Genomic DNA, 55,783 nt, shown 5'->3' with positions numbered 1-55,783 from the left:
GCGCGCACCAACGCGGCTGCCAGCACGGCCGGTTCGGTGTGGCCGGCGAGCTTCACCAGGTGGTCGGGTTCCTTGGGCAGGCCGAGCCGTTCCGCGCCCTGGAGCGCCTTCGCGTCGAGCCAGGGGGCGGCCTCGGGCCAGACCAGCTGCACCTCGCGCAGGAAGATGTCCACGCCGGCCGGTCCGAGAGCCGGTATCTCCCGCAGCAGAGAACGGAGTTGGTCGAGATCGCCGTCCGCCTCGTCGCGCATCCGCCGCAGATCGCCGCCCCAACGGTCCAGCAGCAGCTCGGCACCCTCACCGAGCATCGTCGCCGTGCGCTCGTCGTAGCGCCGATAGCCGCCCTCGCCCAGTGCGTCGACCCGCTGCTGCCAGCTCGCGTCGGCCATCCGGCGCGCATCGCGCATCCCCGCCTCGTACAGGGCCGCGGGTGGCCGCGAGGGCGACGGAGCCGCGGATCCGCGCGCTGAGGAGACAGGCCATGACCAGGGTGCGGTACAGCGGCTGCGGTGTGTTCCGCAGCTTGATGCCCGCCTCCTCGGCGAACGTACGGCCGTGTTCGGCGACCAGCGTCTCGATGACCCGGCTGTCCCGGTCGGCTCGTCTGGCCATGACTACGGCCTGAGCGGGTCGTGGCCGAGCGTCATCAGCCGGTGGCGGCGCTCGGTCTCCTGGGCCGAGGGGTCCGCGGCCGCGGTTTCCCCGGCCGTGGGCTCCAGCGAGGGGTCCGTCTCCGCCTCGACGGATTCCACGACCTCGTACATCACGCTGATGTCGTCCTCGGTGAGGTCCGTACGACGCTTCTGGAGGATGGCCAGGACATGCTGACCGGTGGGCGAACCCGCGTGCTCCGGCAGCGGTTCGGTCTCCTCGTCGGCGTCACTGACCTTCAGCCAGGCGGCCAGTTCCTGCGAGGTCATGTTCACCACGCGGTGGAACTCGTCCCACAGCACGTCGAGTTCGAGGGCGTCGGCCATTGCGTACTCCTTCCCTTTCGTACGCTCAATACGGTCGTACGCGATCATGCGCGTGGCCGTGGTCAGTCGCGCGGCCAGTCCTCGGCCTGGAACATCCAGCGGTGCTTCTCGAGTTCGGCCGTGAGGGAGATCAGCAGGTCCTGGGTCACGCGATCGGCTTCGTCCGTCGCGTTGATCCGCTCCCGGAGCTGCCCGATCGTCGTGTCCAGGGCCTCGATGAGCAGGCCGACGACCTCGGTGTCCTGCACCCAGCCCTCCTTCGGGCTCTGGTGGGCGCAGGTCGCGGCGATGGTCTCGGGCCGGCCGTCGGGCGGAATGCCGAGTGCCGCGGCGCGTTCGGCCACGGTGTCGGCGTACGAACGTGCCGTGGCGACGACCTCGTCGCACTGGAAGTGAATCGTGCGGAACCGGGGTCCCACGATGTTCCAGTGGACCTGCTTGCCGATGAGGGACAGCCCCAGCAGGTCCACCAGGGTGCCCTGCAGGGCGGTGGCGACCACCTGACGCGCGGGGTCGGGCAGGGTGCTCTTCACCACAGTCATGACGCGCTTCTCCTCGTGGTTTCGCGGCTTCTGGTTTCGCGGCTTGTGCCTTCCGCGCTCATGCCTTCGGGGCTGAGGTTCTCGGGACTGAAGTTTTCCGGGCTCGTACGTTGACGTCGGACAAGTCGAAGCAGCTCCGCGCGTTCCTCCTCACACGTTCCGCCCCACACACCCGAGGTCTGTCCGGTGTCGAGCGCCCAGGCCAGGCACTGGTAGGACACCGGGCAGCGGGCACAGACTTCCTTGGCGGCCTCAACTTCGTGCAGGGCCGGGCCGGTCGTGCCCACGGGGAAGAACAGTTCCGGGTCCTCATCCGCGCAGGCTGCTCTGCGCAACCACTCCATGCGGCCGCGAGTGCCCAAGGCGGATCAGCGGAAACACCCGCCGTTCGGGCTCCGTTTCGCGAGTACGCGGCCCGGTCCGTTCCGGAATGCTCCGGTCGGTTCCCGAAGGCGGGGGCCGGTGAGTTGCCGAGTAGCCGGTCCCGTCAGGTGCCGAGTACCCGGTCTCGTCAGTCGCCGAGTACGCGGTCCACGAAGCCGGTCACGTCTGCGAGAACGGCGGCCTTGTCCGTCTCGTTGAACACCTCGTGCTGGGCGCCCGGGTAGACGCGCTCGGTCCAGTCGGCTCCGCGCAGTTCCTCGACGCCCGCGCGGCTGGCGGACAGCGGCACGATGCGGTCGTCGTCGCCGTGCAGCCACAGCAGCGGAAGCGGGTCCACACTGCCGCTCTTGGAGATCGTCTCCAACGTGCGGACGAACGCCTCCAGCGTCGGGCGCTTGAACGGGCCGTGCCAGACGAGCGGATCCGCCGCGTACTCCTCGCCGACCGACGGGTCGCGCGACAGCGTCGCCGGGTCGATGGGGACCTCGGGGATCGGGTCCTGCGCCAGCAACTGCCGGGCCACCTGCCAGTCACCGATCACCGGCCCGGACAGCACGAGCGCGGCCAGACCGTCCCCGTACCGCTGTGCGTACCGCGCCGCGATCAGCCCGCCCATGGAGTGCCCGATCAGCACGACGGGCACCCCGGGATACGCGGCACGGGCCAGCCGCTCCACCGCGTGGACGTCGCTCACCACGTCCTCGAAGTCCTCGATCAGCACCCGCTCGCCCGCCGACTTCCCATGCCCCATGTGGTCGGGCCCGAACACCGCGGCGCCATGCCCGTTCAGTACGTCCGCCACGTACTCGTACCGGCCGATGTGCTCCCCGTATCCGTGGACCAGGAGCACGACGTACCGCGGCCGCTCCCGTGGCCACTCGCGTGCGGTGATGCCGCCCCTGGTGCCGGTGAGGGTGTGCTCGCGGGAGTCGGCCATGGCTCGGTCCTCCATCGACGTCGGCGAAGGTCCCAAGGATCTTCCCAGGGGAGCGGGGCGGAGGTCCACCGTGCGTGAGCAGGGGCGGGCACCAGTGACGGGCGCCAGTGGCGGGCACCGGCGGTGGGCTCATGGCGTTGTGCCCCTACGGGCAGTTGGCTCGCCACGGGCCCAGCGGTCCACGGGCAAGGGGCCACCTGGCGAGACGGTCCTGACACGGCGAGATCGCTGCGCATAGCATCAGTCTCCGCATGAACACGATGACCCTCTGGCACATCTCCGTCTGGGAGTTCGCCGCTCTCGCCGCCGCGGCCATGCTCGTCGGCTTCTCGAAGACCGCCGTGAGCGGGGCCAACACGGTCAGCCTCGCGATCTTCGCCGCCGTCCTGCCCGCCCGCGCCTCCACCGGCGTACTGCTGCCCATCCTCATCGTCGGGGACGTACTCGCCGTGCTCACCTATCGCCGGCACGCCCACTGGCCCACGCTGTGGCGGCTCTTCCCGGCGGTGGCGGGCGGCGTGGTCGTCGGCACGGTGTTCCTGATGTGGGCGGACGACCAGATCGTACGGATGTCGATCGGCGCGATTCTGCTGCTGATGGCCGGGGTCACGGTGTGGCGCCGCCGACAGGCCACGGCGGAGGAAGAGCCGGAGGAGGTGACCTCGCGAACGGGCCGGATCAAGGCGCGTTCGTACGGTGTGCTCGGCGGCTTCACGACGATGGTCGCCAATGCGGGCGGCCCCGTCATGTCGATGTATCTCCTCTCCGCGGGCTTCCGCAAGCTCGGCTTCCTGGGAACCTCGGCCTTCTTCTTCCTGATCGTCAACGTGTCCAAGGTCCCGTTCAGCGTCGGCCTCGGCCTGATAGACGGCAACTCCCTGCTGCTGGACGCCGCCCTCGCCGCCTTCGTCGTCCCCGGAGCCGTGATCGGCAAGCTCGCCGTGGACCGCATCAACCAGCGGCTCTTCGAGCAGTTGGTGATCGCGGCGACGGTGCTGGGCGGGGCACAGCTGTTGCTTCGGTGAGCTTGGCGGTTTGTCGACTTCTGCGGCTCGTATGTGCGTCGACTCCTGTGGCCCGCGCGTGCGGCTGACTGCCGTAGGCCGTGCGCGCGGTTGAGCGCTGTGGCCCGTACGGGCTGTTGAGTGCTGCGGGCCCGTACGCGGTGGACTGCCGTAGTCCGTACGCGGCTGACCGCCGTGGCCCGTACGCTCGGCTGATTTCTGTGGCCCGTACGCTCGACGCCATGTCCCCGCATGCCCGTGCCGATACCCCTGCCCCAGTCCATGCCCATGCGCATGTCCTGGTCCTGGGTGGTACGGCCGAGGCCCGCGAACTCGCCGAGGCCCTTGCCACCCGGCCCGGCACGCGCGTGACCACCTCGCTCGCGGGCCGGGTGTCCCGGCCGGGGGCGCTCGACGGGGACGTACGCGTCGGGGGATTCGGCGGGGCCGAAGGGCTCGCCCGGTGGCTGCGCACGGAGCACGTGGACGCACTCGTCGACGCCACGCATCCCTTCGCCGCGGGCATCACGGCGAACGCCGTGCGGGCCGCGAGGACTGTGGGCGTCCCGGCCATAGTCCTGCGCCGCCCTGGCTGGCAGGCAGGCCCCGGCGACCGCTGGCACTCGACGACTTCCCTCGCCGAAGCCGCCGATCTCCTCCCGTCGCTGGGCCGCCGCATCTTCCTCACAACGGGCCGCCTTGGCCTCGCAGCCTTCGCCCCCCTCTCCGAACTCCACTTCCTCGTACGCTCGGTGGATCCCCCCGAGCCGCCCCTGCCGCCGCACACGGAAGTCCTGCTGGCCCGAGGCCCGTTCACGGTGGAGGACGAGACGACCCTCCTGCGAAAGCACGCCATCGACGTCCTGGTGACGAAGGACAGCGGCGGCGCAGCGACATCGGCCAAACTGACGGCCGCCCGCGGCCTTGGCGTCCCGGTGGTGGTGGTACGGCGCCCACCGCTGCCGGAGGGAGTGACGCCGGTCGCCGATGTCTCCGAGGTACTGGCTTGGTTGGACGGCGTCCTTTCGGGGACGGGGCTCTGATCGGGCGCCGGTGTGGTGGGCTGCTGCCGACTGCACCGGCGCTGCGTGTGGGTCTGGGGCGGAGCCTCAGGGGATGGGACCGGGTAGGGGCGAGGGGGCGAAATCCGCTCGCCAGCGCTGCCCTCTTGCGGTGCGGTACCGCGCCCCTCTAGGGGCAAAGGGGCTGTATCGATATGCGGCTCCGCCGCGTGGGCGCGCCCAGCCACGACGCACCCGCAGCTTCGAACCGCCTTTCCCGCGGAGCACCCAGCCCAGCGGGATGCGGGGCCACGCGGCGGAGCCGGTGCACAACAGACCCCGCCCTACCCCCGCGCCCGCCTGCGCAGCAAATACGTATCCATGATCCAGCCCTTCCGCTCGCGAGCCTCCGCGCGGAGCTCGGCGATGCGAGGCGCCGCATCAGCGAGCGGACCCGAAGCGAGGATCTCGTCCGGCGTGCCTATATAGGCGCCCCAGTAGATGTCGATGTCCTCGTCGGCGTACCGCTGGAAGGCCTGGTGGGCGTCGAGCATGACGACGACGTCGTCGACGCCCTCGGGGAACCCTTCCGCAAGGCGACGGCCCGTCGTGATCTGAACCGGCCCGGCAACACGATTGAGGCCCGTGCGATGGCGGGCGACCAGCGCGGAGACACTGCTGATGCCGGGCACGACGTCGTAGTCGAAGGCCACCCCGCCACGCTCGAGGATCTCCTCCAGGATCCCAAGTGTGCTGTCGTACAACGCGGGATCACCCCACACCAGAAACGCCCCGCTCTCCTCCTCGCCCAACTCGTCCGCGATCAACCGCTCGTAGATGTCAGCGCGGGCCCGGCGCCAGTCCCCGACGGCGGGGGAGTAGCCCGCACCCCCGGCGGCCCGGTCCCGCTCCGGATCACGGGCCTCCACCAGCCGGTACGTCCCCTCCGGTATGTGCGCGTCGAGAATGTCACGGCGCAACTGGACGAGGTCCGACTTCACCTCGCCCTTGTCCAGGATGAAGAACACGTCCGTGCTCCGCAGGGCCTTGACCGCCTGAAGGGTCAACTGGTCGGGGTCGCCCGCCCCAATGCCGATGACATGAATCTTTCGCACACCCCGAGTCTGCCCCACACCACTGACAACCGGATCACCGCACCCGACCGGAACCGGCGCAGCACGCCCTGCGGTCCCGCACCGCAACGCCTCGCTGCCGCGCAGACGCCGCGCAACTCCCGGGCGCGCCCATGCAGCGCGTACTCATCGACGCTGCCGACCGGACCCGCTAAGCCACCGCTAAGCCTTGCTCCCGCGCAACCGAGGAGCCCACGCCCCCGCGTCCACCGGAGCCTTGTCCCGCTCCACAACACCCGCCAACTCCCTTGCCCAGGCAACGAGTTCCGGCAGATGCATCCCGTACGGCCGCTCCAGCCCGGCCTCCGCCCCCCACTCATCGACGGCCCCGGCCCCCCGCCGCAACAGCCGCGCCCCGCCCGTGAGATTGCCGCGAGCCGCATGCGTGAGCCCCACCGCGAGCTGGGCCAGCCCGCGCCACAGGGCCCGTTCCTCCTCCGGCCCCGACTTCCAGGCGTCCTCGAAGACTTCGTGCGCATGGAACGGCTTCCCGGCCTCCAACAGCGCCTGTGCCTCCTCGACGGTCTGCTCCGGCGTCCGTACAACCCCTTCGGGCTGCCGCTCCACCCCGTCGGCCCCGTACGGCAGCGGCCGCCCGAGCCCGTCTCGCGGCCGAGCACTACGCGCCCGCCCCTCGGCATCCCGGTCCCGTCCGTCGTCAGAAGCACTACCCATACACCGATTGTCCCCCGCACCACACACCCTTCGGAGCACACCTCGACGTGAGGTAAAGTGCTCTTCGGCGATCACGCGGTCCACCGCGCCGGTCGCATCGGGACGTGGCGCAGCTTGGTAGCGCACTTGACTGGGGGTCAAGGGGTCGCAGGTTCAAATCCTGTCGTCCCGACGGTGTTCACCAGCGGGTTTGCCGTTTACGGCAGACCCGCTGGATGCGTTCGTGTGACACGTGATGGCGGCGTGATGGCAACCCCTGACCACCCCATGGCCGGTCTCACGCCGCCTGATCTTCCGATCCCCGGCCGCTCTGGTTGCCGTGCTTGCGGTCGGCGCGGGTCAGGGCCTTGTCGATGACTGTGACGGCGTCGCGGGCGGCGTGGGGCAGCAGGTGGCCGTAGAGGTTGACGGTGGTGGACAGCGTCGAGTGGCGCAGCGTCTTGGAGACCACGGCCAGCGGGACCCGTGAGCTGATCATGATGGTGGCGGCGGTGTGGCGCAGGTCGTGGACGCCGATCCTGGGCAGGCCGATCTCCTCAGAGCGCCGGCGCAGCTCGGTCAGGATGCCCTGCGGGCGCAGGGGGAGCCGTCCGCTGGTAGAACACCAGGCCCGCCAGAGGCGTGCCCGGGGGCTGGTCGGCCCGGGCGAGGGCGGCCTGGCGCTCCAGCGCGGCGGCGACGCGCGGGGACAGGCTCACCCAATTGCGGCTGGCCTTGGTCTTGGGGTGGCCGAGGTAGAGCCGGTCGTTGTTGACGGCCGTGAGGTTCCACCGCACCGGATCTGCGAACGTCAGGGCGTTCCAGTTCTCGCCGACCGCTCCTACATGGGAGCCGGGCCGTGGGTGACCACGCCCCTCAGACGCCCGCCGGGCCGCGACCTCACGCCAACACAGTAGACCGTCAACCGCGCGCTGTCCGCAGCCCGGGCGCCGGTCGAGCGCGGCGTCGCACGACTGAAGTCCTGGCGGATCTTCCGCAGAGCACGATGCAGCCCGAATCGAATGTCGTCAATCGCCGCGGCCGTCCTCACCCTGGAGCGACTCCGCTGAAAACGCTCAGTTCATGGCGACGTATCACCCGACCATGATCCACTACTGAAGATCATTTGAAGGCTCCGCCTAGGTCGCTGGTGATCGGGTCGGCGGTCGTGGTCACGGCTGCCTCGTGCCGGTTGTGGTGGTGGACGGTGGGGGTGTGGCACCGGTCAACGCGCAGCCAGGGCGGGACAGGTCCAACTGTGAGCCCGCGGCCAGGCAGGCGGCAATCTGATAGACCTGCTGGCCATAGCTGCGACCCTTCACTGCGGTTACGGCTCCGTCCTGGCCGACCTCGCACGGGTTGTTGTTGGTGCACTGTTCGCCGTCGCGGTTGTGGGTGTTGTTGATGCCCATGACCGTGTTCCCGTCGGATGCCAACAGCGCCGTGCCGGAGTAACCGGGCTTGCTGGTGCAGGTGTCGCTGGGGGCGTAGCGCACCGCGTCGTCTTGCTGGTAGCCGTCCTCCCGCAGGTGCGTCACCACGGCCTCCACCGTGCACAGCGGACGGCTGCCCTGGTGGGCCATGAGGAGCTGGTCACCCATGCGCATCGGGGTGGTGGACAACTGGAAGACTTTCGCGCCCTCCGCTGCCAGTTGAGCGTAGGTCTTGTCCAACCGGTACAGCGCGGTGTCGGTGCCTGTCATCGTCGCGTACACCAGCCGGGTCGCGCGGGCGGTGGTCTGGGTGTAGCCGGCGGGGTCGTTGATGGTGACCGGGCCCTCCAGGTCGGCGGGCTGGTCCACCACCGCTGTCCCCGGCGCGGGCCACCCGCTCGGCACGCAGTGGCCGTTGGTCAGCGCCAACGCCGGGTCTTCGGGGCGCGCAGTGGCGGCGCGCACCACCGACCCTTGGCAGTCGCCCACCTTGGCCGCGCCTTCCACGTTCGAGATCGGGTCGAATGGGGGCACGTCGGTTCCGGTCACGATGCCGTTGATCCAGCCGGCGTTCTTCGCGACATCGGTGTACATGTCGGGAAAGTCGGTGCCCCTGTCGCCGGGACCGATGACCGTTCCGGCCAGTACCCACTCGTCGCCCACACGGACCAGGGCAGGTCCTCCGGAGTCCGTCGTTCCCGGCCCGACGGGAGGATTGGCGCGACCGACGCACAAGGGCAAGGTGTGGCCATCGTCGTCCCAGCACTGCTTGAGCGGCACGACCTCGGTGTCAGCTTCGCGTAGTTTGCTGGGAAAGCAATTGGGGTCGTTGAAGTCGCCGCAGGAATCCGAAGCCGCGCCCCAGCCGAGGATGCGGACGGGCGTGCCATCGGCGGGCGTGGTCTCGGCGAGCTGCACGGGCTGGGCTCGCACCGGGTTGCGCAGGTGCAGCACCGCGATGTCCTCGCCGGGGGGATCGTACCTGTTGTGGCGCCGGTAGAACTTGTCGATCTCGGCGACTTCGCCACCGCTGGTGGTGTCCAGCGATCCGACGCGGACCTTCCAGCCGCGGGGAACGCCCGCCGTCGCGCCGGTCGGGGTGTTGGCGCAGTGGCCCGCGGTCACCGCCCACTGCGGCGCGATGAGCACCGCCCCGCACCGGTGCCCGTCCGGGCGGGGAGCGTCGTACTGAAGCGAGACCATGAAGGAATACGGCTGGGTGGACTCGGTGCCACCGACGATGCCCTGCGCCGGTAAGACGGCCACCAGGGTCGCGATCGCCGCGACCCCCGTCGTCAGGACGGCGGCCGTCCTGCGGCTCATCCACTTAAGCATGAGGGACTCCCGTTTCGTCCGCCGCCGGGCATTAACTCCGGCGGGCTTGTGCGGAGGAACAGCACCGGGCCGTTCCGTCTGGCCTCGATCCTGGGCTCAGAGGTCTTCCGGCTGGTCTCGCCCGCGTATCAGGCGCGCCACGGCAACCGCTCAGTCGTGTATCAGCCCAGGGGTGAGCGCTGTGGATAGCCAGACATCACCACAGGGAAGCCAAATCCGCCCTCGGTTGAGCTGGGCGCGGGTGAAGCGGACGGCCAGGTAGATGCCGGCGAAGATGCCGAGGATCTTGCCCGCGACCAGGCCGATGACCACCCGCGAGGGGCTCGGGGATCACCAGGCGAGCGCGGCGTCGCACGGCTCAAGTCGTGGGGATCGTCCGCAGGTCCCGGTGCAAGCCCAAATCGAGTGTCGTCAATCGCCAAAGCCGTTCTCACCCTTGCATACAGGGCGCTCTACCTAAATCAAATGCCCTCTGAGAGCGGCAGCAGTGTGGCGACTGCTGTGCGCGCAGATCCGGCCGAGCCGAGCTGCTCCCAGCCGACTCGATCGGTCCGCACGTGATCAAGCACCTGGCCATCACCAGCGCACCAGCGCGGTCCTGCGCCCGCATCGACAAAGTGCATGCTTAGGCCGACCAGAAGGACGCCCCGCAGCACCCATCGTTACAGCCCCTGCCGCTCTCGGCTCGACTACAGCCCCCGCTACGACCTCCCCGCCGACCTGGCCTCCGGACTCGACACGGCCGCCCCGTAGTGGGCCAGCTCGGCAGGCCCTTGCAGGACGGTGAGGACCTGCGCCAGGAACACCTTCGGACCGGCCAGCCATGCAGCCGCACTCAACGACCGCTGTGCAGCAGGCTCGGCGGGGGTATCCCCCGCATCGGCAGATCCTGTCGTATCTGAAGGCCTCCGCCGACGCCTACCGGCTGACGGACCGCATCGAGTTCGAAAGCGTGGAGAAGAACGCGGACGGCACCTGGGTGGTCACCCGGACCGACGGACAGCAGAGCCTGCACGGCCAGGTCGTGGTGTGTACGGGGGCCCAGTGGCACCCCAACGTCCCTGAGCTGCCCGGGAACTTCACCGGCGAGGTTCGCCACACGGTCGCCTACCGCAGCGCGGAGGAACTGCGCGGCAAGCGGGTCCTGGTCGTGGGGGCCGGGAACTCCGGCTGCGACATCGCCTGCGACGCGGCCCGCAGCGCGGATCACGCGGCGATCAGCATGCGCCGCGGGTACTGGTTCATCCCCAAGCACCTCTTCGGCCGGCCGGTGGACACCATTGCCAACGACGGGCCGCACCTGCCGATGTGGCTGGCGCAGCGGGTCTTCGGCACCCTCCTGCGGATCCTCAACGGCGACCCGACGCGCCTGGGCCTGCCGAAGCCGGACCACAAGCTGTTCGAGACCCACCCCGCGATCAACTCGATGCTGATCCACCATCTCCAGCACGGCGACCTCGCCGCCAAACCGGGGATCGCCCGCACCGAGGGCAGGACGGTCCACTTCACCGACGGCTCCCGTGACGACTTCGACCTGATCCTGCTGGCCACCGGTTACGTCCACAAGGTGCCGGTCGCGCAGAGGTACTTCGGCGGGAGCAGCACCCCGACCTGTACCTGTCGTCGTTCTCACGTGAGCACCAGGGGCTGTTCGGCGTCGGTTTCGTCGAGGCCAACTCCGGGGCGTACCGGCTCTTCGACACCCAGGCCCAGCTGATCGCCGGTTACATCCACGACGCGGGGCACCAGCTGCCGAACGCGGAGCGGTTCGCCCGCATGATCCGTACCGATCGCCCGGACCTGTCCGGCGGTATCAGGTTCGTCGACTCGCCCCGGCACACGGGCTACGTCGAAAGCGGGGCGATCGTGAAGCACCTCGCCAAGGTCGCGGCCGAGATGGGCTGGCGCACCGAGCCGCTGTCGGCCGAGGACATCCCGGCCAAGGCCAAGGCGCTGCGCGACGAGCTCGCCTCGATGTTGCCGTTCGTGCCGATCGTCTCCCTGTTGATCGAGCTGCTCCCCTCCTCCCCTCCGGCCCCTCTCACTTTCCGACGGTCAGCGGGTCCCGTTCACGGCAAGAGCGCCCGAGCCGGCCGAAGCCGACCCGGGCGTCCAACCAACACACGTGTACAGAGGCCTACTTGACGGTCCGATAGGCCCGGTGGATCGTCTGCTTCAGGGTGTTGCCGGCCGCGTCCGTGAGCGTCACGCGCAGAGAGACCGCGCCCGCCTTCGCCGGGTGACGCAGGTCGAGGCGCTTGCCGTCGACCGCCTTCGCCGGGTGCCAGGTCCGGCCGTCGTCGTACGAGACGGAGAAGGCCAACTTGCGGGCGGTGCGCGCGGTGGCCGCGCCCTCGACCGTGAACGGGACAGAGAAACGCGTACCCGCCTTGGCCGTGCTCTCCGTGGACAGCCGGGGCGTGAAGCGGACCACCGACAGCGGCAGCCGCTGCTCGACACCGGTGACGTGCGCGGAGGTGAAGGTCCACTCGGCGGTGACCCGGGTGCTGACCGAGGACAGCGTGGTGGGGCGGGAGACGTCCGTGGTGAGACGGAACGAGCGCTTGGCAGCGGGGAGTTCGTACGAGACGCCGGTCAGCGGCGTGTCCACGGCGAAGACCCGCGTGCCGCCCGCGTACAGGGTGCTCCTGGCCCTGCTGTACGGGGAGTCGCCGATATGGCCGGCGCCGTCGGAGAAGAGGGGGAGGTAGGCGAGGAAGGTGTCGCCCTCGCGGACCGCACCGGGGCGGTCCGCGCCGTCCGTCAGCGGGCCGGTGAGGTGCGGGCCGAAGACGCCGGTGTTGAAGCGCTCGGTGTACTGCCTGCCCGCGCTGTACGAGCGGGGCTTCGCGCTCCACTGGCGGGCCTCCCACACCGGTTCGCCGTCCGCGTCCTTGCCTCCGATCTGATCGACGGAGTACCGCCACCGCACGCCCGGCAGGACGTACTCGGTGAAAGCGCCCGGCAGCGAGCGCGTGTCGGGGTTTATGCCGCCCGACTGGCCGACCGGAGTCAGCGGCGCGGCGGCGAACGTCGCCGTCTTGCCCCTAGCGGGCGCACCGGCGGCGAACGTGACCTTGGCGAACTGCCCGCGCTTCAGGTTCGCGGTGAAGCCCGACAGGTCGCCGGTACGGTTCCAGGTCGGCCGGTAGTGCGTACTGCCGTGCGTCCAGGTGCCGTTGTACTGCGCGAACGCCTCGCCCGCCGGAAGCCGGGCCCCGAACTGACCGACGCGCAGCCTGCCGAAGTCGCCGATGGGGTACGTGGAGAAGTACCGGTCCCCGCCGATTTCGAACCCGTAGTTGAGGGTGGCGTCGGTGTGCTTGGCCCTGCTGTCCGGCACGGTGATCCGGACCGGCTTGGCCTCGCGGGCGTCCATGACGAGGGTGGTGTCACGGGTGAGGGAGAACTTCGGGTTGAGGAGGAGGGCCAGCTCCCCGGAGTCGGCGTCGGGGGTCGCGCCCGTGTCGATCCGGCCTTCGAGGCTGTAACGCCCCTTGGGCAGCCGTACGGTGAACTCGCCGTCCGTGTCGTCGGAGTAGGCCTGCCCGATCTCGTTGTCCAGACCCTGCACCCCGGTCTCCGAACGCCTGGCGGGCTTGCCCTGCAGGTCGAGATGCTTGACCGTCAGGTCGTACGACTCGATCTCGCGGTGTACGCCGATGCCGGTCCGTACGGTCGTACCCGCTCCGTCCGTCGCGGTGAGCGCGCCGCCGAAGGAGCCGTCGGCCGTGCCCGCGCCGCTGTCGGCGGTGACCTGGGCGGTCGCGGTGGCGCCCGCCGGAACCGTGAGCTGCTTCGGCGAGACCTCGAACATGCCCTCGGCGGCGGGCTTTCCGTCCTCGCCGTACGCCTCGGTGCTCAGGTCGAGGGTGAGGGGGCGGTCGCCGTCGTTGCGGTAGGTGACCGTCTTCGTGGCCGGCTGGTCGTCGGTGTGCGGCCACTGCTGGGCGGGGAAGCCGAGGGTGGCCGGGTTGGTGGTGAGCTGCTGGCCGAGGGCGCGGGGGAGGTCCGTACGGCCCGTGCCCTGCGCGAACGCCGAGACACCGGCGGTCGGCTTGGCGGATGCGGTGAGCGCGGCCTTGATGCGCTCACCGGTCCAGTCGGGGTGGCGCTGGGCGAGGATCGCGGCGGCGCCCGCGACATGCGGGGTCGCCATCGACGTACCGCTCATCGAGACGTAGCCGTCGGCGGCCGGGTCGCCCTCCGTGCCCTCGGCGGCCTTCGCGGCGACGATGTCGACGCCGGGGGCGGTGAGGTCGGGCTTGAGGGAACCGTCCGCCGTCGGGCCGCGGCTGGAGAAATCGGCCATCGCGTCGGTGCGGTCCACCGCGCCCACGGTGAGCGCGGCGGCGGCGCTGCCCGGCGAACCGACGGTGCCGGCGGCGGGGCCATCGTTGCCGGCGGCGATCACGAAGAGGGCGCCGGAGGAGGCGGACAGCTCGTCCACCGCCTGTTCGAGGGGGTCGTCACCGGGGCTGTCGGGGCCGCCCAGGCTCAGGTTGACCACCTCGGCGCCCTGCGCGACGGCCCACTGCGCACCGGCGATGACGCCGGACTCCTCGCCGACGCCCTCGTCGTCGAGCACCTTGCCGCTGATCAGCCGGGCACCCGGCGCGACCCCCTTGTACTTCCCCCCGGAGTGCGCGCCGGACCCCGCGACCGTCGACGCCACATGCGTGCCGTGACCCACCCGGTCGACGGTGTCCGCCGCCTCGGAGAAGTTCTTCGCCGCGTCGATACGGCCCTTCAGATCCGGGTGCGTGCCGTCGACCCCGGTGTCCAGCACGGCGACCTTGACGCCCGTGCCGTCGTACCCGGCCGCCCAGGCCTCGGGGGCGCCGATCTGGGCGGTGCTCCGGTCGAGGGCCGCCTCGACCTTCCCGTCGAGCCAGATCTTCTCGACCCGGTCGGCGGCGGCCGACCTCTCCCGCGCCGTCCCCCCGCTGCCGGTGAGCGTCTCCCACAGGTCGGCGCCCTCGGACTTACGGGCCTTCAGCGCGTCCCCGTTGACGCTGGGCAGGTCCCGGCTGACCCGGGCTCCGGCGGCGGACAGCGTGCTCGGCGTGAGGGTGCGGCCCTTGGCGTACGTCACGATCAGCGGGAGGTCGGGGCGGGCCGCGTCGTCGTAACCCCACTTGACCAGCTGCGTCACGTCGAACAGCCGCCGGTCGGCGGTGCCGTTCGCGAGGAGCCGCTCGGCGTCACGCGGGACGACGTAGGTGCGGTCGGCGCTCCGCGCTATTCGGAAGGCGGTGCCTTCCCGACCCTTGCCGGGCCGCACACCGGTGACCTGTCCGGTGGCGTCCAGCGTGACCCGGTCACCGGTGACGAGGGTGACGATCCTGGCCTTGCCGAGGGCTCCGGCCGTACCGCTTCCCGTCTGCGCGGCCTGGGTTCCCGGCGCGCTGAGCAGGGTGGCGGCAAGGGCCGCGGCGGTTAACAGGGCGAGAGCCGAAGCCTCACCCGTGCGCCTCTTTCGGTGGTTCAAGGCATGCCTTTCTCTCCGGACTTCCGGGCATGGCGAAGCAGCCCGGCGGACGGGACAAAAAACAGAGGGGGAAAGAGGCTCCCCTTCGCAAAGGGGCGCGGGGCGTACGAACTCAGACGAGCCGCTTACGACCCAAGAAGAGGAACGCCACGACACCGGCGGTCAGGGCGAACAGAATCGACGCCCCGAACCACTGCATGGCGTTCATCTGCGACATCGGGAGGTAGTCCACCGACCAGCCCACGACATCGGCCTTGTCCAGGCACACCTGCCGTGCCGCGTCGGTCTGCGACTCCGAACAGGTGCCCCAGCTCACCAGATCCCCGCTGCCGGTGACATACGACTGATCGATTTCGTGGGCGTCGTGGGGGAGCGACGGGTACGCGTTCTCGCCTGTGACACCCTTGTTCGTCGTGACCGTGACGACGTTGCCGAGCGACAGCAGGAAGTAGCCCCAGACAAGCTGGAGGACGACGGTGAAACCGAAGGTGACCACCATGGCCGCGAGCGTGCGTCGCAGCACCACACCGATCGCCACCCCGCCGAAGACGGAGAAGAGGGTGAGGGCGACAGGCACTGGGCCCGTCGTGTTGAACGCGGCGCCCGAGGTCCAGTCCATGACCGCCGTGGCCTCGGACTTGACGGGGTTCCACCACCAGCCGAACACCGCCGACAACACGCCCGTGCTCACCACGACCACCAGTCCGGCCAGCGCCAGCTTCGTGGCGAGCCAGCGGGTCCGGCTCATGGACTGGGCGGCGACCAGCTTGGCGGTGCCGTTCTCCAGGTCGCCCGCGATGAGCGGGGCGCCGAGGAAGACACCGAGCAGGATGGGTATCGCCTGGAGACCCGTGGAGACGAAGGAGAACGCGTCGTTGTACTGCTGGAACCTGCCGCCCGCCTCGTCGAGGCTCTTGCCGGGATAGCCGTAACCGTCGAGGAAGTCGACCAGCTGGCCGCGCTGGTAGACGATCCAGGCCACGGAGAGCGCGGTGGCGGCGAGGATCGTCCAGAACGCGGCCCGGTGCTGGCGCCAGACCAGCCAGGTCATACCGCTGAGTCGGGGGCGCCGGTTGGTCTCCGTGGTGGTCGCGTTCATGGTCCCGTTCTTGCCGTCGCTCGTGGAGCCGGTCGAGGTGCTGGTCGAGCTGCGGGTGAAGGTGCTCACGCCGCCACCGCCCCGGTGCCGAACCCCTGGCCGTGGACCTGGGCGGTGGGGGTGATCAGCGGTGGTGCGTCGGGTGAGCGGAGATAGGCGAGCAGGAGTTCCTCCATGTTCGGGGCGTTTATGTCCCAGGGGCCGGTGACCGGGCCCTCGGGGCGGATGAGCGCGGTGAACTGCCGTCCGCTGGTCCGGGACTCGACGAGGGTGTGGCGCCCGAGGGCGGGAGGCATGCCGTCACCCTCCTTGGCGCCCGTGACCAGGGTGTGCACGGACATCAGCTCGTCCACGTCACCGGCGAGGCGCACTCCGCCGCCGGAGACGACAACGAGGTAGTCGCACACGTTCTCCAGTTCGGCGAGGACGTGGGTGGACATCAGCACGGTGGTTCCGCGCTCGGCGGCCTCGGCGAGGAGGGTGCCCATGATCTCGTGGCGCACGACCGGGTCGAGGTCCGACATCGGCTCGTCGAGCATCAGCAGGTCGGGGCTCTTTCCGAAGGCGAGGGCGATGGCGACGCGGGTGCGCTGGCCTCCGGAGAGGGTGCTGATCTTCGCGTCGAAGGGCACGTTGCCCGCGCGGATGATGCCCTCGGCGGCGCGCTGGTCCCAGCCGGGGTTCAGCTCCCGGCCCAGACGCAGGGTCTCCGCCACGGTGAAGCGGCGGAACAAGGGCTTCTCCTGGGCGAGGAACGCTGTGCGCCGATCGGACTCCACCGAGCCCGGAGCCTCACCGAACAGGCTGATCGAGCCGTTCGTGGGCTGCAGGACATGGGCCGCGATGCTCAGCAGCGTGGTCTTGCCCGCCCCGTTGGGTCCCACCAGGCCGCAGATCCGTCCCGCCGGGAGCCGGAAGGAGCAGTCCCGCAACGCCCAGCCCCGCCGGTAGCGCATCCCCAGCCCGTACGCCTCGATCGCCGGTTGCCCCGCGTACATACCTTCACTCACCTGTGCTCCTAGTTGTCGTGGCCTCCGTGGACCCCGTTGTCGTGGACCCCGTTGCCGCCACGTTCCCGGCGGCGTACTGCTTCTCCATCGCCGACGCGACCAGCGCGGCCACGTCCTCCTGCTCCAGACCGGCCCCGGCCGCCTTCGACATCCACGCCACCAGCTCCACGTACAGCGGCGAGTCGGTGCCCGTCTCGGGGCGGCCCAGCGTGCGGCGTACGAAGGTGCCCTGGCCCGGTCGCGGTTCGACCAGGCCCTCGCGCTCCAGCTCGCGGTACGCCTTGAGGGTGGTGTTCGGGTTGACCGTGCTGGTCGCGGCGACCTCCTTGGCGGTGGGCAGCCGGTCACCGGGCACGAGTACGCCCAGCCGGAGGGCCTGCTTGGTCTGCTGCACGATCTGCTGGAAGGCGGGGACCCCGCTCCGCCTGTCGATGCGGTACTCCACGATCACCACCACCATTCCACTATCTGATTAGTGGAATGATGATGGAGGGGTGTGAGGGCGGTTGTCAATGCCGACCGGGGACGAGGAGAAGCGCGTGGGAGGTACGCGTCGCGCTGTGCCTGATGCTGCTTTCGTTGGTTGCTGATGGTCGCCCAGAGCGCGCCGGAGAGACCGATGAGCGCCGCTAAGAGTGCGCCTGACGCCGTGATCACGGAGTGCTGCATCCCCGCATTGAGCGATGTTCGGACCGGTGACGGGCGGTGGTTTCGTGGTGCGGTCACCCGTGCCGCGATGACGTGAGGTGCCCGGAGTTGGGTGAGACATGTTTCGCCAGTGCGTCTCACTCAACTCCGGGCAAGTTCCGCTGGTTTTCATTGATCTCGGCGGACTTGATGGCCAGTTCGATGCGCCATGCAGTCATGATCATCTCGGTGAGAAACCAGTGTCTTGCGGTGGTGCGAAGGGAGCGTTCCTGGGGCAGACGTCGATGGAACTCCGCCTTGAACAGCCTCATCTGCTCCTCCTCGCCCAGTGCGAGGCTGCGCCAGTGCGAAGACGCGTAGAGCGACATGGCTTCGACGATCTCGGGATAGACCGCCGCGTATCGCTGTGGTTCCCAAGGGCGGACCTGGCGGTCGTTCGGCGACATCCGCCGGAGCCGTTCTGCCCGATCGCTCAGGCGGTAGCCCCGCTGGAACAGGCTGTGCCAGAAGGTGGAGCAGCTCTCGTACCTTATGGAGTCGGCCGTTCCAACTCTCCTCATGCAATCCGAGCGAGACTGAGAGATCCAAAGCCGGCAGGGCATCGAGGTATGCCTCACCGGCATAGCCGCAGGAGTGGCAAGCTGGTTGGGTGCGGTTCGACATCGATCTCAAGCATCTGCGCTACTTACTCGCGGTGGCCGACGAAGGTACGTTCACGAAGGCGGCCGAACATCTGGGCATGACGCAGCCCGCGCTGTCGCGTGCGATCCGGTCCCTGGAGGGCGCGGTCGGGACGGCATTGTTCGTCCGGGCCCCGCATGGGACCGAACTGACCGAGGCCGGCCGGATGCTCAGCCAGGAGCTCGCAGCCTGGTCGAATCAGCCGATGCCGCACTGACCCGGGTAGCCAGGTACGGACGGGAGGGACCGCAGCTTCGAGTGACCGCACGCGGGTGCGACATCGACGTCCTGCAACAGCTCGTGACCTCCTACAATGAGCGGCTTCCGTGTGAGCTCCCCGCGCGAGGAGGCATGGTTGACTGGCGGGTCCAGGCTGATCAGGTGCGCGCTGGTGAGGCGGACGTCACGCTGCTGCGCGCTCCCTTCGACTCTCGCGACCTGGACAGCGATCTGATCCGGACCGACCCTCGCGTCGCCGTGCTCCCAGACACTCATCCGCTTGCCGGGCGTGAGGCGATCCATCGCAGTGAACTTGCGGGCGAATCATTTCCGGTCTGGTCAAATCTCACGCCGGCTGAAATGAAGTACTGGCTTGGCACGGACCTCACCGACTACGACTGGCAGCCTGGCCCGGTGGTGCATGACACTGCTCAGTTCATCGGCAGCATCAGGTTGGGTCAGGGCGTCGGATTCCTTCCCGCTGCACGCGTGCCTGAGCACCTGCCGGCTGGGATCACCGTCTTACCGGTCGTCGGGCTGTCGCCCAGCCAGTTGTGGATCACCTGGGCGACGTCCGCGATCTCTCCCAATGTGGCGAGGTTCGTGCGTCACGCCACGGAACATACGACGGCGGTCGTGACGGCCTGACACTCGTCGACGTGCGCGCGAACAACGTACCTTCGCCTGCAAGTCCCTCGTCGCAACGGAGTGCTGGCCATCGCGCTACCCGAGCTTGTCGACCCTGGTCACCGGCAGGTCGAGTCAAGCCGATTGCACGCCCTCTGCACCGCAGCGACCGGATGACTCCTGAAGATCACCAACAGAGTCACGGTATTGAGGCTAGGGGGAGAAGGCTGCTGTTGGTCGACTACTCATCTACCTGGGGCTTCGTTGCCCTGTCACCGCAACCCCTCGACCTCACAACCAGGTTGGTAGGAGCTCAGTTGCCCGACGGGCCGTAATCACCCGGTCGAGACTTCCACCGATGGACACCACTCAAGATCGAAAAGGCAACAGCTTCTTACGTGCAGGACGTGTCGCCACGCGGCAGTTCATTCGAGACAAAGAAGGCGTCCAAGGCGCCTATAGCGCAGGCATTCGGCTCAGGATGAACCAGCACTCCGTGGCCCCCTGCGTCGACGTCGACCAAGACTGCATCGCCACCCGTTGCCTGGCGCATGCCACGAGCGGTACTAAGCGGAGTGGCCGGGTCACGTCGATTCTGCAGAATCAGTACATTGCGCTTTCCAATGGGTTTGACCTTCGGCTCCGGGCCGGTTGGTTGCGAGACCCAGGCTGAACAGGGCGTGATGTTGGCCGGAGCACCCGCCGTGAGTGGGAACTTCGCCCGGTCGACAGCGGTGTTGTGAGCATAAGTCCTGATGTTGCGTGGCCAGGCCTTGTCCCCACAGCTGATCGCCCAGCCCGCTGAATAGAGATTGTCTTGCGGAACTCCCGCCATCGTGCCGTTGGCGACGAAGTCGTTGGTCAGTTCCGTGAGGAAGGTACGGTCGGCGTCGCTGGGATTTCCTGCTGCGACGCCGGCTGCGGCCTGCCACAGCCGGGCCAGCATGGGCACCGGCGACTCTTTCGTCGCGATCATGCTCGCGTCGCTGTACGAGAGCTGCCAGGTGAAGAACCGTATGAGATTGCCGTTGATCGGGGCTTTGGTGCCCGGCAGCGAGACGGGACGACGATCGAGCTCGGCCGCCAGGGCAAGGTAGTTTCGCCGCACGTCACGGGGCGTGCTGCCGAGACCGACTGTGTCCTTGTGGGCGACCGCGAAGCGGGCAAGATCGGGCCAGCGGTCCTCCATGGCTTCGCTGAATGTACGGAAGTCGTCGTAGCCGCGCTTGTTGGGGTCGACCGAACTGTCGAGCACCACTCGGTCGACATTCTCGGGAAACAGCGCTCGGTAGATCGATCCCAGGTAGGTGCCCCAGGAAATGCCGTAGTAGGAAACGGAGCGCTCTCCGAGCGCGCTGCGGATCCGGTCCATGTCCTTGGCGACGTTCGCAGTGGTCAAGTGCGGCAACAGGCCAGCTGAGTTGGCTGCGCACTGGTGGGCCATCCGCTTGGCGTATGCCACGTTGGCGTTGATCGAACCGTCCGCACCTGGGAAGGACAGTACCTCCAGCTGCTCATCGCGGACGAGTTCATCGGCGTCCCGGCCGCAGTTCATCGGAGTGCTGTGCCCGATGCCGCGAGGGTCGAAAGCGACCAGGTCGTAGCTGTCTCGCACTGCCTCAGGCAGGAGACTGCCCATCGCGGTAGGAACGTCCAGGCTGGAGCTTGGGCCCCCGCCGTTGAGCATCAGGACGCCCTTGCGCTTCTTCGGGTCGGCTGCAGGGATCCGGGACACTTCGATCGCGATCGCTTGTCCCTCCGGATCCTTGTAGTCCAGCGGCACCTTGAGCCTGGCGCATTGCTGCGGCGCCGGGGCGTCCGTGGGGCACGCGCCCCACTTAAGCGTCGATGGATGCGTCGCTTTAAGCGTCGATGGATGCGTCGCTGTGGCCTCGGCCGACTGGATCATGATGGTCACAGCGCCGACACCGAGCGCGACGGCGGCAACCAAGGCAGGCAGTGTGCGCACACGGTGGCCTCGGTGCCGACCGTTGCGAGGGGAATTGTTTGAAGACACAGATCGACCATAAAAATCATGGTCAGGACAAGCTAACCCCCTGGCTACCGGGATGTGGGACAGGCAGCGGTATGGACAACAAAGCATCGTTGGTGTACTTGATCTGTTTCGCCTGCTCGTTGTTCTCTTCGATCTTCCAGCACACTCCGGCCCGGCACACGGCCTCCGGCAAGGCGGCGTCGCGGCGGTGGTGCACGAGGAAGTAGGCGTACTCGAAGTCCACGCGCCCGCCCGCGAGTTGCTTCTTCCTGGTGGAGCGGCGGATGAGCAGATGATGGGCAAAGCCGTCGGCGGGCTCCTGGCCGGGCAGGACCACGTCGAACCAGCCCAGTCGTAGTACCGCTGCCCCTTGGAGCCCTTGCCCTGGCTGCGGCGCTCCCACTGGTCACACATGATCGCGTAGTGCAGCAGGTCGCCGACCTGCGCGACGGCGGGCTGGTACGGCTTGCCGGGCGGCCCGGCCACCGGCAGCGTGACTGGTACCCCCAGCACGTGGCACTACCCCGGGACTCGGGCCACCGCCCGTACGTCGTGGCTTTGCCGCCTGGTGGAGCCGGTCGCGGGCGAAGGGCAGATACAGGGGACGACGAAAGGCAGTGCCCGGCATACTGCCGGGCACTGCCTCGGATCACGGCGCCGACGGCACGTCGGACCCGATACGGGCGGGAATGGCTGTGACGGCTCCGAAGCGGGTGCCGTCACAGCCTGATCAGCTGTTCTCACACGGTTGGTTCTCGCGCGTCAGCTGATCCTCACCTACACAGCTCGTCGTCGATCAGGTCGTTCTGGGTCTGCTGGCTGGACGAGTCCGAGGAGCCGTCGCCGGACGCGTTCAGGACCACGCCACGGCGGCCGTCAGCGCTGAATCCATTGCGGGTCGTGTAGCCGGGAATGTCGCCGCCATGACCGTAGTAGACACCGCCGCAGGACAGCGGGACCTCCATCAGGCCAAGGCCGTAGCGCGCGCCGGCCCACCCGGGATCCAGCTCCGAGGCCCGTACAGTCGTCTTCATCGCCGCCAGCTGCGCTGGGCGCAGCAGCTTGCCGCCCAGGAGCGCCTGGTAGAAGCGGCTCAGATCGGCCGTCGTACTGATCATGGCGCCCGCCGCGCCCCCGGCGGAAGGGTTGAGGGCGGTGACGTCGATCTCCGGACCCGCCTCGTCGAAGGCGGAGTAGCCGTGCAGGTGGCGGCCGGGGATCCGCGGGTCCGTCGTCGGGGCGAGGGTGTCGTACAGGCCCAGCGGGCGGACGATTCGCGCGGTGACCTCCTGGGTCCAGTCGTGCCCGGTGATCTTCTTGATGATCATTCCGGCGAGGACGTAGTTGGTGTTGGAGTAGCTCCAGCCGGTGCCGGGCTGGAAATTCGGGGCGTGCCGCATGCCGATGGCGGCCAGCTGCTCGGCGGTCCAGGTGGCGTAGCGGTTGGCTTGGTAGCCGGCCTTGCTGGCGAACTCGGGGAAGTCCGCCGTGTAGTCGAACAGTCCGCTGGTGTGCTGGAGCAGCTGCCTGACGGTGATCTTGCTGCCGTCGTTGCCGTTGCCGGAGACCACTTTGGGCAGCCAGTGCTCCACGGTGTCGTCCAGCGACAGGCGTCCCTCGGCGACGAGTTGCAGCACCACCGTGGCGACGAACGTCTTGGTGGTGCTGGCGATCCGGAACCGGTCGCCGGGACGTGCACGGTCCCCAGTTGCTTGGTCGGCCACCCCTCCGATGGCGCTCCGGGTACCGTGTGGTCCGGTCGAGCGGACCACCACCCCGACGGTACCCGTCTTCATGATGGTGTCCACGTGTGCCTGCAGCGCCGTGCTGTCTGACGCGTGGTGCGTCCCGCCGCGCACCGAAACGGCTGCGGTCGCGCCCTCGGCGGGAACTGCCAGGGCGATACTGGCCAGCGCGGTTGCCAATGTCCTGGTCACCACACGGGAGATGAGTTCGGTCTTCATCGGTCGCGGACTCCTTGCGTTCGTTCAGGCCACTGCCCTGACATGACCATCACGCTAGGAACTCCGTCCGTGCGCCACGATCAAGCAGGCGGGCCGACCGGTGGGGGTGCGGCCACCCCGGAATGGGTAGCGCCTGCTGTATTGACCGGGCCCCGGCCCTGGTGGATGGGTTTTCGACCAAGAGAGAACCGTCCCCACCAGAGCCTTCGCATGCTCGCCCCTTGCTGCTCGCCGCCGGATAGTTTCGCCAGGCCGATGGCTCAGCTGGCCGGCCAGTGCGACCCGCTCCGCCAGCGTCCGCAGCCAGTCGCGATCCGCCGTCGGCCCGCCAGCCTCAGCGGCAGCGTGATGCTGTCCTCGATGGAGAGGGTGGGGATCAGGTTGCGCGCTGGGTGGATCGGTCGGAGACGAGACCGGCGATCGCGGGGTGGGTCTCGGCGTAGGTGTCGCGCCGTCCGGTGAACCTGCGCAGGGGCGCCCACTGGCGGAGCTCGGCGTGGGTGTGCTCGACGCAGATCCGGGCCGAGGACTGGCGGCGCCTGGCCTCCTGCCAGGCGTACTTGTCGCCGTCGCACGCCTCGTCCGCGGGCTTCTTCGGCGGTGCGCTGACCTGGCCGGGGAACTGCTTGGCCAGTCCCTGGTACCCCGAGTCGACCTTGGCCTTGACCGTGGGACGGGTCCGGAACTGCTCGGCGATGCCTGCGGTGCGCAGGGCGGTCTGATCGTGCATGCGGCCCGGCCGTACCGCGCCGGACAGCAGCGTGCGGCCCTGGCCGTCGCTGAACGTGGTGGTCCTGATGGTGTTCTGCCTGCGCTTGGCGGAGACGAGCGCCCGGCGGCCCGGGCGCCCGGCCTGAGGGCGGCGGACCTGAGTCTCGGCCCCGTCCATCCGCAGTTCGACGCCCCCGGCCTCGGCACAGGCGAAGACCTCCGCCAGGGTCTTCAGCCGCAGTCCCGCCCGGTCGGGCACGGCGAACCCGCGAGCGGCGAGGAGCGGACGGACCTGACGGACGGCCTCGGAGACGGTGGAGCGGTCCACGGCGAACAGCTCGGCGAGCACTGCGTGGGGCAGCTGATGGCGCAGATGGACCAGGGTGACCAGCAGCCGAAGAAGACCAGCTTCGGCTTGCGCCCAGCCCCTTCCGCCCGCCGATCCGGGCCACCCCGTGCCGCACGCAGCGCGGACTGGCGGGCCGCTTCCCACGGTCCGGCGAGTTCGGCGAACAACTCGCCGAAATGTGCGCGGGAGACACCAGACAGAGCAGGATGGGAACAGACCGCACGGGCCCAGGTCAGCTTCACAACCCAGCCAATCCGTGCGGTCCTTCTCATGTCACGGCCCGAACGGGGGTGATCGAAACTTCCCCCGAGCTCGTAAGCCTGGAACCCGAACCCGACGCGTTATTGGCGCAGTTGGGTACGGCGGGACTCGTTCAGCCGGCGATCTCGTGACCGTCGATGCAGAACGCTTCCCGACGTCGGGGAGTCGAGCCCGGCGGCACAGTGCATAAGCGTGGTCTTGCCGGAGTCCGAGGGCCCCATCACGGCGAGGAAGGTGCCGCGTTGAACACGGTCAACGACACGTCGTCGAGGGCGCGTACGCCGCCCGGGTAGGCCGTGCTGACGCCCACCAGAGCCATGGCGGGGGCGCCGACGGCAGTGTTGGCGGCGTTCATCGCCGACCGCGCAGGTTCCGTACGACGAGAGTGCCTGCGCACAGGACGGTGATCGCGCCGCACACCAGGTGCACCCAGGTGTCGGCGCCGCCGAAGGAGGCCGCCATGTTGGCGAGCGCGCTGGCCACCACCACCATCCAGAGCAGGGTACGGGCGATGTCTCCGGAGCTGAGCCGGTCGGTGGGACCGGGGGTCGTCGTGTGCTGCATGGGGGCTGCTCCCGAAGTCTTGTGGGGTGGCTCTGCGGTGGCCGTGTGCCGTTCCTGCTGTCGTCACCGACGCTATGGATCAGCACCTCTGGCGGCCGATCCCGCAGCCCGCCCGGTTCGGGGTACAGCAGGCTGTACTGCCCCGCCGCTTGGGTGACGGCGAACTCGCCTGCATCGCATGGTTTGCCACGGACAACTTGTCCGTGGATAAGTACGGCGTTCATCCGGATTCTGTGGCGGCATAGGGTCGTTCACATGACGGCGGGCAGGAGTGGAGCGGCAGACCGGCGCGAGAGCCGCGAGAGCTTCAAGGGCATCGCGCTACGGAGCCTGAGCGCTGCCGATGTGTCGATCGCCCAGCTGGCGTCCGGGCTCAACACGGCTCTGCTCGCCATCCTGTTGCTGCTGTGGCTGACTTTCACTGCCGCGACGAGCGTCGTCGGCGTCGGGCTGCTCATGGCACCCGCGCTCCTGCGCACCCTGCACGCCCTGGCTGACCGGGAACGCGGCCGGCTCGCCCGCTGGGGCCCCGAGGTCGCCGCCCCGGAGGCCCCGCCCACGCGGCTGCGGGCCGCCCTCGTCGACCGCACCACCTGCCGCGAACTGGGCTGGCTGGTCCGGCACTCCACCGTGGGGGCGCTGCTCGGCCTGCTCGGCGTCCTGCTCCCGGTCTTCGCGGTGCGGGACACCGCTTTCCCGCTGTACTGGACGTTCATGCCCGAGGACGCGACTGCCACCTCCGTGGGCATCGGAAACGCGCACACCTGGCCGGAAGCCGTCGCCGTGACGCTGCTGGGTGTGGGCTGGATCGCCATCATCCTGGGGCTGACGCCCCGTATGGCCCGGCTCCAGGCGGGCCTCGGGCGACGGCTCCTGTCGGCAGGTCCCGACGTCGATCTGTCCCTGCGCGTCGCGGAGTTGACCGCCACACGTGCCGCCGCCCTGGACGCCCACGCCACCGAACTGCGCCGCATCGAACGCTCGTTGCACGACGGTGCGCAGAACCGGCTCCTCTCCGTCGCCATGCTGATCGGGGCGTCCCGCCGCATGGCGACCCGCGATCCGGCGGGCGCCGACGAACTCCTGGAACGCGCCCAGTCCGCCGCCGAACAGGCGCTGGCCGAGCTGCGTACCGTCGCCCGCGCCATCCTGCCGCCGGTGCTGGCGGACCGAGGCCTCGCGGGCGCGCTCGCCGGTCTCGCCGCGAACTGCGCGGTGCCCTGCCGGATCGACGTGGACGTGCCCGAACGCCGCGCCGCCTCCGTCGACGCGACCGCCTACTTCGTGGTCGCCGAGGCCCTGACCAACATCGCCAAGCACAGCGGCGCCCGGCACGCCGTCGTCACGGCACGCGGCGGCGGGGGCCGACTCGTACTGTCCGTCGAGGACGATGGCAGGGGCGGCGCCGGGGGCAACTCCCGGGCTTTCGGCGCCGGAGGAGAGGACGGCGGCTCCGGGCTTACCGGCATCCGTCGCCGCATCGCGGCGCACGACGGCGGCCTCACCCTGACCAGCCCGCCTGGTGGCCCGACCGTCCTGACAGTGGATCTTCCCTGTGGATCGTGACGACCGGAGCCCGGCCTGTGGAGCCCGACCTGTGGATCCTGTGGAGCCTGACATGCGGATCGTGACAGCCGAGGACGAATCCCCTGCTGCGTGAGGGGCTCGCCCTGCTGCTGCGCGCCGAGGGGCTCGACGTGGTGGCCACCACGGGTACCCCCGACGAGGCGCTGGTTGCCATCGACGTGCACAAGCCGGGCGTCGCCATCCTCGACGTACGGATGCCGCCGGCCCACACCGACGAGGGATCGTCGCCGCGGTCGAGGCCCGGCGCCGACGGCCCGATCTTGCTGTACTCGTGCTGTCCGCGTACGTCGAGCAGAGTTTCGCCACAGGAACTCCACGTATGTTCCCACGGCCGAGAACGACGCGTCCTATGGCGCCGTCGGACGGTTCCTGACCGAACGCCGTGGATCGGCGACCGCGTTCTCCGTGACCTTCGTCCTCGCCGCCAGGGTTCTCCACCTGCCCGCCAGGGTCGTGGTCGGTTTCACTGCGGGGAAGCAGCAGCCGGGAGCCGGTTACGTCGTGCGGGAAGCAACGCCACCGCCTGGGGTGAGGTGAAATTCGAGCATCTCGGCTGAGCCGCGTTCAACCCCCTGCCCGCTCCCAGCACCGCCGCCCCGGACGAGGGGTCGACCACCTCACCGTCACTCCGGCCCGGTACAGCGAGTCCGACTCCGAGTCCGACAGCGAGCACGCCCCGCGCAACCCCGACAGGCGCCACTCGGACGGGGAAACACCGCGGCGCGCACCGGCCATCGGTCACCGAAGTGCCACGCTTGCGAGCGCGCCAGCTGCGACACCCGCAGAGCTGCCGGGAGCACCGGATACCGCATCACAAGCGCCGAACACCGAGCCACCCGAAGAGGTTGGAGCTTAAGTTCGCGTACCGGCGTTGCCACAGGCAGACCGCTACCGGCTCTTCTGACCGTCAGGGTGCAGTTCGTTCATTGCGTGTCTCCATTGGGGTGGTTGAGATCTGGCGGGTAGCCCTTGGCGCGCAGCCAGCTATCAAGCGCCAGCGCGACGATGTCGCCGTGGGGGGGTGCCGTTGTCGGCGTTGTAGCGGCGGATGCGGCGCTGGAGCTGGAGGGCTTCGGGTACGGGTGAAGGGGTCGTCGGTGGGTCCGGGCTGGGCTTCGAGGAGGTTGGCGAGGTCGCGCAGCAGGCGGACGTGGTGGGTGTTGGCGGGCATGGTGGTGCTCCGGGGTTGCTGCGACTAGTCGAATAGTGATCCGCCTAGTCGACTATCGGGCTATTGGAATAGTCGGCAGGGTGGACGCGGTCCCGCTAGTGCCGTGACCACGAGCGTTCACGGTGTCGGCGGCCATGCCGTCGGCCTGCAGGTGTGGCGGTGGGAGTTCAGCTGACCTCGTTGCGGACGGCGGTGTCGAGGTCGGTGGCGGTCAGGCGGAAGGTGTCGGCGGTCTCCGTCGCGTCCATGTGGAACGGCGCGTACCACTGGTAGTCCATCTCGGCCATCTCGCGGGCGATCGGGACGATCAGCCCGGCCGTACGCGTCACGGAGCGCGGTATCTGGATTAGTTTGACCGGTGGCCGGCCCGCCGCGACGGCGTAGTGCCGCGCCAGCTCGCGGATGGTGACGGCCGGCGCGGACGGCACGTGCCAGGGTCGGCCCCACGCGCGTTCTTCCGAGGCCAGCGTGATGAGGGCCTGTGCCATGTCGCCGTTGAAGGTGAAGGTGTGCGGCATGTCCAGGTGGCCGGTGATCCAGGCCGCTTTTCCCTTCTGCAGGGCCGACTTGATGAGCAGGGAGTAGATGCCGTTGGCGTCCTTGCCGATGTAGTCGGAGCCGCGGACCTCGACGGTGCGGATCCCTCCGGCGAGGGCCTGTTCCCACATGCGTCTGCGCAGGCGGCCCTTGTGCCCGGTGGCGGCCATGGGGGTGTGTTCGTTCATCCGGCCACCGGGCTGCGGGCCGTAGGCGTAAAGGCTGCCGGTCAGTGCGAGGACGGCGTCGTTCGCCTTGGCGGCGGTGATGGCCGCCGTCTGCAGCGGCGGCAACAGGGGCTCCCACATCGTGTATGAGGGTGGATTGGCGCAGTGGTAGATCACTTCCGCGCCGCGGGACAGCTCGGTCAGGCGGGACGGGTCGGACGCGTCCGCGGCGATCCGGTCGACCAGCTGGTGCTCGGGGCCGGAGCCGCTGCGGGTGACGATCCGGACGCTCTCGCCGCGCTCGGCGAGCAGACGAGCGACGTTGGTACCGATGGAACCGGCACCGATGATGACGTGCTTGGCCATGACGGATTTCCTTCTCCGGGCTATCGGTCAGTCGTCCACGCCGGAGCCGGTATAGGTGGGCACGTCGGCGAGCATGCCGGCGATCTGCGGGTTGAGCTCGTTGCGGCGCCGGTGCAGTTCCTGGATCTTGGCGTTCAGGTCGGGGTCGTCGTCGTCACTGACGTCGAAGATCTCCAGCCGTTCGACCAGGTGCAGCCCGAGGTGGTCGGTCTGGTAGGTGGTCGGGTGCGTCAGGTAGGCGAAAAGCCCGTCAAGATCCTCGACGACGAACACCGCGCCGTACGTGTAGTCGCCGCCGTGGTCGCGGCCGACGACGAAGGACTTGATGGCGGGGTTCGACCGGCCCTGGTTGCGCCAGCTCCCCAGCACTCCATCGATCTGCTCGGGCGTCGCAGTGGCCTTCATCGTGACTCTGTTGATGTGGTAAATCATGACTTACTACTCGTTTCTAACGTCGTTAGATTTCCTAACGGCGTTAACTATGACGCGCATCGCCGACGCGGTCAAGACGGTGACTAGTGTTCGAGAACACCATCGAAGCGAAGTGACAGACCATGCCGACCAGCACAAGACGGGCCCGCGAACGGGCGAACACCCGGGAGCGGATCATCGAGGCCGCGCTGCACGTCCTCGAGACCGAGGGCATCGCGGCCCTGACGATCCGGCGCATCGCCACCGACGTCGAATATTCCGCGCCCGTCGTCTACCAGCACTTCGCTAACAAGGACGCGCTCGTACTGGAGCTGGTCGCGCACGGTCACCACCTGATGCTGACCGAGTTCCGCCAAGCCGCGCAGGAGCCCGACACGGACCGGCGCATGACGCGCATTGCGTCGCAGTACGTCCGGTTCGCCGGCGAGCACCCCCACCTCTACCAGGTCATGAACGACCCGATGGCCGACGCGGACGAACGCCGACGCGTCGCGGAACCGGTCATCGACGTCCTCAAGGAGCTGCTCACCTCCTGGTCGGCTGCACACGACGTGGTCCTGGCCGATTTCGACCAGGCTTGCGAGATCCTTTGGGGCACGCTGTACGGCATCGCGTCGCTCAGTTACCTCGGCAATGTAGGCAGCGATCGCGCCCGCCGCCTCGCCGAACAGGCGCTTCGCGCGATCCTTCTCGGCTGGCAAACCGAGGCGCTGGCGAACGGTCGACCGGCGAGCAGCTAGGTGCTCTGACCGCTGTGGTTCGCCGGGGTTAGAGGAAGGACCGGAGTGTTCGTCGAGATCGTCTTCGTGGGGCTGCCGATCGATCATTACGACGTCGAGGAGGCTCTGGAGACGGCGTTCGAGCTCGACGGCGAGGTCACCGGCGCGGGCAGCGGCATGAATCGTTGCCATCTTGACCTTGAAATCGCGGAGAGCCGGACACGACCGCGGCCCTGGAGCGGCTCCGGGCGGTGCTGTCCGAACTGGGAGTCGCGGACTGTGCGACGTTGAACGTCAGCGAATGATCAAGCAGCGGTCCTCGCTCGTCCGCCCCATCGAATGCCCTTCTCACTGCGGCTGCGGGCGCGCTCTCGACGCTGGGCGGCAAGGACGTCGGGGTGGCGGGCGTTGGCGTTGCGCCAGCGGAGATAGGCGTGGAGGGCCCGGGTCTGTGTGGTGTGGTTGCGGTGGTTGGAGTTGGCGATCGTGAACTGTCGCAACGGCCCGAAGTGAGCCTCGATCGGGTTGGCCCAGGACGCGTAGGTCGGCGTGAAGCACAGCTCGACCCTGTTCTTCGCCCAGCGGCGGATGGTGTCGCCCTTGTGGGCGGACAGGTTGTCCAGGATGACGTAGATCGGGGCGCCGTCCGGGCGAGCGGCCCGAATCGACCTAGCCGTGGCCTCTTCGTCGTAGTGGGCGAAGGGCCTGCTCGGTACTCTCCGTGGCGGCTGGCGAACCGGCCGGCAGCCTGCCCGCATGCGCCCGCTCACCTCCGTCAGCAGCGCCAACGATGCTCCGCCACCGCTCGCCGACTGACGGCACGTGACCGCCACATGATCTTCGCTACTTCGTAAACCCGCCCGGAACCGCCCCCTGACACGAGGACAGAAACTGTCGAACACTTCACTGGCAGCGGTCCGGGCACCGGTCGAGCACGGCTTCGCCCACCTCAAGAACTGGCGCGTGCTCGGTAAGGTCCGCACCGACCCGACGTGGGCGACCGCCCTGGTCAGGTCCCTGCTCGTCCTCACGAACCGCGAAGTGTCCCGGTGACCGACGATCTTCACCGAAGTCATCCGCCCACGACCAGCACGAGCACCCCGAACCCCACGCACACCAGACCCGTGACCAGCAACTTCACGATGCACAGTGCTCAATAGATACGGGCGTGACCTGTACCTCGGCGGACCGCACTCCCTTCTCCAGGGCGGCTGACCGCGCGCGTACCGGCAAGCCCAGCCAGGGAGTGGCAGCAGCCGAAGGTTTGAAATGGCGGGTTGCTATCTCCAAGCGCGTCGGACGAGCCGTTGTTGCGCGGGACGGCACCGATGGAGCATCAACATCCGGTGACCGTCTATGACTGCGCACTTGAGCGCGCAACGGCTGGGGGTCAAGGGGGCGCAGGTTCAAATCCTGTCGTCCCGACCAGCTTTTTGCAGGTCGGAGGCCGTTCTCTCGTTTACGGGAGGGCGGCTTTTCGCGTTCCTGGAGGGCTGGTGGTCGCAGTGTGGTCGCAGGCCGGGTGCCATACCCGTTCGCGGTGTTGCAGAAGCCGGGCGGGGTGGGGGAGCGGAGCCGGTTGAGGGCTTCGCGGAGCCGTTGGATGTGGTCGCGTGGTGATCGCAGCTGCTCCAGCCGGGCCTGCCGGTCGGCCTTCTGTTCGGCCCGCGTGAGGGTGTGCTCGATGGTGTCGACGGCTTCGCGGGCGGCCTGCTGGGTGAGGTGGCTGTAGATGTTGGCCGTGGTGGACAGGGTGGAGTGGCGCAGGGTCTTGGAGACCACGGTGAGGGGGACGCCGGCGGTGATGGTGAGGGTGGCGGCCAGGTGGCGCAGGTCGTGAACGGTCACCCGGGGGACGCCGGCTTCGTCGGACAGTTGCCGGAGCCGGTCCAGGACGGCTCTGGGCCGCAGCGGGCGGCCGTCGGGTCGGCAGAAGACGAGTCCAGCGAACGGATCGCCCGGGCGCCTGTGGACGCGATCTCTGGCCCGGGCCCGGCGGCGGAGGGCGGCGGCGACGCGAGGGGAGATGGCCACCCAGTTCTTGCTGGTGCGGGTCTTGGGCGTGGTGATCACGAGCCGGTTGTTGTCGACGGCGGAGAGTGTGCACCGCACGTAGAGAACGCGTTCGGTGAGATGGACGTCGTCCCAGTGCAGCCCGAGGGCCTCGCCCTTGCGCAGGCCGGTGCCGATGAGGAACTCGAACAGGTCGGCCATGTCCGGGTCGGTTTCGTGGCAGTACTGCAGGAACCGGACTGCCTCGTTCGCGGTCCAGATTTGGCGCTCCGGCGAAGGCGGTCGGCGCAGCGCCGGTGGACTGGCGGGATTGTGGGCCAGGCGGTGCTGGCGGACGGCGTCCCCCAGCGCGCTGGACAGCGTGGTCAAGCACCGGTAGATGGTGGTGCGGCCGCGGCCAACCTCGAGCTCGCTGGTCACGAATGCGCTGATGTGCCGGTGCCGGAGGTCGTCCAGCCTGAGACTGCCGAAGGCGGGGACGAGATCGTTGTGCACGTAGTCCCGGTATCGGGCCATGGTCGTCGGCTTGAGGACCAGCGCCTTCGCTGCCAGCCAGGTGTGCAGGAAGTCGGTGACGGTCTGGTTCGGGTCGGCGTTGAAGCCGCCGGCCTCACCCTCCAGGAACGTGGCCAGCGCGGCCTTGGCGGTGTCGTGGCTGGTGAAGCCGCCACGCCGGACGGTCGTGCGGTGGTGTGGGGCGGGGATGTCGACGGCGAAGGTCCACGTCCCGTGGCGGCTGTCGGTGAGCAGGTGGGGGCAGTGTGCTCCGAGCTGGCGCCGGTGGGCGTCGCGACAGCCGCACCTGCGGTAGATGCGGCCGCGGTCGGGGGTGGTACGCATGAAGATCGCCTCCAAGGCGCGGAGTGAAGGGCCGACACCTCCAGTCTTGTGCGACCACACGCGACCACCACGCCAGCCATGTCTGCCGCGACCAGCGCGTTTCCCTTGGCCGGGCGCCAAGGGCGGCGGCCTGAGGGCAGCCCGTGAATGATCTCGAGCGAGCCGGTTGGACCTTTTCGCGTCTCCGAAGGACCGCGACGCGTTGGGGAGTCGCTTCTCCCTCAGAACCCATTTTGAACCGGCCCTCCGGGCCCTCCGAAGCAGTGCCGCTCCGCTGACCTGATCGGCTGCAGCGTCATGGGTTTTCTCGTTACTCCACAGCGCGGCCGATGAGTTTGTGGCTCCCGGCGGGTCCAAGCTCGTGACACCTAGGAAAGGACACCGCCATGTCGGAGCTTCTCGTCGACTTCATCACTTCCCTCGACGGCTACGCATCGGGAGAGGGATGGCCCGGGTTCTGGGGCCTCGAGGGCCCGGAGTACCTCGCATGGCTCGGCGAGCAGCCCGAGGTCACCTACCTGATGGGGGCGAACACCTACCGTCTGATGTCGGGCTTCGCCGCAGGCGAGGTCCCGAAGGGCCAAGACGAGTTCAGGCCCGAGGAAGAGGCGTCCGTCGACGAGCTCACGCAAGCGTCCAAGGTGGTGTTCTCCTCCTCACTCGAGGAGCCACTGACGTGGGCCAACTCCACGCTCGTCCGTGACGACGCCGTCGAGGCGGTCCGCGCCATGAAGTCGAGTGGCTCGGGGCTCCTCAGCACGATCGGCAGCCTCAGCCTGTGCCGGTCCTTGCTACGAGCCGGACTCGTCGACCGCTTCCGGGTCGTGATGTTCCCGGTGATCACCGGGGCCACGGGCGAAGAACGCATCTACGACGGCTATCCGGACGTTGCCCTTGAGATGATCGAGCACCGCACCTTCGACGGCCGCATCCAGCTGGTCGAGTACAAGCCCCGCGTGCTCGAGCACCCGCCGCTCGGCGTCCCTGCGTGACGTTGCCCCGTCCGCCGGTCTGGACGGCTGCCAGGCCGGCGTCGGCGGGCGCGGAGCAAGACCTAATAGGGGGCGAACGGCCAACGTCAGGACGCCCGGTCCAGGTCGTGGTGCGGTTGAGGGAGACAGGGTTCCTCTCGCACTCGGAGGTGATCGCGGCCTCAGCCGACACGGTCACGTCTGTCCTCAGGTGTTACTCCGTTTCGAAGATCCACCGTTGACCGTACAGACCCCACCGGGGCGGGCGTCTGCGGCCCTTGACAGCCCCAATCCTCATGGGTGCGGAAACGTTCCTCGTGAGGGTGTTGGACCGTCAACTCCTGCTCAGCGGACTGAATCCGCTGCTTGCGAGTTTGACGCCAGGTTGGTCTGTGTCGGCTGATGCTGCTCTGATCTGCACGTATGCGCCCGGAAACGCGCCCCGCAGCCGCCCCGGGGACTCCACCGCCGCGGCGGTCGCCGCGGCCGCCCACGACACGCTGCTGTGGCTCTTCCCGGGGCAGGCCGAGTCGCTGAACGCCCGGTACGACGAGGCGCTGGCCGCGATCCCCGACGGCCGCGCCGAGGACGGCGGGGTGGCCGTCGGCAGGGCCGCCGCCGCGGCGATGACCGAGAGCCGCCGTGACGACGGCTTCGACCCCACCGCGCCGTGGACCGTCGGCACCGAGCCGGGCGAATACCGGCTCACCCCGCCCGGCTACGTCAACGTCGGCGCCTGGGTGCCGAACCTGAAGCCGTTCGTCGTCCCCGACGCCGGCGCCTACCGGGTCAAGCCCCCGCCGGCCCTGACCGGCGCCGCCTGGGCCCGCGACCTGAACGAGGTCAAGAGCCTCGGCGCGGCCACCAGCACCGTCCGCACCGAGGACCAGACCGAGGCGGCGATCTGGTGGGACGACCCCCGGATGGTCGAATGGTCGATCACCCGGCAACTCGCCGGCGAGCACCGCCTCAGCAGCCTCCGGACGGCCCGGCTGCTCGCCATGGTGTACGTGGCCTCCGCCGACACTCTGATCGCCTGCTACAAGGCCAAGGCGCACTGGAACTTCTGGCGCCCAGTGACGGCCATTCCGCTCGCCGGCACCGACGGCAACGCGGCCACCGATCCCGACCCGGACTGGACGCCGCTGCGGGTCACCGCTCCGTCGCCGGAGTACCCGTCGGGCCACGCTTGCTTCACCACGGCGGTCATGACGGTCCTGGGGTCGTTCTTCGGCCGTGACGACCTCACGTTCGCGGCGTACAGCCCCGCCTCCGGCACGACCCGCCACTACGACAGCCTTCAGGCGGCGACAGCCGAACTCCTGGAGGCGCGTATCTGGGCCGGCGTGCATTACCGCTTCGCCTCCGAGCACGGGCACCGGCTCGGGCTGGCGGTCACCCGCGACGTCCTGAACCGCGCCTTCCAGCGGCGCTGACGCGGCCGTCCAACCGAGTACGGCACGGGCGGTCCGCAATTGAGGCGGCAGGGCCCGCTATACCCGGGTGAGTTCGAGCACGGTTGCCATGTCACTGAAGGGGAGCAGTTTGTCGCCGATGATCTGATGGGGCTCGCTGCCCTTGCCGGCGATCAGGACGATGTCGTCCGGGCCCGCGGCGGAGAGAGCGAAGGCGACGGCCTGACGGCGGTCGGTGAACCGTTCGAACGGTGTGCCGGTCGCCGCGATGCCGGGGGCGATCTGGTCCAGGATGGCCTGAGGGTCTTCGTTGCGGGGGTTGTCCGAGGTGAGGACGCACAGGTCGGAGTGGGTTCCGGCGATCCTGCCCATGTCCGTCCGCTTGGTGGTGTCCCGGTCCCCGCCGCAGCCGAAGACGGTGATGACCTGGCCGCGTGCGAAGTCGCGGATGGTGGTGAGGACCTTGTCCAGGGAGTCCGGTGAGTGGGCGTAGTCCACGATCACCGACGTGCCGCGCGGCGTCTGGAAGCGCTCGAACCGACCCGGGATCGCAGGCATCCGGTCTAGGGCGGCGACCAGCCTGCCCAGATCGTGGCCCAGAAGGTGGCAGGCCGCCACGGTGGCCAGCGCGTTGGCCACCGAGAAGCGGCCCGGGATGGGGATCGCCGCCGGATACTTGCGGCCGTCGTGGTGCAGGATGAAACGCGTGCCGGAGGCGTCCACGGAGAGGTCGGTGGCCCGGTAGTCCGCCTCGGCGTCCAGGGCGTACGTGGTCACCGTGCCCGGCATCATCGCCTGGATCCTGGCGCCCACCGGGTCGTCGGCGTTGACCACAGCGCGCCTGCACAAGCCCTGGAACAGACGCAGCTTGGCGTCCCGGTAGTTCGCCATCGTTCCGTGATCGTCCAGGTGATCCTGCGTCAGGTTGGTGAACACGCCGACGTCGATGAACGTACGGTCGACCCGGTGTGTCAGCAGCGCCATGGACGTGGCTTCCAGTACCGCGCTGCCGACTCCGCGGTCGCGCATGCACCCCAGCAGGTACTGCAGGTCCGGCGACTCCGGCGTGGTCAGCACCGACCTCGGCATCGGGATCAGCTCGTCGCCGATCCGGCTGCCGGAGGTCCCGATGACCCCCACCTTCGCGCCCTCGGAAATCCGCAGGACCGACTCGACCATGTACGACACCGACGTCTTGCCGTTGGTACCGGTGATCGCCACCATGTCCATCTGCCGCCCCGGCTCACCGAAATAGCGGGAGGCGACGACTGCGGCCGCTGTCCGGGTGTCCGGCACCCGTACGACGCACACCTCCGGTGCCGACGCCCACACCGACGCCGCAGGTGTCGGCGTCGCGGCGTCGACGAGTACCGCCGCCGCGCCGCATGCGAGGGCAGGTGCCACCGAGTCGGGGCCGCCTTCACGGTGGCTGGGCACGGCGATGAACAGCGAACCCGGCGTCACCCGGTCGGCGTCGAAGGTGGTTCCCGCGGTGATCCACGCCCTCGCCGGGTCGCCCTGCAGAACGTGGTGCTCCTGCCCGGCCAGCAACTCGCTCAGCTTCACAATGATCCCTTCGAAGGTGGCTCGGAGCCGTCGTCGGGCCGTCGCCAGGCGGCAGCCCGGCGGTGTGCCGGAAGCTGCGGTGGTGCCGTTGAGCGGGTGCGCAGGTGTCGCGGACACGTCCGATCAGAACCGGATGCGGCGGCTCAGGTCGGCAGCAGCAGTCCTGCTGCGTTGCCGGCTGTGTGTTTACAAGAACAGCGAGCCGGGGCGAGGCTAGGGCCCCGCCCCGGTGAGGGCGCGGAGAATCGCTAGCCGTGGCCGTGCAGCGCGATACGGCCGCTCTCGGGCGCCTCATTGTCAGCTGCGGTCGCCGGGCCTACGGCAGCCGGGCACAGCCGACAGGCAGCCTGCTGCAGGCTGTCCCTCACGGCACGTGTGCGACTCATGTGCCGAGTGTACGTCCGCCCGAGCGGCCCGAACGCCACGCTCGGCGCGCCACCGAGCGCGCACGAGGCGGGTACCTCCTCGTCCGGCGCCCTTGGTGGCCCCGGCAGTGGTGCAACGGGCGGTATACAGCTTTGACTGCGCCGTACGGCGCAGTGTGGTTGTTCAGGTCTTCGACGTAGTGCCGAGCGCATTCTGGGGGGAGTGCGCTCCGAGCTGGCGGCGGTGGGTGTCTCGGCAGCCGCACCTGCGGTAGACGCGGCCGCGGTCGGCGGTGGTGCGCATGAGGATCGCCTCCCGGAGGCGCAGGAAGGGCCGACACTCCCAGTCTCGTGCGACCACATGCGACCACCATCCGCCCGCGCTTGCCGCGACCAATACGTTTCCCTTGGTTGCCAAGGGCGGCCTGGGGAACAGCCCGTAGCGGTGACGCGCCGCGACCCGGTGGTGGCCGGGCCGCGGCGAGGACATGACCGACGGGATCAGGTGCCGGTGAGGGAGATGGCCACGTCCGTGATGTTCAGGGGGAACTTGGCCTTGGCGGCGTCGGTGGCCACGAGGGTGGCTTGGCCGGTGACGACGTTGATGGTGTAGAGGGAAGGCGTGCCGGCTCCGTAGGGGGTGAGGGTGGCGAAGGCGGTGTTGTCGACCGTTTTGCCGCCCGACAGGGTGCTGAATATGTCCATGCCGGCGTTGATCCCGGCATCGATGCCGAGGTTGCCGGTCGGGGCGAGCGTGCCGTTGTTGGCCGGGGACTGGATGACGACCTGGTCGGTGGTCGTGTTGATGTCGAGCAGCGTGGTCGCGGTGGTCCCGTCGAGGTCGTTGTTCGTGTAGGCAGCGGCGGAGACGCCCTTGGTCGTGCCCTCGATCGGCGGGGTGGTGAGGTTCAGGTCCTGGATGGTTGTGTGGTCGTTGAGGTTGTGCCGCAGGTTCTGGCCGTTGTCGCTGATCACGCGCAGCCGGTCGGCCGCCGGGTTGAAGTCGACGCCGAAGTTCGTGCCGTTCAGCGCGTACTGGAGCTGGGACACCTTGGTGACCACGACGTCCTGGGTGCCCGTCGGGATCTTGATCGTGTAGATGCCGCCCTTGTTGCCCACGCCGTACATCAGGCCGTTCTGCACCCGGAAGTCGATGCCGATCAGGCCCGTGTCGCCGCTGAGGCCGGTGACGGCCCTGACCCAGTTGAGTACGTCCGGTCGGTCGGTCGTGAACGTGGCCATCAGGGTGCCGTCACCGGTGATCCCGAAGGCGCGCAGGCTGGGTGTGGCGGCGGGGGCGGCCGAGCCGGTGCCCGGCGTGCCGAGCATGAGCGCCGTCGACGTGACCATGACCGCGACCGCCGCCATGATTCTCTTTCTCGTTCCTGATTTCATCGGAGTTTCCCTCCCGTTTGGGCGAGCGCCATTGTTGGCGCGCGGCTGAGAATTCCCGTACTCCCGCCCGTACCGATTTCCGGAGCCATGCCGGAGCCGCGCCAGAATGAGCCGCGGTGTTCCCCCGACGGGCGTGTACGCGGTTCTCATTAAGGTCGCTTCACGCTTCCTCCACAAGCGGAAGTGGTGACGGGAACGCCCCGATCCGGGAATTTTGCGCACTGTGACAAAAGCCAGGTCGACAGGGTTGGCGCCGATTTGTGCGGAGTGATGAACGCCGTCCGGATCTCGTCTGTCGGCCGGTTCGCCCGGAATGACATGCTCGCGTCCATGGGGAGCCTCTTCGCCGAACTGGCCCGGCAGGCGTCGACCAACGCCCGCCGCGAGGTCGAGACGTACAAGCGTGAGATCCCGGAGTTCGGGTTCCTGGACAAGGACTCCCGGGCCCGGGCCGAGACGCTGGAACACGCGATGTGGTTCCGGCGCCGTACCGTCGAACTGTCGCCGGACAACAGCGAGTTGAGCGGCGACGACCTCGGCTACATCGCGTCGATGGGGGAGCTGCGGGCCGGGGCCGGAATGTCGCTCGACGCGCGGCAGCGGGTGCTGCGCGTGCACACCGCGCTCATGCTGCGCGAGATCAACGAGGCGACCGAGGCACAGCGCGGCGGCGGAGTCGACGAACTCATGCGCATGATGGCCTGGTTCGCCCCGCAGGGCGAGCGCGGCATCGGCGCCTACCGCCAGGGATTCGTCCGTGTACTGCGCCGCCGAATGCCGTATGCCGAGCAGGTCGCCCTGCTGGCCCGGTCATTGCTGAACGGAGATTCGATATCGACGGAAATCGCCGCGGCCGTCGACATGGAACTGCCCGATTACTTCGCGGTGACGGTGTTCCGGCTGCCGGACCTGCCCGCCGTCGATCGTTTCCTGGAAAACGAGATCGAGACGCTGGTGAAGAGCCACCAGGTGCCGGTCATGTGGGGTCCGGACAACGGAGACGGTAGCGGTGAGCTGATCGCCCTGGTCCCTCTGATTTCTGGTGCCGCGGAAGCGGAAAACGTATCGCCGCACACCGTTCCCGACCTCTTGCCCGATCTCACCCCCGACCACTTGCAGGATCTCGTACGGGACTTCGCCCGCGCCCTCGGCCGGTCCTGTGCCGTCGGTACGGCCACCGCCCCGCTGTCCGGGCTGGCCGACGCCCTGGCCAGGGCCCGGCGGATCAGCCGGGCGGCCCCGCTGCGCCGGGCGTCCGCCCGGCTCCGGCCGCACACCCTGGCCGACGTGTTCGTCGAACTCGCCGTCGTGGACGTGCCGTTCGTCGACGCATGGCTGCGCGACGTGGCCCGACGACTGGACTCCGGCCCGGACCTGCTCGTCACCCTCGACGCGTACTACCGCCACGACATGCACCGCGGCGCCACCGCGACCGCCCTCAACGTCCACACCCGCACCCTCGACTACCGCCTCCGCCGCGTACGGGAACTCACCGGCATCGACCCCGGCTCGACGCGGGGCGTGCGCACGCTCAGCGCGGTGGTCACCCGGCGCCTGTCGGGAGCGTGGCGCTGAACGCATCGGGCGCGCCGGACCGGGGTGGCCGCCGTGCCGTCCGTGCCGCCGATACGGCAGGCTGGGGTGGTGAGCAACTCCAGTGACTTCCTCGTCAAGTCCGGCCACCTGCATCACCGGAGTGCGACGAACCGGTCACCGACCTCGCGCCGCTGCGTCAGCGGGGCGTTGTTCCGCTCGATGATGATCCGCAAGATGTTCATCGAGGTAGCGCGTCTCGGCGTCGTTGTGCTGGCGATCCTGCAAGATGACTGGCAGAACGGCTCGCCTTCCAGACGATGGACCATCAGATCGCGGGCTACACAGGCGTGTTGAGCCGGATCATCCGGCAGGTCGGCGTAAAGCCGGCCGAGGCCACTGGGGTCGGAGAAAGCGCTCTGCGCGGCATAAAAGGCGGCGGCGTCCCGTGCGAGGCGAGCGGATGGCACGGCTGGACCCCAGAAGGCATCGGCCACACATTCGATTCCTGGGCCGGTGCACCTCACCGTGCCAAAATCTCCCCGGAATTGTCCAGATGCCTTGTGCTGACGATTGAGGCCGGGGCACGCCGCCCACACCAGGCGACTCAACTCGCATTTCCGCACTACGCGATAGGTGACTTCACTCCGGCAACCCGGGCCTGGGGAGTACGCCCACAAGATTCCCGCCACCACAGCGGACCACCATCCGGACACCTGCCTCGCGGGCTCGCGTCCGGATGGTCGCCGCGCGTCACCCTCAGGGAGCGATCGGCAGCCGACGTTCGTGATCGGTGATGCGAGTTGTCGCTGGCCGAGGCGGTACGTCGGCATGGGGTGTCCTCGGCGACGGTGGGCAACGGGCGGGACCGGTTCGTCGACGCCGGCAAGGCCGGGATGGACCGCTCGCTGCCCGGCCCCGATGGTGGGCAGTCGTGGACCGAGCGGCGGCTGCGCTACGAGTGCGAGCAGCTCAAGCTCGCTCTCGCGGAGGCGACGGTGCAGCTGCGGATCTGGCAGAAGGGCTCGGAGTTCGTCGACGTTGTCCATTCGCCGTCATCGGGGTCCTGAGAGCGGCACATGGCGTGTCGGTCTTGAGGTTCGGAGCACTCGCAGGAATCCCCGAACGAACCTGCTGGCAGCGACTAGCCCGCCACAGGAAATCCCTCGTCAGGCCCGCGTCACGGCGAACGCCGCAGCATGCCCCGGTGCCGGGTGCCCTGGTCGGTGGGCAGGGCCAGGATCTTTTCCGCCGGGGCGATGAATTGTCTGCGCGCATCAGCGAAGGCACTGTCCGCCTGGGCGTTCTGCACGAGGCGGTCGTCCAGATCCAGTCGCATGCGCCAGACGCCCGCCTGCCGGGCCGCTGCCGCATGGACGGCGTCGGCCAGTTCGCCCATGGGAGCGGGGCCGGTGATGGCGACGTTCGTCGCCGCCCGGCGCAGCGCGCCCAGTGCAGCGTCGGTCGACTGCCACAGCTCCCAGTGGGCGTCCTCGCTGCGCCATTCGAGAGCCATGCGGGCCTCGATGGCGGCGTTGATGCTGTGCCGGAACGCCTCACACTGGTCGAGCGCGGTCGCGAAGGCGGCGCGTCGCTCGTCGCGCAGGCGGTGCCGGACCTGGAAGGCCTCCTGGTCCCGGGCCTGCCGGCGTGAGGCCCTGGCCTGGAGAAGCGGTCCGGTCAGCCCGGCAGCCAAGGTCCCTCCGATGCCCAGGGCGGTCGCCCAGATGATCGCGTCGGCTTGGTCCATGCCGCACATCATGCCGCCGCCGCACCCGTCAATGGCCGAACTCGACCGATTGCTATCGGACTTGGACCGCCACTGCCTCGGCGACGCATGCCATGCCGCGGGAAATGGCGAGCCGACCGTCACGGGAAGAACCTGGTGACCCCCCTGTGGACGTCAACACAACGGAGCGCCACGGCACCGGGTGTGGCGCTTGACACAAGCAAGACCGGGTGTGGCTCCCCGTACAAGGAAGGCGGCCGAGTGTGACCGTCACGAACATCCTGCTGTCATCGCACGGCTCCAAGCGCGGTCCAACACCTCTGCAGCGGAGAGGAGCCTCCTGAACGGCAACGGACGGTGGTGAATGAGACGAGGACTGAGACCACACACCGTGCCAGTCGTCGCTGGTCAGGCGTCCGGTCCCTTGGCCATCATCTCGACGAGGATGCGATCGGTTGATGCTCAGCCCCACGGCTCCGCTGGAACTGTTGCCTCTTCATGCCGCTCCGCTCGACAGCGAGCGCACCGTGACATTGAGTGATGCCTTTGACCACATCACGTATGCGCCCACAGCTCGTCTCGTGTCCGCCATTCAGAGGTCCCAACGACACGCTGCGGGGGTCGAAGTGATGGTGGTCGCGCACGGTGGCGGCCACCTTCCCGACATCGCCTCGATCGGCGGTCCGCGCCACGAAGCCGTGCTGATCACCGACCTTCACGGCAGCGCGGAAATGCTTCGGCAAGAGGAAGCGACCCCGGCCCGAGCCTTGCACGCGATGTCCAGAGCGCGAATCGTCCACGTGCCATCACATGGCCTTCCACACTCGAATCGTTGGGCCACCGGGCTTGCGCTGCACGGCAGTTCACTGGGAGAGGCCACACTGACGGCAAGCAGGATCCTCGCCGAGGGCGACTTCTCCACCGTCGACCTGGTCGTCCTGAACGCTTGCCGAACAGGCCGTGCACGAAGGCACTGGACGAACTGTGCAGACCCTGCGCAGCCTCGAGTCCGCGTTCCTGGCTCGCGGAGCAAGAGCCATCATCTCCACACTGTGGGAGATCACAGATCTGCAAGGTGTCGTCTTCTCCGCCGTGCTCCACGCCCACCTCGGCTCCGGCATGGCCCCCAACGCCGCCTACGCCGACACGATCCGATATCTGCGTGCGCATCGGTGGCGAGTGCCCTCTCAGCAAGGGCCGGTGATCTCCGCCGAATCGGCCATCAGCTCGGTGCTTCCGGACTGGCGCGGCTACCTGGATCAACAGGTCGCCGGGAACCCGCTGTTCTGGGCCGCTTTCAAGATCACCGGTGCTGTGTGAACGACCTTCCTAGCTCAGGTCACGTCGGCGCTCAGCCAGGCACCTTTCCCACAACTCGTACGCGCGGTGCGCCTCGCGAAGTGACTCAGCGGTGAACCGCTTGTCGACGAAACCGGTCGCGGCCACTCGTTCCACCATGGTCACTAGGTGCGAGGCCGCGCGAGTGATCCGATCCGTGTGCACGAGTCTCAACTGGGGCCTCAGCTGCTCCTCGCGGCCGGCAACCGCGAAGAGGTCCGTATAGTCGTCGGGTTCGGCGTAGGCGGACGGGAGCCTGGGGAGGGCGTCGGCAGTGAGGGGGACGACGGCGGCGGGCGTGAACGCGTCCCGGTCCTCCCTGCCCAGTACGCGGTTCAGCAGCCGACGGGTTTCATCGGTGCTTCGCACCCGTGCAGCGACGGTCGCCAACTCTTTCAGCTCGGCGGGGACGTCCGCCACGGACTCCGCGGAGAGATGCGTACGTAGGCGGTCCGCGATCTCCCCTCCATCCTCCGAGGCCTTGTCGATCACGTCGTCACAAGCGTCGAGTTCGGCGAACGCTCGCTCAGCCGTCCGCACCGAGGCCCGAACCATCTCGGCCGGGTCACCCTCGAAGCCGCCCACCGCATGCACGAGCTCCGACACCGACATGCCCAGTGCCGCGGGCAGAGCCTCCGCCTGCGGCTTCCCCGCCGCCGTCGTTCCGCTTCTCACCGTTCCCCCTCATGACCATTCCCTGTCGGAACAGATCATGAGTGCAGCATGCTTCGGAGGGCAATCCGGGCTTCGACCGGTGGCCGGAAAACGCTCCTACAGCTGTGATACCGGCGCGTACCGACCGCGGAATGCCCGAATGTCATGAGAGGAAGTGGACTTGGCGCTGTCCGGACAAAAGTCCGGCCTCCACAGCTGTGCCCGAGGTCGGCTTGCCGGGACATCCGGCTGCTCCCAGAGGGCGCCTGGGACCATGCCACGACGTAAGTTCCTGCCACTGACCTGAGCGACTGGGGAGAAGGATGACCGAGGAGTACCCGGAGTTCCTGCTGCGCCTGCCACGCGGCGGACCCATGGCGCGCGGGCGGTTGCTCACGGAGAAGGGAACCAACGGCAGCCAGAAAATGGTGGTCCTGGCCGGTTCGCCGGCCCGCTCCGACGTCGTACCCTCCTTCCCCGTGCGGATGCCGTCCTCCCACCGACTGCGGGAACAACTGAGGGAAGAAGGCACGATCAAGGAGACGACGACCTGGCCCGGGTGGTTGGAGGTCGTCCGTGACGTCGAGTGCAACTCACCGTCGGCCGCGGCGGAAATCCTCCTCGGCCGCAGTGCCAACGGCTGGCTGGAGTGGAAGACCGCCGACGGTCGGCCGCTCGCCGACTTCCTGGAACAGGCTTCGGCTGGCCCCAGCCGCGCATGGCTGGTCCGCGACCCCGACATCACCAGCATCAGCCCGGGCGACCAGATATGGCGTTCCAGGGACCGCGTGACGCTCGCCGCGGACCGGCTGAGGCCGGGGGTGAGCCCGGGCATCAGCAAGGAGCGGTTGCGCGTCATCGTGGAAGAGGACTACGAGTCGGCGGTCGCCTACAGCCAGAAGGCACGGTTCGTGGACGAATTCCACGCCTTCCTCTCCCGGATGAGACTGGGAGACACTGTCTGCGTGTTCTCCGGTGGTGAGTTGTACGTCGGTGAGATCACGGGGAACGCCGAGCAGATCGCCTCGGAGGACGGGCGGAGCGTTCTGCGACGCCCGGTGGAGTGGGCGAGCGAGGGTTACCCGTATGACGAGCTCGCAGAGGAGCTCCAGCAGAAGCTGAACACCGGACACGACCTGGTCGATCTGACGGCGGTCAAGGGCATCATCGACGGGCTGTGGTCCTCCGACGCGGAATTGGAGAAGGTGGCTGAGGAGTCCACCGACACATCCGGCATCGCGATTCAGGCCATCGTCGCGCGCCGTGAACTGGAGTTCCCTCAGCCCGACGAAGCGCTGCGCAAGAAGCTCAACGTCCATCACCTTGAATGGCTGAGCGAGGTACGTGACCTGCTCTGGGACGAACGCCAGCTGATCTTCTACGGGCCGCCCGGAACGGGAAAGACCTACCTCGCGCAGGAGCTCGCCGAATTCCTGGGCGGCGGCCCCGAGCAGGTCAAGCTGGTCCAGTTCCATCCCAGTTACGCGTACGAGGACTTCTTCGAGGGGTTCCGGCCCCGGGAGGACCCGGACACACACGAGGTCGCGTTCCGGCTGACCCCCGGCCCGCTGCGGGAACTGGCCGACCTCGCCGGTCGGGAGGGCAATCGGCACATCCCTTACTTTCTGATCATCGACGAGATCAACCGCGCCAATCTGGCCAAGGTCTTCGGCGAGTTGTACTTCCTGCTGGAGTACCGCAAGAAGTCGGTTCGGTTGACCTATTCTTCGGGCGAGGACTTCGCCCTGCCCCGGAACCTGTTCATCATCGGCACGATGAACACCGCCGATCGTTCCATCGCACTGGTGGACGCGGCTATGCGACGGCGGTTCGCCTTCGTGGAACTTTCCCCGGGAACCGAGCCGACCAGCGGACTGCTGAGGCGCTGGCTGGAGGACGAGGAGAAGGACACCGAGCCGGCCGATCTGCTGGACGCCCTCAACGCCCGCATCGACGAAGCCGACTTCCGGATCGGACCGTCGTACCTGATGAAGCCCGGCGTCTACCGGGAGGGCGGACTGGAACGCACCTGGCGGACGAAGATCCTGCCTCTGCTGGAAGAACACCACTACGGGGAAGGCGTGGACATCGAGAAGCGGTACGGGCTGGCGGCGCTGCGGACCTCCGTGGCCGCGCGCAGAGGACCGGAAATGGATGACACTGGGGAAGGCCCTGGCAGGCCGTGACCGAGGTTCACCTTGTTGAACACGCCCCGGCGAAAGCTGTGCCCCTCCCGGACGCGGCAGGGCGAGCTCTGGCAGCGTCGAAGATCGTGGACGCCGTTCCCGATCCGTACGAGCCGGGGCTGTGGCGGCTACGGGCGGGAAGCAAAGTGGGGGCCGTGGCACTCGACGTCCCGGGAGGCGAGACCACCAGACTACGGATCACCCCCAAGGTGCCCATCGAGCGCCTGTTCTTCCTTCTCGGCTACAGCCTCTACCCACATGGCTGGCGGGAGGGAGCGGTTGATGTCGCCAGACACGACGAACTGCTGCCCGCTTTCGCCCACGCAGTGGAGCGGCAGACGGACCGAGCGCTACGGCAGGGTCTTCTGCAGGGCTATCGGCCTGCCGAAGCCACGGCGTTCGTCGTACGAGGCCGGATCCGCGAAGCCGAGCAGATCCGACGCCGATTCGGATCCCCGATGCCTGTTGAGGTCGCGTACGACGAGTTCACCACGGACATCGCCGAGAACCGCATACTGCGGGCGGCGGTGGAGCGACTGCTGCGCCTGCCTGATGTTCCCCGAGTCGTACGCACGCGCCTCATGCACCAGCGGGCCAGGCTCGCGGACGTCACGCCACTGGGGAGAGGGCAGGCGGTTCCCAGCTGGCAGCCGAACCGCCTCAACGCTCGGTATCACAACGCCCTCCCACTGGCAGGCCTCGTACTGGACGGGGCGTCGGTTGAGCATCTGCCGGGCGGTCTGCAGATGAATGGCTTCCTCTTCGACATGAACAGGGTTTTCGAGGATTTCGTCTGCGTCGCACTCCGTGAGGCCCTGACCCCGTACGGCGGGCACGGCACGCTTCAGGACGGGAACGTCCACCTGGATGAGGGCGGCGCCATCCGAATGCGACCGGACCTCGTCTGGTACGGAGAATCCGGAGTTCCGCTGGCCGTGGCCGACGCGAAATACAAGGCGGGCAGACCGCAAGGGTATCCCGATGCCGATCTCTACCAGATGCTGGCGTATTGCACCTCCCTCGGGCTGAACAACGGGCACCTTGTGTACGCGAAGGGCAATGCACCACACGCTGGCCACGTGGTGCGCCGTTCCGGGATCGTGCTGCACCAGCACGCTCTTGATCTCGGCCAGGCCCCGGCGGTACTTCTCAGAGCGGTGAGTGCTTTGGCCGAGCGCATGGTGCGACTGTGACCGCAATGATCCAGGAGGTGTCAGGTACGCAACCGTGTGCCGAGTCCAGGTGGTACAGCTCCGTCGGAGGATCCGTCTTCTTACTCGGTCGACAGAACAGGACCTCACTGTGGCGCTTGTCTGATGAGATGTCAGTCCAGGTGACCGGGACCGCTCCTTCGCCCAGTGCAGTGAGGACCGCTGTCGCCTCGCGTGATGTGATCAGACGGCCATGACTTTGGAGCGGTACGAGCTCCTCGACTGTGTCGCGTGGCTGTTCCTGCGCTCGGGGACAACGTCTCCGAGGACAGGGACGGTGAGTGGCTACGGCGACTCGGTGAACGGCATCGATGAAGACGCCATGGGAGCGGCACTCGGAGTCGATCCCATGGCGTTGGGCGTCTGGTTCAGTCCGTTCCATCGAGGGAGGTGCGTCCACCCGTCTGGGCGGACGAGCCCGACGGGGCAGCAGGCTGGCGTCAGGCTTGTTGCCTCGCCGACCGGCCCTCAAAGCCGTAGCAAGCGCATCGCCAGGACGGTGCCGTCCTCGTGCACCGAGACGGGACCGCCCCACTTCGGGTCCCAGGTCCGGTCGGACCACGATCCGCGGAGTGAATGGACGGCGCTGCGGTACTGCTCGACCTTTCCCGGGGTCCGCCGTCCGTCGTCGTCCCTCGGCGAGAGCAGTTGGAAGAGATCGGCCGCGACGCCGGAGAATGCCTCGACACGCTTGTTGTTGAGCCGGAACACGTGATCTGTGCCGACGAAGGGGATGCCGAGCAGCTCGTACTCCGCGTCCTGGACACTGCCGGCGGCCGCGTGCGCGAAGCCGGTCGTGAAGCGCTGGCTTCCTTGGCGCGTGGTCAGGTACTGGGCGGTGGTGTCGCCGTCACCGGCGAAGGCCGTCACTCCGGCTGTCGCGGTCCGCGCCAGGACGTGCTGGAACCACGCCTCGTACTGCGGTCCGACGTAGAAGCCAGGTTCGGGAGAGGGGACTTCGTCTCCTTCGGCGGGAGGCAGGATCCCCGGCATGATGTTCTCGTTCTCGGCGACGCCGTCCAGGTTCCGCAGGGGGTGCTTCGAGGTGCCGTGCAGTACGCCGCCGGTTCCGCGGGCGTGGAGGGCATGGACCGTGACGGGCCCTTCCATCGGCAACTCCGTGCCGAAGACGATAGAGCTGCTGGACACGGAGAGCGATCGCGGGGAGCTCGTTTCGGTCGATGCCGATCTCCCGCATCCTGGTCGGCAGGAAGATCATCCCACCGGCCAGCCAACGTGACAGTGCCCGCCTCCGCGGTGGTGTTGTTCCAGTGCCGGTGGCAGGCGGTGGCGCGGTGTTGGTGGCGGCGGCGCCAGGCGGACCAGTGCAGGACGTGGTCGAGGTCGCGGCGGGGTGTCGGGATGACGGTGGCGCGGAGGACGGCCAGGAGTTCGCGCGGGCTGGCCGGGACAAGGTCGATGCCTGCGGGGCGGGTGGTGCGGGCGCGGATGACGGTCAGGATCGCGGCGGCCAAGAGGCTGATCAGGCTCCAGGGGCTGCGGTTGCAGCCCCGGCGTAGTGGGGGAGTCGCAGAGAGTCTCGGATCCGCCCCGCTCAGACCTGTGCGGGGAGAGAGCCTCGAACGCAATCGTGATGTGGCGACAAGCGGGTAACTGTCGTTGCCGGCGGCGAAGCGGTCCCGGTCGGGCGTGGTCGGGGGCATCACCCTGTCTGGTGACCGCTGTTGTCGGTGTAGGCCTCTTCCTGGAACAGCCCGAGGCTCTTGATCATGGGGAAGTCGTTGAAGGAGAAGAGGAAGGCGTCCTCGGCCGGGTCGTCGTTGGCGTGCTCGTGCCAGGCCCAGGAGGGCACGCAGAAGATGTCGTTCTTCTTCCAGTCGAACCGTCGCCCGCCGATGACGGAGTGGCCGCGGCCCTTGGCGACCTGGTAGATCACCGAGCCGGTGTGCCGGTGGGCCTTCGTTGCCTCGGCGGGTCGCAGCAACTGCATGTGCGCGCCCATGGTCGGCATAATGGAGCCGCCGGTGGCCGGGTTGACGTACTCCATGATGACGCCGTCGTACGGTGAGCCGTCGCTGACCTTGGCGAGGTCGGTAACGGCTTCGTGGGTCTGCTCCCAGGGGTAGGCGAGGAGCGGTGAGTAGGCCTTGCTCCAGCGGCGCCCGTCGGGCTTGAGGATTCCGCCACCGTGTTCGAGCAGCGAGGTATTGGTGACGCGGCCGGGCACCTGGCGCAGGTCCGGGTGAACCTCGTAGAAGTTCGCGTCGAGGGCGTTGACCAGCGGGATGTCCAAACCGTCCTGCCAGATCACCGGGTTCTCGTCGGACTCGTTGCCGTGTTCGTGCCAGGTGCCGTTGGGTGTGATGGCGAAGTCGCCCGGACCGACCTTGAGTCGGTCGCCCTCGACGATGGTCCAGGCTCCTTCGCCCTCTATCACGAACCGCAGTGCGGAGGCCGCGTGCCGGTGGGCGGTCATCGACTCGCCCGGGTTCATGATCTGCAGCCCGGTGTAGAGAAGGCCTACGGCGGCGCTCAGTTCCTTGCGGCCCTCGTTCACCAGCACCACCACGCGGCGGCCGGCGTCCTCGCCGCGCACCAGGTCGGCCGACTCCAGCACGTGGGGACGAAGTTGTTCGTAGCTCCAGTGCATGGGTACGGACTTTGGCTGCGGATACCAGGGCTCTATCTCGTTCGCCACAGTCCAGAGGGCGCCGGCGCCGAGCTTCTCCAGCCGACCGTAATAGGCCTCAAGCTCCGGTGAGTCGCCGACGTTTGCCCGGCCGATCACATCTTCCTGCTTAGCCATCTCTTGAGTCTCCTTCACGGCCAGTGCCAGGGCCTGCGGGGAGGGTGCGGTCCCCGTCGTCACTGGGTGCCTGTGGGGTGGTCGATCTCGTTACCGAGAACGCTAGTCTGATATTTGATCAAATGCTAGAGTCCGCTTGTGTCGGATGGTCCAGACGCCCATTGAGAGGCCCCTATGCCTGACTTTCCGCAGTTTCGAGCCGCAGCCGTACAGGCCGCCCCTGTCTTCCTCGATACCGCGGCCACGATCGAGAAGGCATGCGATCTGATCGCGGAGGCCGCCCGTGGGGGAGCCTCTCTGGTGGCCTTTCCTGAGGTATTCGTCCCTGGATACCCCTACTGGAACTGGACGATGTCACCGGTTCAGGGAAGCCAGTGGTTCGAGCGGCTCTACCGTGCCTCCATCGACGTCCCCGGGCCGGAGGTCGATGAGCTGCGGGCCGCCGCCCGTGTCGCCGGCTGTCACGTCGTCATAGGCGTCAACGAGCGCGACCCTCGCTCGATCGGCACTCTCTACAATTCCGTGCTGTTCATCGGGGATGATGGTGGGCTGCTTGGAGTCCACCGCAAGCTGGTGCCTACCTGGGCCGAGAAGCTCACCTGGGCAGGCGGCGACGGCAGCTCGCTGCGTGTCTACGACACCTCCGTCGGACGGCTGGGTGGCCTGGCCTGCGGCGAGAACACCAACACCCTGGCCCGCTTCAGTCTCCTTGCACAGGGCGAGACCGTGCACGTGGCGAACTACATCGCGCTGCCCGTCGCCCCCGCCGACTACGACATGGTCGAGGCCATCAAGGTCCGGGCCGCCGCCCACTCGTTCGAGGGCAAGATCTTCTCGGTCGTCGCATGCTCCGCGATCACCCCCGAGATCGTTGACGCCGTCGCTCATGACGGCGAGTCACGCGCGCTGCTGGAGCGCCCGCACTCCGCCTTCAGCGGCATCTTCGGGCCGGACGGCCGCCTGCTCACCGAACCGCTCATCGATGACGAGGGCATCGTCTACGCCGACATCGACATCGCCAAGTGCATCCAGCCCAAGCAGATGCACGACATCACCGGCCACTACAACCGCTTCGACATCTTCCAGTTGCACGTCAACCAGGAGCCGCAGCAGAGGCTCGTCGTGCACGAGTCCGGCGACCCCACGCCCGTGCTGGCCGACCTGTAACCCGCCCGCCCCACCACCACGGAGCCTCCATGCGCTTCCTCAGTTTCAGCACCGCCACCGACGGCGACCGTCGCCTCGGCCTCTCCCTGCCGGATGGCACCGTCCTCGACCTGGCCGCCGCACTCGAGGGCACCATCGCGGTGCCCGCCACCCTCGCCGAGTACATCGCTGCGGGCCCCGCCTTCCATGAGCAGGTCCGCGAAGCCGTCGCTGCGACCGCTTCCTGGCCGGACGACGTCATCCGACAGCATGATCAGGTCGTGCTGCACGCCCCGTTGCGTCCCGGCAAAATCATCGGTGTCGGCCTCAATTACTTCGAACACGTCGAGGAGTCCAGCCGCTCCCTGGACACCGGCAAGGACTTGCCGACCCGACCGGTGCTCTTCAGTAAGCCCGGCACCGCTGTCATTGGCGCCGGCGAGCCGATCCTGCACAACAGCCGCCTCACTGCCCAGCTCGACTGGGAGTGCGAACTCGCTGTCGTCATCGGGGCGTCGGCGCTTTCCGTAGCGGAGAGCGACGCCTTCAGCCACGTCTTCGGCTACACCATCCTCAACGACATCAGCGCCCGCGACCAGCGCCGCTCGGGCCAGTGGTTCTACTCCAAGGGCCAGGACAGCTACGCCCCGCTCGGCCCCGTCGTCGTCACCGCCGACGAGATCCCCGACCCGCACGACCTGCAACTCTCCCTGACAGTCAACGGTGAGCAGATGCAGAACGGCAACAGCCGCCACATGCTCTTCCGCATCCCGCAGCTCATCGCCGACATCACCTCCGGGGTGACCCTGGAGCCCGGCGACATCATCGCCACCGGCTCGCCCCAGGGTGTCGGCGCGGCCATGGACCCACCGCAGTTCCTCGTCCCTGGCGACATCATCGAGGCCACCATCGAGTCCATCGGCGCCCTCTCCAATCCTGTGAAGGCGGTCTGACATGACTCGGCGCGCTTATCGCATCGGGCAAATCGTGCCCAGTTCGAACATCACCATGGAGACCGAGGTGCCCGCGATGCTGCGGGCCCGGGAGGAAATCGAGCCTGAGCGGTTCACCTTCCACTCGTCCCGCATGCGGATGAAGGAGGTCACCAAGGAGCAACTGGAGGCCATGGACGACGAGTCGGACCGCTGTGCCGTAGAGCTCTCCGATGCCGCGGTCGACGTCCTCGGCTATGCCTGTCTTGTCGCGATCATGTCTCGTGGGGCCGGCTACCACCGCGTTTCCGAGCAGCGTCTGCTCAAGCGGGCGGTGGACAACGGTGCCGGCGCGCCCGTCGTCACCAGCGCCGGCGCGTTGATCGACGGCCTGGAAGCGCTGGGCGTCCAGCGTGTCGCCTTGATCGCGCCATACATGAAGCCGCTCACCGAGCAAGTCGTCGCCTACATTGCGGGCGAGGGCTACGAGGTCACGGACCACATCGCTCTGGAGATCCCCAACAATCTGGAGGTCGGTGCCCGGGACCCCATGGCGCTCGACAAGATCGTGGACCGACTGGACCACAGCCGTGCCGACGCGGTCATTCTCTCCGCGTGTGTGCAGATGCCGTCCCTGGCCGCCATCCAGAAGGTCCAGGACAGGATCGGCAAGCCGGTACTGTCGGCGGCGGTCGCCACGACCTATCAGATCCTCAAGAAGCTCGAACTCAAGCCCGTCGTTCCGGGCGCTGGCGAACTGCTCAGCGGGAGGTATTGATGAGTGCTGCCGGAATTCGCAGGCCGCAGCGAACGACGACGACGGAACAGGCGTACCAGTCGATTCTCGCTGCGATCCTCGACGGGACCATTCCGGCCGACGCACCGCTGCGTCTCCAGGATCTCTCCCAGAGCCTGGGCATGAGCATGATGCCCATCCGGGAAGCGATCCGGCAGCTGGAAGCCATTGGTGTCGTCGAGATCGAACCACATCGCGGCGCCCGGGTGCGCGCGGTGTCGGCGGACGACCTCGAAGACACTTACCTCACCAGGATCACGCTGGAGGGAATCCTGGTCCGCCGCGCCGCCGCCCGGTTCGACACCGCCGCGGAGGAGGAGGCGCGCAAGGCGCTCGACGATCAGCAGAAGGCACTCGAGACGGGCGACGCCGCAGCGGCCCGCGAAGCCCATGAGCGATTCCACCACGGCATCTACCGTGCCGCCGGATCGATGTGGCTGTTCCGCTCGATAGCGCCGACCTGGCACAACAGCGAGCGCTACCGCGCCTCCAGCACAGCCGATGCGCAGATCGTCCTCAGCCGCCGCAAGGAACACGAACAGATCCTCCAGGCATGCGTGGACGGCCAACCGGAGAAGGCGCAGGAGGCCCTGCAGCAGCACCTGCTCGCCACGGTCGCCGCCCTGGACCCGGAAGTCGCCCAGAGGCTGGCCCGCGCGGTGGGTGCCGACTCCTAGGGAGCAGATCACCGGAGTCGCCGGCCTCGCCACCGCGGCCTGAGTACAGCGCGCAACCGGGCTCCACCACACCACGACACACCATCAGACACCTACCCACCCAACAACGTGACAGCGCCCTACTTCGTCCTCGGCCGCGTCCGGGAACTCGGGGTGGAGAAGGCCGGCGCGGCACCGCTGGTCTTCTCCCGGGGGCGGCTCGCCCCGTTGCCCCCACACCGGGACCACGACGATTCAACCGACTACACATGGCCCGACTGGCTCTGAGAGATCTGAGAGAAGAGAGACGCACCATGCGCAATCAAGGGCTCGGCTCGTGGCCCGCGCGGCGCGCCCGCATGGCACCCGAGGCCACCGCCGTCGTGCACGACGGTGGATCCCTGTCCTACGGAGAGCTGGCCGCGCGCGTGACGCGGCTCGCTCACGCCCTGCGTGCCCTGGGGGTCGGACACGGCGACCGGGTAGCCTACCTCGGCGCGAACCATCCGGCCCTGGCGGAAACCCTGTTCGCCACGAGCGCGCTGGGCGCCGTCTTCGTCCCGCTCAACACCCGCCTCGCGGCACCCGAATTGGCCTTCATCCTGGGCGACTCGGGAGCGTCGGTGCTGGTGTTCGGGGCCGAACTCACCGACGTCGTCGACGCATTCAGGGACGACGCCGAGGTGAAGCACTACGTCGAGGTGGGGAAGGCGTACGAGGAGCTACTGGCGAGCGCGCCGGACGACCCCCTGGACGAGACGGTCGGCCTGGAGGAAGTGTGCATGATCCAGTACACCTCCGGCACCAGCGGCCGTCCCAAGGGCGTCATGCTCACCCACGCCAACATCGCCTGGAACTGCTTCAACATCCTGCTGGACGTGGACATCACCACCGACGACGTCGCTCTGGTGGTGGCACCGATGTTCCACACCGCCGCCCTCAACACCGTCTTCCTGCCGGGCTTCCTCAAAGGAGGGACGTCGGTGCTGATGCGCGGCTTCGACCCGGAACGGGTGCTCGACGTCATCGCAGAGCACCGGGTGACGAGGATGTTCGGCGTGCCCGCGATGTACCAGGCCATCGCCCGGTCGCCGCGGTGGGCGACGGCCGACCTGTCGTCGATCCGGATCCTGATGTGCGCGGCGGCACCCGTACCCAAGGCCCTCATCCACACGTACCAGGACCGTGGCCTGACCTTCCTCCAGGCGTACGGCCTGACCGAGACCGCTCCCGCCGCGCTGGGCCTGCGCGAGCGGGACAGCATCCGCAAGGCCGGCTCGGCCGGCACGCCCTGCTTCTTTACCGACGTACGCGTGGTGCGGCCCGACCTCACCGATGTCGCACCGGGCGAGGTCGGCGAGGTGATCATCGAGGGCCTCAACGTGATGAAGGGCTACTGGCAGTGGCCCGAAGCGACCAAGGACGCCTTCGTCGAAGGAAGTTGGTTCCGCTCCGGGGATGCGGCCACCGTCGACGAGGAGGGGTACGTCACGATCGTCGACCGGATCAAGGACATGTACATCTCCGGCGGAGAGAACGTCTACCCGGCCGAGGTCGAGCAACTCCTCTACCAGCATCCCGCGGTCGCCGAATGCGCGGTGATCGGCGTACCCGACGAACGATGGGGCGAAGTGGGCAGAGCGCTGGTTGTGCCCCGCGCGGGCTCCGACGTGTCGCCCGACGACATCATGGACTCCCTGTCTGGCCGACTCGCCAAGTACAAGCTCCCGAAGTCGGTCGTCCTCGTCGACACCCTGCCCCGCAACGCCACCGGCAAGATCCTCAAGGCCCGCCTGCGCAGCCAGTACGGCTCCATACCAGACCGCGGCGCCGAGGAGGCATGACGCCAGGCTCCGCGCGTGGGACGCGGGCCCAGCCCCGGCCCGCCGTACGGGATCTTCTCGATGTGTGTGCCCACCGGTTCCAGGCCGTGCCGCTTCGCGTAGTTGACGATGCGCCGCCACTCCGCGACCTCCTCGTCATCGGGATCAGTAATCCGGACGCGCCCTTCGGCCGAGCCGCTTGATCGGCTCCTGCGCCTTCGCCCGCCGGGCCCGCGCGACGGGCCGCTCGCTGGAGGGCGTCCGAGGCATGGCAGGCACCACCGACTCACTGGCGCCGGCGTACGCAGGGCCGTCGTCGATCATCAGGAGCCCACGATCCCGCAAGGCATCGGCCGAGCGCCAGTCACTCGCCGTCCGGGTTCGAGGGGCCTTCACCGGCAACATGGCCAGGTCACCGGGCAGCCTGGCCCCCTTCCGGGACACCTGA

General features: G+C 68.4%; 53 protein-coding genes, 1 tRNA gene and 10 pseudogenes (1 of these 64 cut by a window edge). 29 read left to right on the top strand and 35 right to left on the bottom strand.

Annotated elements, in window-relative coordinates:
* The 5 genes and pseudogenes from ACQEVY_RS04000 to ACQEVY_RS03980 form a co-directional block, all read right to left on the bottom strand.
* Positions 1-612 (bottom strand): annotated as a pseudogene (locus ACQEVY_RS04000) (endonuclease) (it extends 67 nt beyond the left edge of the window).
* 2 nt (positions 613-614) lie between these two features.
* Complete coding sequence (locus ACQEVY_RS03995) at positions 615-977, bottom strand: DUF3140 domain-containing protein (RefSeq protein ID WP_432944831.1); 363 nt, start codon at positions 975-977, stop codon at positions 615-617.
* A gap of 62 nt (positions 978-1,039) precedes the next feature.
* Entirely contained in the window at positions 1,040-1,519 is a 480-nt protein-coding gene (locus ACQEVY_RS03990) for a Dps family protein (RefSeq protein WP_432944829.1), read from the bottom strand.
* Positions 1,520-1,644: 125 nt separating this feature from the next.
* A pseudogene (locus ACQEVY_RS03985) lies at positions 1,645-1,863 on the bottom strand (WhiB family transcriptional regulator); the annotation flags it as partial.
* A 167-nt stretch (positions 1,864-2,030) separates the two neighbouring features.
* A complete protein-coding gene (locus ACQEVY_RS03980) occupies positions 2,031-2,840 on the bottom strand; it encodes an alpha/beta hydrolase (protein ID WP_432944827.1) in 810 nt (269 codons plus the stop codon).
* Positions 2,841-3,091: 251 nt separating this feature from the next.
* On the opposite strand from ACQEVY_RS03980, the gene ACQEVY_RS03975 reads away from it, so the two are divergent.
* Both ACQEVY_RS03975 and ACQEVY_RS03970 read left to right on the top strand, forming a co-directional pair.
* The gene (locus tag ACQEVY_RS03975) at positions 3,092-3,865 is read left to right on the top strand and encodes a sulfite exporter TauE/SafE family protein (RefSeq protein WP_432944825.1); all 774 of its coding nucleotides are present in this window, start codon (positions 3,092-3,094) and stop codon (positions 3,863-3,865) included.
* Between the two features lie 221 nt (positions 3,866-4,086).
* A complete protein-coding gene (locus ACQEVY_RS03970) occupies positions 4,087-4,887 on the top strand; it encodes a cobalt-precorrin-6A reductase (protein ID WP_432944823.1) in 801 nt (266 codons plus the stop codon).
* Positions 4,888-5,189: 302 nt separating this feature from the next.
* On the opposite strand, the gene cobF is transcribed toward ACQEVY_RS03970, so the two are convergent.
* Entirely contained in the window at positions 5,190-5,960 is a 771-nt protein-coding gene (gene cobF / locus ACQEVY_RS03965; protein ID WP_432944821.1) for a precorrin-6A synthase (deacetylating), read from the bottom strand.
* 180 nt (positions 5,961-6,140) lie between these two features.
* On the bottom strand, positions 6,141-6,653 hold the full coding sequence (locus tag ACQEVY_RS03960; RefSeq protein WP_432944819.1) for a DUF309 domain-containing protein: 513 nt from the start codon (positions 6,651-6,653) through the stop codon (positions 6,141-6,143).
* A gap of 98 nt (positions 6,654-6,751) precedes the next feature.
* On the opposite strand from ACQEVY_RS03960, the gene ACQEVY_RS03955 reads away from it, so the two are divergent.
* Positions 6,752-6,825: transfer RNA gene (locus tag ACQEVY_RS03955), tRNA-Pro, on the top strand.
* 105 nt (positions 6,826-6,930) lie between these two features.
* On the opposite strand, the gene ACQEVY_RS03950 is transcribed toward ACQEVY_RS03955, so the two are convergent.
* Both ACQEVY_RS03950 and ACQEVY_RS03945 read right to left on the bottom strand, forming a co-directional pair.
* Complete coding sequence (locus ACQEVY_RS03950) at positions 6,931-7,179, bottom strand: tyrosine-type recombinase/integrase (RefSeq protein ID WP_432955054.1); 249 nt, start codon at positions 7,177-7,179, stop codon at positions 6,931-6,933.
* 10 nt (positions 7,180-7,189) lie between these two features.
* Positions 7,190-7,429 carry a hypothetical protein gene (locus tag ACQEVY_RS03945; RefSeq protein ID WP_432955661.1) on the bottom strand — a complete coding sequence of 80 codons (240 nt, stop codon included), beginning with the start codon at positions 7,427-7,429 and terminating at the stop codon, positions 7,190-7,192.
* Between ACQEVY_RS03945 and ACQEVY_RS03940 the strand changes: the two are divergent.
* Positions 7,430-7,702: pseudogene (locus ACQEVY_RS03940) on the top strand (transposase family protein); the annotation flags it as partial.
* A gap of 102 nt (positions 7,703-7,804) precedes the next feature.
* Here ACQEVY_RS03940 and ACQEVY_RS03935 read toward each other — a convergent pair.
* Positions 7,805-9,388, bottom strand: coding sequence for a S1 family peptidase (locus ACQEVY_RS03935; RefSeq protein WP_432944817.1), 1,584 nt, complete (start codon positions 9,386-9,388; stop codon positions 7,805-7,807).
* Between the two features lie 162 nt (positions 9,389-9,550).
* Entirely contained in the window at positions 9,551-9,712 is a 162-nt protein-coding gene (locus ACQEVY_RS03930) for a hypothetical protein (protein WP_432944815.1), read from the bottom strand.
* Between the two features lie 9 nt (positions 9,713-9,721).
* Here ACQEVY_RS03930 and ACQEVY_RS03925 point away from each other — a divergent pair.
* Positions 9,722-9,838 (top strand): annotated as a pseudogene (locus ACQEVY_RS03925) (IS5/IS1182 family transposase); the annotation flags it as partial.
* A gap of 430 nt (positions 9,839-10,268) precedes the next feature.
* A pseudogene (locus tag ACQEVY_RS03920) lies at positions 10,269-11,314 on the top strand (flavin-containing monooxygenase); the annotation flags it as partial.
* A gap of 223 nt (positions 11,315-11,537) precedes the next feature.
* Here ACQEVY_RS03920 and ACQEVY_RS03915 read toward each other — a convergent pair.
* The 5 genes from ACQEVY_RS03915 to ACQEVY_RS03895 form a co-directional block, all read right to left on the bottom strand.
* Positions 11,538-14,891: a S8 family peptidase gene (locus ACQEVY_RS03915; protein WP_432944813.1), complete on the bottom strand. Its 3,354-nt coding sequence runs from the start codon at positions 14,889-14,891 to the stop codon at positions 11,538-11,540.
* Between the two features lie 112 nt (positions 14,892-15,003).
* Positions 15,004-16,059, bottom strand: coding sequence for an ABC transporter permease (locus ACQEVY_RS03910; protein WP_432944811.1), 1,056 nt, complete (start codon positions 16,057-16,059; stop codon positions 15,004-15,006).
* Positions 16,056-16,988, bottom strand: a complete 933-nt coding sequence (locus ACQEVY_RS03905) for an ABC transporter ATP-binding protein (protein ID WP_432955052.1) — start codon at positions 16,986-16,988, stop codon at positions 16,056-16,058. Before ACQEVY_RS03905 ends, ACQEVY_RS03910 begins: the two co-directional genes overlap by 4 nt.
* Positions 16,989-16,992: 4 nt before the next feature.
* Positions 16,993-17,460 carry a GntR family transcriptional regulator gene (locus ACQEVY_RS03900; protein ID WP_432944808.1) on the bottom strand — a complete coding sequence of 156 codons (468 nt, stop codon included), beginning with the start codon at positions 17,458-17,460 and terminating at the stop codon, positions 16,993-16,995.
* Positions 17,461-17,785: 325 nt separating this feature from the next.
* A complete protein-coding gene (locus tag ACQEVY_RS03895; protein WP_432944806.1) occupies positions 17,786-18,094 on the bottom strand; it encodes a hypothetical protein in 309 nt (102 codons plus the stop codon).
* A 203-nt stretch (positions 18,095-18,297) separates the two neighbouring features.
* Between ACQEVY_RS03895 and ACQEVY_RS03890 the strand changes: the two genes are divergently transcribed.
* Together ACQEVY_RS03890 and ACQEVY_RS03885 are read left to right on the top strand one after the other, a co-directional pair.
* Positions 18,298-18,546: a LysR family transcriptional regulator gene (locus ACQEVY_RS03890; protein ID WP_432944804.1), complete on the top strand. Its 249-nt coding sequence runs from the start codon at positions 18,298-18,300 to the stop codon at positions 18,544-18,546.
* Between the two features lie 134 nt (positions 18,547-18,680).
* Positions 18,681-19,196: a LysR substrate-binding domain-containing protein gene (locus ACQEVY_RS03885; RefSeq protein ID WP_432944802.1), complete on the top strand. Its 516-nt coding sequence runs from the start codon at positions 18,681-18,683 to the stop codon at positions 19,194-19,196.
* 373 nt (positions 19,197-19,569) lie between these two features.
* On the opposite strand, the gene ACQEVY_RS03880 is transcribed toward ACQEVY_RS03885, so the two are convergent.
* From ACQEVY_RS03880 to ACQEVY_RS03850, 7 genes are all read right to left on the bottom strand, one after another.
* On the bottom strand, positions 19,570-21,126 hold the full coding sequence (locus tag ACQEVY_RS03880) for an alpha/beta hydrolase (protein ID WP_432944800.1): 1,557 nt from the start codon (positions 21,124-21,126) through the stop codon (positions 19,570-19,572).
* A gap of 88 nt (positions 21,127-21,214) precedes the next feature.
* Entirely contained in the window at positions 21,215-21,508 is a 294-nt protein-coding gene (locus ACQEVY_RS03875; RefSeq protein WP_432944798.1) for a hypothetical protein, read from the bottom strand.
* A 436-nt stretch (positions 21,509-21,944) separates the two neighbouring features.
* Positions 21,945-23,135 (bottom strand): serine hydrolase domain-containing protein, encoded by a 1,191-nt coding sequence (locus ACQEVY_RS03870; RefSeq protein WP_432944796.1) that lies wholly within the window; start codon positions 23,133-23,135, stop codon positions 21,945-21,947.
* Positions 23,136-23,511: 376 nt separating this feature from the next.
* Positions 23,512-24,195, bottom strand: coding sequence for a transposase family protein (locus ACQEVY_RS03865; protein WP_432944794.1), 684 nt, complete (start codon positions 24,193-24,195; stop codon positions 23,512-23,514).
* Between the two features lie 341 nt (positions 24,196-24,536).
* On the bottom strand, positions 24,537-24,677 hold the full coding sequence (locus ACQEVY_RS03860; RefSeq protein WP_432955050.1) for a hypothetical protein: 141 nt from the start codon (positions 24,675-24,677) through the stop codon (positions 24,537-24,539).
* A complete protein-coding gene (locus tag ACQEVY_RS03855; RefSeq protein WP_432944792.1) occupies positions 24,677-24,811 on the bottom strand; it encodes a hypothetical protein in 135 nt (44 codons plus the stop codon). Before ACQEVY_RS03855 ends, ACQEVY_RS03860 begins: the two co-directional genes overlap by 1 nt.
* Positions 24,808-25,020 (bottom strand): hypothetical protein, encoded by a 213-nt coding sequence (locus ACQEVY_RS03850; protein WP_432944790.1) that lies wholly within the window; start codon positions 25,018-25,020, stop codon positions 24,808-24,810. The genes ACQEVY_RS03855 and ACQEVY_RS03850 overlap by 4 nt, the downstream gene beginning before the upstream one ends.
* 255 nt (positions 25,021-25,275) lie before the next feature.
* Between ACQEVY_RS03850 and ACQEVY_RS03845 the strand changes: the two genes are divergently transcribed.
* The 3 genes and pseudogenes from ACQEVY_RS03845 to ACQEVY_RS03835 form a co-directional block, all read left to right on the top strand.
* Complete coding sequence (locus tag ACQEVY_RS03845; protein ID WP_432944788.1) at positions 25,276-26,586, top strand: sensor histidine kinase; 1,311 nt, start codon at positions 25,276-25,278, stop codon at positions 26,584-26,586.
* Positions 26,587-26,638: 52 nt separating this feature from the next.
* Positions 26,639-26,914 (top strand): annotated as a pseudogene (locus tag ACQEVY_RS03840) (response regulator); the annotation flags it as partial.
* A 44-nt stretch (positions 26,915-26,958) separates the two neighbouring features.
* A pseudogene (locus tag ACQEVY_RS03835) lies at positions 26,959-27,144 on the top strand (transglutaminase domain-containing protein); the annotation flags it as partial.
* An 801-nt stretch (positions 27,145-27,945) separates the two neighbouring features.
* Here ACQEVY_RS03835 and ACQEVY_RS03830 read toward each other — a convergent pair.
* Both ACQEVY_RS03830 and ACQEVY_RS03825 read right to left on the bottom strand, forming a co-directional pair.
* Positions 27,946-28,848: an NAD-dependent epimerase/dehydratase family protein gene (locus ACQEVY_RS03830; RefSeq protein WP_432944786.1), complete on the bottom strand. Its 903-nt coding sequence runs from the start codon at positions 28,846-28,848 to the stop codon at positions 27,946-27,948.
* Between the two features lie 27 nt (positions 28,849-28,875).
* Complete coding sequence (locus tag ACQEVY_RS03825; RefSeq protein WP_432944784.1) at positions 28,876-29,280, bottom strand: Dabb family protein; 405 nt, start codon at positions 29,278-29,280, stop codon at positions 28,876-28,878.
* Between the two features lie 122 nt (positions 29,281-29,402).
* On the opposite strand from ACQEVY_RS03825, the gene ACQEVY_RS03820 reads away from it, so the two are divergent.
* Together ACQEVY_RS03820 and ACQEVY_RS03815 are read left to right on the top strand one after the other, a co-directional pair.
* On the top strand, positions 29,403-30,020 hold the full coding sequence (locus tag ACQEVY_RS03820) for a TetR/AcrR family transcriptional regulator (RefSeq protein WP_432944782.1): 618 nt from the start codon (positions 29,403-29,405) through the stop codon (positions 30,018-30,020).
* A 45-nt stretch (positions 30,021-30,065) separates the two neighbouring features.
* A complete protein-coding gene (locus ACQEVY_RS03815; RefSeq protein ID WP_432944780.1) occupies positions 30,066-30,290 on the top strand; it encodes a hypothetical protein in 225 nt (74 codons plus the stop codon).
* Positions 30,291-30,304: 14 nt separating this feature from the next.
* Here ACQEVY_RS03815 and ACQEVY_RS03810 read toward each other — a convergent pair.
* Positions 30,305-30,679: pseudogene (locus tag ACQEVY_RS03810) on the bottom strand (transposase); the annotation flags it as partial.
* A gap of 172 nt (positions 30,680-30,851) precedes the next feature.
* Here ACQEVY_RS03810 and ACQEVY_RS03805 point away from each other — a divergent pair.
* Positions 30,852-31,052, top strand: a pseudogene (locus ACQEVY_RS03805) (transposase family protein); the annotation flags it as partial.
* A gap of 84 nt (positions 31,053-31,136) precedes the next feature.
* Here the strand turns inward: ACQEVY_RS03805 and ACQEVY_RS03800 are convergent.
* Positions 31,137-32,852, bottom strand: a complete 1,716-nt coding sequence (locus ACQEVY_RS03800; protein ID WP_432944778.1) for a tyrosine-type recombinase/integrase — start codon at positions 32,850-32,852, stop codon at positions 31,137-31,139.
* A gap of 386 nt (positions 32,853-33,238) precedes the next feature.
* Here ACQEVY_RS03800 and ACQEVY_RS03795 point away from each other — a divergent pair, with 386 nt between their 5' ends.
* Entirely contained in the window at positions 33,239-33,844 is a 606-nt protein-coding gene (locus tag ACQEVY_RS03795) for a dihydrofolate reductase family protein (protein ID WP_432944776.1), read from the top strand.
* Between the two features lie 371 nt (positions 33,845-34,215).
* Positions 34,216-35,259, top strand: coding sequence for a vanadium-dependent haloperoxidase (locus ACQEVY_RS03790; protein WP_432944774.1), 1,044 nt, complete (start codon positions 34,216-34,218; stop codon positions 35,257-35,259).
* A 57-nt stretch (positions 35,260-35,316) separates the two neighbouring features.
* Here the strand turns inward: ACQEVY_RS03790 and ACQEVY_RS03785 are convergent, their stop codons facing one another.
* The 3 genes from ACQEVY_RS03785 to ACQEVY_RS03775 form a co-directional block, all read right to left on the bottom strand.
* Entirely contained in the window at positions 35,317-36,804 is a 1,488-nt protein-coding gene (locus ACQEVY_RS03785; protein WP_432955049.1) for a UDP-N-acetylmuramoyl-L-alanyl-D-glutamate--2,6-diaminopimelate ligase, read from the bottom strand.
* A gap of 248 nt (positions 36,805-37,052) precedes the next feature.
* On the bottom strand, positions 37,053-37,190 hold the full coding sequence (locus ACQEVY_RS03780; protein ID WP_432944772.1) for a hypothetical protein: 138 nt from the start codon (positions 37,188-37,190) through the stop codon (positions 37,053-37,055).
* Positions 37,191-37,670: 480 nt separating this feature from the next.
* Positions 37,671-38,537 (bottom strand): DUF4394 domain-containing protein, encoded by an 867-nt coding sequence (locus ACQEVY_RS03775; RefSeq protein WP_432944770.1) that lies wholly within the window; start codon positions 38,535-38,537, stop codon positions 37,671-37,673.
* A gap of 357 nt (positions 38,538-38,894) precedes the next feature.
* Between ACQEVY_RS03775 and ACQEVY_RS03770 the strand changes: the two genes are divergently transcribed.
* Positions 38,895-40,139, top strand: a complete 1,245-nt coding sequence (locus ACQEVY_RS03770; RefSeq protein ID WP_432944768.1) for a PucR family transcriptional regulator — start codon at positions 38,895-38,897, stop codon at positions 40,137-40,139.
* Positions 40,140-40,252: 113 nt separating this feature from the next.
* On the opposite strand, the gene ACQEVY_RS03765 is transcribed toward ACQEVY_RS03770, so the two are convergent.
* Positions 40,253-40,594, bottom strand: a complete 342-nt coding sequence (locus ACQEVY_RS03765) for a hypothetical protein (RefSeq protein WP_432944766.1) — start codon at positions 40,592-40,594, stop codon at positions 40,253-40,255.
* Between the two features lie 306 nt (positions 40,595-40,900).
* Between ACQEVY_RS03765 and ACQEVY_RS03760 the strand changes: the two genes are divergently transcribed.
* Positions 40,901-41,167 carry a hypothetical protein gene (locus ACQEVY_RS03760; RefSeq protein ID WP_432944764.1) on the top strand — a complete coding sequence of 89 codons (267 nt, stop codon included), beginning with the start codon at positions 40,901-40,903 and terminating at the stop codon, positions 41,165-41,167.
* 110 nt (positions 41,168-41,277) lie between these two features.
* Here ACQEVY_RS03760 and ACQEVY_RS03755 read toward each other — a convergent pair whose 3' ends face one another.
* A complete protein-coding gene (locus ACQEVY_RS03755; RefSeq protein ID WP_432944762.1) occupies positions 41,278-41,847 on the bottom strand; it encodes a hypothetical protein in 570 nt (189 codons plus the stop codon).
* Between the two features lie 383 nt (positions 41,848-42,230).
* On the opposite strand from ACQEVY_RS03755, the pseudogene ACQEVY_RS03750 reads away from it, so the two are divergent.
* Positions 42,231-42,788: pseudogene (locus ACQEVY_RS03750) on the top strand (CHAT domain-containing protein); the annotation flags it as partial.
* Between the two features lie 22 nt (positions 42,789-42,810).
* Positions 42,811-43,146 (top strand): CHAT domain-containing protein, encoded by a 336-nt coding sequence (locus ACQEVY_RS03745; protein ID WP_432944760.1) that lies wholly within the window; start codon positions 42,811-42,813, stop codon positions 43,144-43,146.
* Positions 43,147-43,155: 9 nt separating this feature from the next.
* Here ACQEVY_RS03745 and ACQEVY_RS03740 read toward each other — a convergent pair whose 3' ends face one another.
* Entirely contained in the window at positions 43,156-43,839 is a 684-nt protein-coding gene (locus ACQEVY_RS03740; protein ID WP_432944758.1) for a hypothetical protein, read from the bottom strand.
* Between the two features lie 302 nt (positions 43,840-44,141).
* Here ACQEVY_RS03740 and ACQEVY_RS03735 point away from each other — a divergent pair, with 302 nt between their 5' ends.
* On the top strand, positions 44,142-46,004 hold the full coding sequence (locus ACQEVY_RS03735) for a DUF4357 domain-containing protein (protein ID WP_432944756.1): 1,863 nt from the start codon (positions 44,142-44,144) through the stop codon (positions 46,002-46,004).
* On the top strand, positions 46,001-47,197 hold the full coding sequence (locus ACQEVY_RS03730) for an McrC family protein (protein ID WP_432944754.1): 1,197 nt from the start codon (positions 46,001-46,003) through the stop codon (positions 47,195-47,197). Before ACQEVY_RS03735 ends, ACQEVY_RS03730 begins: the two co-directional genes overlap by 4 nt.
* A gap of 486 nt (positions 47,198-47,683) precedes the next feature.
* Here ACQEVY_RS03730 and ACQEVY_RS03725 read toward each other — a convergent pair whose 3' ends face one another.
* Both ACQEVY_RS03725 and ACQEVY_RS03720 read right to left on the bottom strand, forming a co-directional pair.
* Entirely contained in the window at positions 47,684-48,364 is a 681-nt protein-coding gene (locus ACQEVY_RS03725) for a hypothetical protein (RefSeq protein WP_432944752.1), read from the bottom strand.
* A 514-nt stretch (positions 48,365-48,878) separates the two neighbouring features.
* A complete protein-coding gene (locus ACQEVY_RS03720; RefSeq protein ID WP_432944750.1) occupies positions 48,879-49,982 on the bottom strand; it encodes a cupin domain-containing protein in 1,104 nt (367 codons plus the stop codon).
* A 174-nt stretch (positions 49,983-50,156) separates the two neighbouring features.
* Between ACQEVY_RS03720 and ACQEVY_RS03715 the strand changes: the two genes are divergently transcribed.
* The 7 genes from ACQEVY_RS03715 to ACQEVY_RS03685 all read left to right on the top strand — a co-directional run bounded on the left by ACQEVY_RS03715 (position 50,157) and on the right by ACQEVY_RS03685 (position 55,538).
* Positions 50,157-51,149 carry a carbon-nitrogen hydrolase family protein gene (locus ACQEVY_RS03715; RefSeq protein WP_432944748.1) on the top strand — a complete coding sequence of 331 codons (993 nt, stop codon included), beginning with the start codon at positions 50,157-50,159 and terminating at the stop codon, positions 51,147-51,149.
* A gap of 29 nt (positions 51,150-51,178) precedes the next feature.
* Complete coding sequence (locus ACQEVY_RS03710) at positions 51,179-52,081, top strand: fumarylacetoacetate hydrolase family protein (protein ID WP_432944746.1); 903 nt, start codon at positions 51,179-51,181, stop codon at positions 52,079-52,081.
* A gap of 34 nt (positions 52,082-52,115) precedes the next feature.
* Positions 52,116-52,838, top strand: coding sequence for a maleate cis-trans isomerase family protein (locus ACQEVY_RS03705; RefSeq protein ID WP_432944744.1), 723 nt, complete (start codon positions 52,116-52,118; stop codon positions 52,836-52,838).
* Positions 52,838-53,533, top strand: coding sequence for a GntR family transcriptional regulator (locus ACQEVY_RS03700; RefSeq protein WP_432944742.1), 696 nt, complete (start codon positions 52,838-52,840; stop codon positions 53,531-53,533). Before ACQEVY_RS03705 ends, ACQEVY_RS03700 begins: the two co-directional genes overlap by 1 nt.
* Positions 53,534-53,641: 108 nt before the next feature.
* Complete coding sequence (locus tag ACQEVY_RS03695; protein ID WP_432944740.1) at positions 53,642-53,800, top strand: hypothetical protein; 159 nt, start codon at positions 53,642-53,644, stop codon at positions 53,798-53,800.
* 26 nt (positions 53,801-53,826) lie between these two features.
* The gene (locus ACQEVY_RS03690; protein ID WP_432944738.1) at positions 53,827-55,356 is read left to right on the top strand and encodes an acyl-CoA synthetase; all 1,530 of its coding nucleotides are present in this window, start codon (positions 53,827-53,829) and stop codon (positions 55,354-55,356) included.
* Positions 55,353-55,538, top strand: a complete 186-nt coding sequence (locus ACQEVY_RS03685; RefSeq protein WP_432944736.1) for a hypothetical protein — start codon at positions 55,353-55,355, stop codon at positions 55,536-55,538. Before ACQEVY_RS03690 ends, ACQEVY_RS03685 begins: the two co-directional genes overlap by 4 nt.
* The last annotated feature ends 245 nt before the right edge of the window (positions 55,539-55,783 follow it).

Source organism: Streptomyces sp. CA-288835, from assembly GCF_050936385.1.
Lineage (GTDB): Bacteria > Actinomycetota > Actinomycetes > Streptomycetales > Streptomycetaceae > Streptomyces.
Note: the sequence above shows the minus strand (reverse complement) of the source record. Positions and strands in the feature narration are given on the sequence as shown.

Excerpts from the sequence above, each read along its gene's own strand:
- ACQEVY_RS03735 (WP_432944756.1), top strand. The coding sequence starts at position 44,142 with ATGACCGAGGAGTACCCGGAGTTCCTGCTGCGCCTGCCACGCGGCGGA.
- ACQEVY_RS03690 (WP_432944738.1), top strand. The coding sequence starts at position 53,827 with ATGCGCAATCAAGGGCTCGGCTCGTGGCCCGCGCGGCGCGCCCGCATG.
- ACQEVY_RS03795 (WP_432944776.1), top strand. The coding sequence starts at position 33,239 with ATGTCGGAGCTTCTCGTCGACTTCATCACTTCCCTCGACGGCTACGCA.
- ACQEVY_RS03800 (WP_432944778.1), bottom strand. The coding sequence starts at position 32,852 with ATGCGTACCACCCCCGACCGCGGCCGCATCTACCGCAGGTGCGGCTGT.
- ACQEVY_RS03905 (WP_432955052.1), bottom strand. The coding sequence starts at position 16,988 with ATGTACGCGGGGCAACCGGCGATCGAGGCGTACGGGCTGGGGATGCGC.
- ACQEVY_RS03780 (WP_432944772.1), bottom strand. The coding sequence starts at position 37,190 with ATGAGTCGCACACGTGCCGTGAGGGACAGCCTGCAGCAGGCTGCCTGT.
- ACQEVY_RS03960 (WP_432944819.1), bottom strand. The coding sequence starts at position 6,653 with ATGGGTAGTGCTTCTGACGACGGACGGGACCGGGATGCCGAGGGGCGG.
- ACQEVY_RS03855 (WP_432944792.1), bottom strand. The coding sequence starts at position 24,811 with ATGAACGCCGCCAACACTGCCGTCGGCGCCCCCGCCATGGCTCTGGTG.
- ACQEVY_RS03935 (WP_432944817.1), bottom strand. The coding sequence starts at position 9,388 with ATGAGCCGCAGGACGGCCGCCGTCCTGACGACGGGGGTCGCGGCGATC.
- ACQEVY_RS03825 (WP_432944784.1), bottom strand. The coding sequence starts at position 29,280 with ATGATTTACCACATCAACAGAGTCACGATGAAGGCCACTGCGACGCCC.
- ACQEVY_RS03700 (WP_432944742.1), top strand. The coding sequence starts at position 52,838 with ATGAGTGCTGCCGGAATTCGCAGGCCGCAGCGAACGACGACGACGGAA.
- ACQEVY_RS03995 (WP_432944831.1), bottom strand. The coding sequence starts at position 977 with ATGGCCGACGCCCTCGAACTCGACGTGCTGTGGGACGAGTTCCACCGC.
- ACQEVY_RS03870 (WP_432944796.1), bottom strand. The coding sequence starts at position 23,135 with ATGAAGACCGAACTCATCTCCCGTGTGGTGACCAGGACATTGGCAACC.
- ACQEVY_RS03685 (WP_432944736.1), top strand. The coding sequence starts at position 55,353 with ATGACGCCAGGCTCCGCGCGTGGGACGCGGGCCCAGCCCCGGCCCGCC.
- ACQEVY_RS03775 (WP_432944770.1), bottom strand. The coding sequence starts at position 38,537 with ATGGCGGCGGTCGCGGTCATGGTCACGTCGACGGCGCTCATGCTCGGC.
- ACQEVY_RS03885 (WP_432944802.1), top strand. The coding sequence starts at position 18,681 with ATGGTTGACTGGCGGGTCCAGGCTGATCAGGTGCGCGCTGGTGAGGCG.
- ACQEVY_RS03970 (WP_432944823.1), top strand. The coding sequence starts at position 4,087 with ATGTCCCCGCATGCCCGTGCCGATACCCCTGCCCCAGTCCATGCCCAT.
- ACQEVY_RS03845 (WP_432944788.1), top strand. The coding sequence starts at position 25,276 with ATGACGGCGGGCAGGAGTGGAGCGGCAGACCGGCGCGAGAGCCGCGAG.
- ACQEVY_RS03830 (WP_432944786.1), bottom strand. The coding sequence starts at position 28,848 with ATGGCCAAGCACGTCATCATCGGTGCCGGTTCCATCGGTACCAACGTC.
- ACQEVY_RS03975 (WP_432944825.1), top strand. The coding sequence starts at position 3,092 with ATGAACACGATGACCCTCTGGCACATCTCCGTCTGGGAGTTCGCCGCT.
- ACQEVY_RS03710 (WP_432944746.1), top strand. The coding sequence starts at position 51,179 with ATGCGCTTCCTCAGTTTCAGCACCGCCACCGACGGCGACCGTCGCCTC.
- ACQEVY_RS03900 (WP_432944808.1), bottom strand. The coding sequence starts at position 17,460 with ATGGTGGTGGTGATCGTGGAGTACCGCATCGACAGGCGGAGCGGGGTC.
- ACQEVY_RS03755 (WP_432944762.1), bottom strand. The coding sequence starts at position 41,847 with ATGGACCAAGCCGACGCGATCATCTGGGCGACCGCCCTGGGCATCGGA.
- ACQEVY_RS03990 (WP_432944829.1), bottom strand. The coding sequence starts at position 1,519 with ATGACTGTGGTGAAGAGCACCCTGCCCGACCCCGCGCGTCAGGTGGTC.
- ACQEVY_RS03820 (WP_432944782.1), top strand. The coding sequence starts at position 29,403 with ATGCCGACCAGCACAAGACGGGCCCGCGAACGGGCGAACACCCGGGAG.
- ACQEVY_RS03850 (WP_432944790.1), bottom strand. The coding sequence starts at position 25,020 with ATGCAGCACACGACGACCCCCGGTCCCACCGACCGGCTCAGCTCCGGA.
- ACQEVY_RS03770 (WP_432944768.1), top strand. The coding sequence starts at position 38,895 with ATGGGGAGCCTCTTCGCCGAACTGGCCCGGCAGGCGTCGACCAACGCC.
- ACQEVY_RS03895 (WP_432944806.1), bottom strand. The coding sequence starts at position 18,094 with ATGTCGCCGAACGACCGCCAGGTCCGCCCTTGGGAACCACAGCGATAC.
- ACQEVY_RS03720 (WP_432944750.1), bottom strand. The coding sequence starts at position 49,982 with ATGGCTAAGCAGGAAGATGTGATCGGCCGGGCAAACGTCGGCGACTCA.
- ACQEVY_RS03715 (WP_432944748.1), top strand. The coding sequence starts at position 50,157 with ATGCCTGACTTTCCGCAGTTTCGAGCCGCAGCCGTACAGGCCGCCCCT.
- ACQEVY_RS03980 (WP_432944827.1), bottom strand. The coding sequence starts at position 2,840 with ATGGCCGACTCCCGCGAGCACACCCTCACCGGCACCAGGGGCGGCATC.
- ACQEVY_RS03860 (WP_432955050.1), bottom strand. The coding sequence starts at position 24,677 with ATGGGGCCCTCGGACTCCGGCAAGACCACGCTTATGCACTGTGCCGCC.